46 protein-coding genes and 5 pseudogenes are annotated in these 57,671 nt (G+C 70.3%); 32 read left to right on the top strand and 19 right to left on the bottom strand.

Features of this window, described 5'->3' with window-relative positions:
* Positions 1 to 899 precede the first annotated feature (899 nt).
* From A6A29_RS28295 to A6A29_RS28270, 6 genes are read left to right on the top strand one after another with little or no spacing between them, the layout of a single operon-like run.
* On the top strand, positions 900 to 3,581 hold the full coding sequence (locus A6A29_RS28295; RefSeq protein ID WP_073724136.1) for a DUF6603 domain-containing protein: 2,682 nt from the start codon (positions 900 to 902) through the stop codon (positions 3,579 to 3,581).
* Positions 3,578 to 7,126 carry a hypothetical protein gene (locus A6A29_RS28290; protein ID WP_073724134.1) on the top strand — a complete coding sequence of 1,183 codons (3,549 nt, stop codon included), beginning with the start codon at positions 3,578 to 3,580 and terminating at the stop codon, positions 7,124 to 7,126. Before A6A29_RS28295 ends, A6A29_RS28290 begins: the two co-directional genes overlap by 4 nt.
* A complete protein-coding gene (locus A6A29_RS28285) occupies positions 7,123 to 11,949 on the top strand; it encodes a hypothetical protein (protein ID WP_073724132.1) in 4,827 nt (1,608 codons plus the stop codon). The genes A6A29_RS28290 and A6A29_RS28285 overlap by 4 nt, the downstream gene beginning before the upstream one ends.
* Positions 11,949 to 13,676 (top strand): hypothetical protein, encoded by a 1,728-nt coding sequence (locus A6A29_RS28280; protein WP_073724130.1) that lies wholly within the window; start codon positions 11,949 to 11,951, stop codon positions 13,674 to 13,676. Before A6A29_RS28285 ends, A6A29_RS28280 begins: the two co-directional genes overlap by 1 nt.
* Positions 13,673 to 14,626 carry a WD40 repeat domain-containing protein gene (locus tag A6A29_RS28275; protein WP_073724128.1) on the top strand — a complete coding sequence of 318 codons (954 nt, stop codon included), beginning with the start codon at positions 13,673 to 13,675 and terminating at the stop codon, positions 14,624 to 14,626. The genes A6A29_RS28280 and A6A29_RS28275 overlap by 4 nt, the downstream gene beginning before the upstream one ends.
* A 28-nt stretch (positions 14,627 to 14,654) precedes the next feature.
* Positions 14,655 to 15,962 carry an Ig-like domain-containing protein gene (locus A6A29_RS28270; protein WP_073724126.1) on the top strand — a complete coding sequence of 436 codons (1,308 nt, stop codon included), beginning with the start codon at positions 14,655 to 14,657 and terminating at the stop codon, positions 15,960 to 15,962.
* A gap of 140 nt (positions 15,963 to 16,102) precedes the next feature.
* On the opposite strand, the gene A6A29_RS45975 is transcribed toward A6A29_RS28270, so the two are convergent.
* On the bottom strand, positions 16,103 to 16,249 hold the full coding sequence (locus tag A6A29_RS45975; protein ID WP_198953322.1) for a hypothetical protein: 147 nt from the start codon (positions 16,247 to 16,249) through the stop codon (positions 16,103 to 16,105).
* A gap of 47 nt (positions 16,250 to 16,296) precedes the next feature.
* On the opposite strand from A6A29_RS45975, the gene A6A29_RS48240 reads away from it, so the two are divergent.
* The 5 genes from A6A29_RS48240 to A6A29_RS28250 all read left to right on the top strand — a co-directional run bounded on the left by A6A29_RS48240 (position 16,297) and on the right by A6A29_RS28250 (position 18,972).
* The gene (locus tag A6A29_RS48240) at positions 16,297 to 16,545 is read left to right on the top strand and encodes a hypothetical protein (protein WP_385732296.1); all 249 of its coding nucleotides are present in this window, start codon (positions 16,297 to 16,299) and stop codon (positions 16,543 to 16,545) included.
* 611 nt (positions 16,546 to 17,156) lie between these two features.
* Entirely contained in the window at positions 17,157 to 17,759 is a 603-nt protein-coding gene (locus tag A6A29_RS28260; RefSeq protein ID WP_073724124.1) for a hypothetical protein, read from the top strand.
* Positions 17,760 to 17,851: 92 nt separating this feature from the next.
* A complete protein-coding gene (locus A6A29_RS47060; protein ID WP_241838696.1) occupies positions 17,852 to 18,064 on the top strand; it encodes a hypothetical protein in 213 nt (70 codons plus the stop codon).
* Entirely contained in the window at positions 18,033 to 18,245 is a 213-nt protein-coding gene (locus A6A29_RS47055) for a hypothetical protein (RefSeq protein ID WP_241838695.1), read from the top strand. Before A6A29_RS47060 ends, A6A29_RS47055 begins: the two co-directional genes overlap by 32 nt.
* A 301-nt stretch (positions 18,246 to 18,546) precedes the next feature.
* Positions 18,547 to 18,972 carry a hypothetical protein gene (locus A6A29_RS28250; RefSeq protein WP_241838694.1) on the top strand — a complete coding sequence of 142 codons (426 nt, stop codon included), beginning with the start codon at positions 18,547 to 18,549 and terminating at the stop codon, positions 18,970 to 18,972.
* A 317-nt stretch (positions 18,973 to 19,289) separates the two neighbouring features.
* Here A6A29_RS28250 and A6A29_RS28245 read toward each other — a convergent pair whose 3' ends face one another.
* Both A6A29_RS28245 and A6A29_RS28240 read right to left on the bottom strand, forming a co-directional pair.
* Positions 19,290 to 20,321, bottom strand: coding sequence for a glycoside hydrolase family 113 (locus A6A29_RS28245; protein WP_073724120.1), 1,032 nt, complete (start codon positions 20,319 to 20,321; stop codon positions 19,290 to 19,292).
* A gap of 106 nt (positions 20,322 to 20,427) precedes the next feature.
* Entirely contained in the window at positions 20,428 to 22,275 is a 1,848-nt protein-coding gene (locus A6A29_RS28240) for a DUF2334 domain-containing protein (protein ID WP_073724118.1), read from the bottom strand.
* Positions 22,276 to 22,845: 570 nt separating this feature from the next.
* On the opposite strand from A6A29_RS28240, the gene A6A29_RS28230 reads away from it, so the two are divergent.
* The 3 genes from A6A29_RS28230 to A6A29_RS28220 all read left to right on the top strand — a co-directional run bounded on the left by A6A29_RS28230 (position 22,846) and on the right by A6A29_RS28220 (position 26,299).
* Positions 22,846 to 24,087 (top strand): glycosyltransferase family 2 protein, encoded by a 1,242-nt coding sequence (locus A6A29_RS28230; protein ID WP_073724114.1) that lies wholly within the window; start codon positions 22,846 to 22,848, stop codon positions 24,085 to 24,087.
* 203 nt (positions 24,088 to 24,290) lie between these two features.
* A complete protein-coding gene (gene wecB, locus A6A29_RS28225) occupies positions 24,291 to 25,565 on the top strand; it encodes a non-hydrolyzing UDP-N-acetylglucosamine 2-epimerase (RefSeq protein ID WP_241838692.1) in 1,275 nt (424 codons plus the stop codon).
* A gap of 59 nt (positions 25,566 to 25,624) precedes the next feature.
* The gene (locus A6A29_RS28220; RefSeq protein WP_073724232.1) at positions 25,625 to 26,299 is read left to right on the top strand and encodes a family 16 glycoside hydrolase; all 675 of its coding nucleotides are present in this window, start codon (positions 25,625 to 25,627) and stop codon (positions 26,297 to 26,299) included.
* 421 nt (positions 26,300 to 26,720) lie between these two features.
* Here A6A29_RS28220 and A6A29_RS28215 read toward each other — a convergent pair.
* A pseudogene (locus A6A29_RS28215) lies at positions 26,721 to 27,314 on the bottom strand (transposase); the annotation flags it as partial.
* 315 nt (positions 27,315 to 27,629) lie between these two features.
* Here A6A29_RS28215 and A6A29_RS28205 point away from each other — a divergent pair.
* From A6A29_RS28205 to A6A29_RS45470, 8 genes and pseudogenes are all read left to right on the top strand, one after another.
* Positions 27,630 to 28,211, top strand: coding sequence for a site-specific integrase (locus A6A29_RS28205; protein WP_073724109.1), 582 nt, complete (start codon positions 27,630 to 27,632; stop codon positions 28,209 to 28,211).
* Between the two features lie 96 nt (positions 28,212 to 28,307).
* Complete coding sequence (locus A6A29_RS28200; RefSeq protein ID WP_073724107.1) at positions 28,308 to 28,580, top strand: site-specific integrase; 273 nt, start codon at positions 28,308 to 28,310, stop codon at positions 28,578 to 28,580.
* Positions 28,574 to 28,804 (top strand): tyrosine-type recombinase/integrase, encoded by a 231-nt coding sequence (locus A6A29_RS45475; protein ID WP_073724105.1) that lies wholly within the window; start codon positions 28,574 to 28,576, stop codon positions 28,802 to 28,804. Before A6A29_RS28200 ends, A6A29_RS45475 begins: the two co-directional genes overlap by 7 nt.
* Positions 28,801 to 29,559 (top strand): IS6 family transposase, encoded by a 759-nt coding sequence (locus A6A29_RS28190; protein ID WP_073724103.1) that lies wholly within the window; start codon positions 28,801 to 28,803, stop codon positions 29,557 to 29,559. The genes A6A29_RS45475 and A6A29_RS28190 overlap by 4 nt, the downstream gene beginning before the upstream one ends.
* Before the next feature lie 67 nt (positions 29,560 to 29,626).
* Positions 29,627 to 29,833: pseudogene (locus tag A6A29_RS28185) on the top strand (IS701 family transposase); the annotation flags it as partial.
* Positions 29,834 to 30,011: 178 nt separating this feature from the next.
* Positions 30,012 to 30,320, top strand: a complete 309-nt coding sequence (locus tag A6A29_RS28175; RefSeq protein ID WP_073724101.1) for an immunity 53 family protein — start codon at positions 30,012 to 30,014, stop codon at positions 30,318 to 30,320.
* A 633-nt stretch (positions 30,321 to 30,953) separates the two neighbouring features.
* On the top strand, positions 30,954 to 31,361 hold the full coding sequence (locus A6A29_RS28170; protein WP_073724099.1) for a hypothetical protein: 408 nt from the start codon (positions 30,954 to 30,956) through the stop codon (positions 31,359 to 31,361).
* A 142-nt stretch (positions 31,362 to 31,503) separates the two neighbouring features.
* The gene (locus A6A29_RS45470) at positions 31,504 to 32,085 is read left to right on the top strand and encodes an FxLYD domain-containing protein (protein WP_158074480.1); all 582 of its coding nucleotides are present in this window, start codon (positions 31,504 to 31,506) and stop codon (positions 32,083 to 32,085) included.
* A gap of 230 nt (positions 32,086 to 32,315) precedes the next feature.
* On the opposite strand, the gene A6A29_RS47050 is transcribed toward A6A29_RS45470, so the two are convergent.
* The 3 genes from A6A29_RS47050 to A6A29_RS28155 form a co-directional block, all read right to left on the bottom strand.
* Positions 32,316 to 32,993: a transposase gene (locus tag A6A29_RS47050; protein ID WP_241838690.1), complete on the bottom strand. Its 678-nt coding sequence runs from the start codon at positions 32,991 to 32,993 to the stop codon at positions 32,316 to 32,318.
* A 15-nt stretch (positions 32,994 to 33,008) separates the two neighbouring features.
* Entirely contained in the window at positions 33,009 to 33,413 is a 405-nt protein-coding gene (locus A6A29_RS45965) for a recombinase family protein (protein ID WP_241838689.1), read from the bottom strand.
* Between the two features lie 65 nt (positions 33,414 to 33,478).
* Positions 33,479 to 35,050: an FAD-dependent monooxygenase gene (locus A6A29_RS28155; RefSeq protein WP_073724095.1), complete on the bottom strand. Its 1,572-nt coding sequence runs from the start codon at positions 35,048 to 35,050 to the stop codon at positions 33,479 to 33,481.
* 112 nt (positions 35,051 to 35,162) lie between these two features.
* Here A6A29_RS28155 and A6A29_RS28150 point away from each other — a divergent pair, with 112 nt between their 5' ends.
* Positions 35,163 to 35,699: a CGNR zinc finger domain-containing protein gene (locus A6A29_RS28150; RefSeq protein ID WP_073724093.1), complete on the top strand. Its 537-nt coding sequence runs from the start codon at positions 35,163 to 35,165 to the stop codon at positions 35,697 to 35,699.
* Between the two features lie 132 nt (positions 35,700 to 35,831).
* On the opposite strand, the gene A6A29_RS28145 is transcribed toward A6A29_RS28150, so the two are convergent.
* A complete protein-coding gene (locus A6A29_RS28145) occupies positions 35,832 to 36,503 on the bottom strand; it encodes a Tn3 family transposase (RefSeq protein WP_385732940.1) in 672 nt (223 codons plus the stop codon).
* 167 nt (positions 36,504 to 36,670) lie between these two features.
* On the bottom strand, positions 36,671 to 37,027 hold the full coding sequence (locus A6A29_RS28140; RefSeq protein WP_073724091.1) for a winged helix-turn-helix transcriptional regulator: 357 nt from the start codon (positions 37,025 to 37,027) through the stop codon (positions 36,671 to 36,673).
* A gap of 68 nt (positions 37,028 to 37,095) precedes the next feature.
* Between A6A29_RS28140 and A6A29_RS28135 the strand changes: the two genes are divergently transcribed.
* Both A6A29_RS28135 and A6A29_RS28130 read left to right on the top strand, forming a co-directional pair.
* Complete coding sequence (locus A6A29_RS28135) at positions 37,096 to 37,656, top strand: carboxymuconolactone decarboxylase family protein (protein WP_073724089.1); 561 nt, start codon at positions 37,096 to 37,098, stop codon at positions 37,654 to 37,656.
* A 148-nt stretch (positions 37,657 to 37,804) separates the two neighbouring features.
* Positions 37,805 to 38,097 (top strand): annotated as a pseudogene (locus A6A29_RS28130) (DUF1330 domain-containing protein).
* Positions 38,098 to 38,139: 42 nt separating this feature from the next.
* Here A6A29_RS28130 and A6A29_RS28125 read toward each other — a convergent pair.
* Positions 38,140 to 38,856 carry a transposase family protein gene (locus A6A29_RS28125; protein WP_073724087.1) on the bottom strand — a complete coding sequence of 239 codons (717 nt, stop codon included), beginning with the start codon at positions 38,854 to 38,856 and terminating at the stop codon, positions 38,140 to 38,142.
* A 222-nt stretch (positions 38,857 to 39,078) separates the two neighbouring features.
* On the opposite strand from A6A29_RS28125, the gene A6A29_RS28115 reads away from it, so the two are divergent.
* Positions 39,079 to 39,612, top strand: coding sequence for a glycosyltransferase (locus A6A29_RS28115; protein WP_079183061.1), 534 nt, complete (start codon positions 39,079 to 39,081; stop codon positions 39,610 to 39,612).
* Positions 39,613 to 39,619: 7 nt separating this feature from the next.
* On the opposite strand, the gene A6A29_RS28110 is transcribed toward A6A29_RS28115, so the two are convergent.
* Complete coding sequence (locus A6A29_RS28110) at positions 39,620 to 39,997, bottom strand: HIT domain-containing protein (protein ID WP_073724083.1); 378 nt, start codon at positions 39,995 to 39,997, stop codon at positions 39,620 to 39,622.
* 885 nt (positions 39,998 to 40,882) lie between these two features.
* Here A6A29_RS28110 and A6A29_RS28100 point away from each other — a divergent pair.
* From A6A29_RS28100 to A6A29_RS28075, 6 genes and pseudogenes are all read left to right on the top strand, one after another.
* Positions 40,883 to 41,215 (top strand): annotated as a pseudogene (locus tag A6A29_RS28100) (transglycosylase family protein); the annotation flags it as partial.
* Positions 41,216 to 41,395: 180 nt separating this feature from the next.
* Positions 41,396 to 41,665, top strand: a complete 270-nt coding sequence (locus A6A29_RS45010; RefSeq protein WP_143197091.1) for a VOC family protein — start codon at positions 41,396 to 41,398, stop codon at positions 41,663 to 41,665.
* Between the two features lie 761 nt (positions 41,666 to 42,426).
* Complete coding sequence (locus A6A29_RS28090) at positions 42,427 to 42,876, top strand: hypothetical protein (protein WP_073724077.1); 450 nt, start codon at positions 42,427 to 42,429, stop codon at positions 42,874 to 42,876.
* Positions 42,877 to 43,163: 287 nt separating this feature from the next.
* On the top strand, positions 43,164 to 44,135 hold the full coding sequence (locus A6A29_RS28085) for a cytochrome P450 (RefSeq protein WP_143197090.1): 972 nt from the start codon (positions 43,164 to 43,166) through the stop codon (positions 44,133 to 44,135).
* A gap of 98 nt (positions 44,136 to 44,233) precedes the next feature.
* Positions 44,234 to 45,031 (top strand): hypothetical protein, encoded by a 798-nt coding sequence (locus A6A29_RS45465; RefSeq protein ID WP_158074479.1) that lies wholly within the window; start codon positions 44,234 to 44,236, stop codon positions 45,029 to 45,031.
* 204 nt (positions 45,032 to 45,235) lie between these two features.
* Positions 45,236 to 45,487, top strand: a complete 252-nt coding sequence (locus A6A29_RS28075; RefSeq protein WP_073724075.1) for a hypothetical protein — start codon at positions 45,236 to 45,238, stop codon at positions 45,485 to 45,487.
* Between the two features lie 175 nt (positions 45,488 to 45,662).
* Here the strand turns inward: A6A29_RS28075 and A6A29_RS28070 are convergent, their stop codons facing one another.
* The 8 genes and pseudogenes from A6A29_RS28070 to A6A29_RS28040 all read right to left on the bottom strand — a co-directional run bounded on the left by A6A29_RS28070 (position 45,663) and on the right by A6A29_RS28040 (position 57,000).
* Entirely contained in the window at positions 45,663 to 47,810 is a 2,148-nt protein-coding gene (locus A6A29_RS28070; RefSeq protein ID WP_073724073.1) for a serine/threonine-protein kinase, read from the bottom strand.
* Between the two features lie 263 nt (positions 47,811 to 48,073).
* Positions 48,074 to 48,310 (bottom strand): annotated as a pseudogene (locus A6A29_RS48235) (Tn3 family transposase); the annotation flags it as partial.
* Positions 48,311 to 48,630: 320 nt separating this feature from the next.
* Positions 48,631 to 49,617 (bottom strand): TniB family NTP-binding protein, encoded by a 987-nt coding sequence (locus tag A6A29_RS28060; protein ID WP_073724069.1) that lies wholly within the window; start codon positions 49,615 to 49,617, stop codon positions 48,631 to 48,633.
* Between the two features lie 116 nt (positions 49,618 to 49,733).
* Positions 49,734 to 51,869: a DDE-type integrase/transposase/recombinase gene (locus A6A29_RS28055; protein WP_073724067.1), complete on the bottom strand. Its 2,136-nt coding sequence runs from the start codon at positions 51,867 to 51,869 to the stop codon at positions 49,734 to 49,736.
* A complete protein-coding gene (locus A6A29_RS47905) occupies positions 51,866 to 52,060 on the bottom strand; it encodes a hypothetical protein (RefSeq protein ID WP_338012905.1) in 195 nt (64 codons plus the stop codon). Before A6A29_RS47905 ends, A6A29_RS28055 begins: the two co-directional genes overlap by 4 nt.
* Positions 52,061 to 52,096: 36 nt before the next feature.
* Entirely contained in the window at positions 52,097 to 52,675 is a 579-nt protein-coding gene (locus A6A29_RS28050; RefSeq protein WP_338012904.1) for a TnsA-like heteromeric transposase endonuclease subunit, read from the bottom strand.
* An 88-nt stretch (positions 52,676 to 52,763) separates the two neighbouring features.
* Positions 52,764 to 54,206 carry a DNA-binding protein gene (locus A6A29_RS28045; RefSeq protein ID WP_338012903.1) on the bottom strand — a complete coding sequence of 481 codons (1,443 nt, stop codon included), beginning with the start codon at positions 54,204 to 54,206 and terminating at the stop codon, positions 52,764 to 52,766.
* Positions 54,207 to 54,480: 274 nt separating this feature from the next.
* Positions 54,481 to 57,000 (bottom strand): DEAD/DEAH box helicase, encoded by a 2,520-nt coding sequence (locus tag A6A29_RS28040; protein WP_073724065.1) that lies wholly within the window; start codon positions 56,998 to 57,000, stop codon positions 54,481 to 54,483.
* Between the last annotated feature and the right edge of the window lie 671 nt (positions 57,001 to 57,671).

Below are 57,671 nucleotides of genomic sequence, written 5' to 3'. Positions count from 1 at the left end.
AGTCGGACTTCGACTTCTGCCTTGCCGTACGGTCCGATCCTGACGCGGCCCTGGCTCCGTACGCCCTGACGCCCGCCGAGCGGGACACGCTCCGCGACCTCGCCGCGCTTTTCGAGGGACCGCCGGATAAGGGACCTCCGGACGAGGGCCCGCCCGAGGGGCCACGAGCTGGGTCGCCTCGAACCCGCCGAGCCGGTCGAGGACGGCCGCGGCCATCAGCCGCGCACCTCGCGGAGTGAGGCTCACCGCGCCGCCGTAGTAGAGCCACGGAACCCGGGTGCCGGAGCGACCGCACAGGTCGTGACCATCGGCCGCGTGGGCGAACGCGTTCTCCGCGAGGAGCCGTCGCAGCGTCTCACGGTCCCCGGGCGGCTGGAGAGGCGGCATGTCGCTCCTGATCGGTCCTGCTCGGCCCGCGCCGCCGGACCCGTCCGGTTCTGGTGACAGAGTGGATACTGTGAGTGAGGTCTAGGGGATGGGTGCGCACGCGTCCAACTACCGCCGCGCGCCGCGCGCGGCGCGACGCGCGGGCGCTGCCGCCCGCAGCGCGAAGAGCGACGGAACCGGTGACGTCACGACGGCCTGCCGCCGTGACGGACAACGGCACCACGACCGGACCGGAACCCGACCTGACCCGGCGGTCCCGGGCGGGCGACCGGCTCTCGTGGCTGAGTCGCCCTGCCGGTCGGGTGAACCCTGCCGGTCAGGTGAAATGTGTACCGCCTGGTCCCGTTCCGCGGCGCGCGGCCATGCCCGGTGCGACGGTCGGCGTTAGCGTCGAGGCGTTCCCATCCCCATCCGTCGCGGCGGCAGCGCTCCCGGCCCCGGGCGGAGAACGGCAACGATCAGATGAATGTCCCTCGCGCACCCGGCATCCCCCGCGTCCGCACGGCCTGCCGGTGACGACCCCGCTGCCGCAACTGGCGGCCCAACTCCGTGCGGGGCTCGACCCCCTCCTCCCCGTCCTCGCGGGCCTGCCCGACGACGCCACCCGCAGACAACGGCTCGCGCAGGCGCTCGGCCTGTCCGGCGGCGCACTGACCCCCGACGCGCTGCTCGCACGGTTCGCCCTGCCGGACGCCGCGTCCCAGGGGGGCGTATGGCCGGTCCTCGTCGACCTGCTGCGGACGGCGGTCGGGCAGTCACTGCCGGCCTGGCAGCTGGTCATCCAGGACGTGCTCACGCTGGGCCCCGGTCCGGTGCCGGCGCCCACCGCCACGGCCCTGCCCCCGACGATCGGCCTCACCTTCCACCTGACCGGCGCGCTTCCCCTCGTACCCGGACTGGCCGTGAGCGACGGGATCAGCCTCGTGCTCTCCCTCCCCTCCGCCACCCCCGATGCCTCAACGCTCACCTTCCGGGCCGACGGCGTCACTCTGGCGTTCACCGGCGACGCACTGCTCGGGCTTCTCGTCCCCGGCGGCCTCGCCCTCTCGGGCAGCCTCGCGGTCCAGCTCGACAAGAACGGCCTGCGGCTCGAAGGCGGCGCCGCCGGCAAGGGCGTGGCGATTCCCCTGGACAAGGCGCCGTCCGTGGTTCGCGCGCCCTCCCTCTTCGTCTCCGCCCAAGGCGGCGGGCTCCGGCTCGACGCGGCATTCGGCGCGAAGCTGCTCGGCCTCGGCGACGCGACCGTCGACGGCGTCGGCCTCGCCATCAGCCCCAGCGGCGGCGGATTCACGGCGACCCCCGTCCCGCCGACGGGCTTCGGACTCACCCTCGCCGTCGGCCCGGCCAAGGGCGGCGGATTCCTCGCCGTGCACGACGGCCGGTACGAAGGCGCGCTCTCGCTCAGTCTCGGCGTCGTCGAGGTGCGGGCCTTCGGGATCCTGGACACCACACCGGTGTCGGTCCTCGTCGTGATGAGCGCCCTGTTCACCCCGCCCGTCGAGCTCGGCCTCGCCATCACCCTCAACGCCGTCGGCGGACTTCTCGGCATCGGCCGCGCGCTCGACCAGGCGGCCCTCGCCCAGGTCGTCCAGGCCGGCCATCTCGATGACCTGCTGTTCCCCGCGGACCCCGCCGCGGCGGCGCCGCGGATCCTGGCCAACCTGGGCGCGGTCTTCCCCGTCCGCCCGGGCAGCACGGTAGTCGGCCCGATGTTCCGGATCGGCTGGGGCCGCCCCGTCTCCTTCATCACCGCCGACATCGGCGTGGTGCTCCAGCTGCCCAGCGGCGTGGTGGGCATCCTCGGCCGGCTCCGGGTCGCCCTGCCCGCCCCCGAAGTGCCGATCCTCGACCTGCGGGCCTCGGTCGCGGGCGTCGTCGACGCCGCGAACGGCCTGATCGAGATCATCGCCGACCTGGCCGGCTCCCGGCTTCTCACCGCCTCCATCGAGGGCGGTCTCGCCCTGCGTGTGAAGAGCGGGCAGGACGCCACCTTCATCCTCAGCGCCGGCGGCTTCCACCCCCGCTTCACCCCGCCCGCCGGCTTCCCCACCCCGAAGCGTCTGACCATCCCCCTCGCGAACAGCCCGCTGCTGCGCATCGTCTTCTCCGGCTACTTCGCCATCACCCCTGGCACCGTCCAGGCGGGCGCGGAGCTGTCCGCCGTCATCGGCTCCCGCAGCACCGGAGTCACCGGGCGGCTCTCCTTCGACGCGCTGGTGCGCTGGGACCCCAGCTTCGGCGTCCAGCTCGACCTGAGCGGCTCCTTCGAGCTGCGCTTCGCCTCCCGGACTCTGTGCGCGCTCGGACTGCGCATCCACGTGGACGGCCCCACCCCCTGCTGGCACGTGGCTGGCCGGGCCAGCGTGTCCCTGCTCTTCTTCGACGTGAGCTTTCCCTTCGACGAACGCTGGGACTGCACCGGCGAGACCGCCCTGCCGCCGCCCCCAGACGTCTGCCGGCTCCTGGAGCAGGCCCTGGACGACCCGCGCAGCTGGGAGCCGGTCCTGCCGGACGGGGCGCGCACGATGGTGTCGCTGCGCGCCGACGACGCGGCCGACGGACGGCTGCTGCATCCGCTGGGCCGGCCGCGGTTCAGCCAGCGCACGGTTCCGCTGGGCATCCAGGTGGTCCGGTACGGGCCGGGCCGGCTGCCCCTGCCGACCACCTTCGCCGTGGCCGTGACCTTCGCCGGCGGGGCGGGCACCGCTCAGCCGGTCAAGGAGGACTTCGCGCGGGCCGACTTCTTCGACCTGACGGACGACGAGAAGCTCACCCAGCCGGCCTTCGAACAGCTCTGCTCGGGCAGCGAACTGACCCCGCCCGCCCCCGCGGTGACCGCGCCCCAGTACTCGGTGCCGGTGGAGTACGAGACCAAGTGGCTCGGCGGCCCCGTCAGTACGCCGAAACCCTCGTGGCGGATCACCGACGCGGCCTTCATCGCGGCGCTCCCCTTCGGGGCCGTGGGCCGCAGCCTCGTGCACGAGCTGAGCAACCGCTATGTCTCGCCGCCGATCACCACGCCGGACAAACCGGTCCTGAAGGACCATTCGTACGCGGTCGTCGTGACCGGCACTCTCAAGGACGCCGGGTTCGCGCACACGTCCACCTTCACCGAAGCCACCGCCCTGCTGGCGACCGTGTCGGGCCGGTCCGCGCTGCGACAGGTCGTGCCCGCATACGAGGTGAAGCCATGACCACGTACACCTTCGCGTCCTGGGACCGGTCCGGCGCCGCCGCCTCCCTGACCGACCCCGACGACCTGCTGCGCACCACGCCGGTACGGGGCTCGCTGGCGGCCACGGCCTCCGTGAACGGCCGCCCCGGTCGGCCGGTTCCGGCCCCCGCCCTCCAGCTGTACGGGCCGGGCGACGTCCGGGCCGTCGACCCCAAGGAGATCGTGCGGCTCTTCCCGCTGCCGGGCACACCGGACGCGGAGACCACCCGCTTTCCCCTGGTGGAGTTCGAACGGACCGAACTGCCCTGGCTGTTCACCCCGCTGATGCCAGGGTCCACCGGCGCCCTGCGCCCCTGGCTCGCCCTGGTCTGCGTACCGCTCACGAAGGGGCGGCCCGAGCACGCCCCCGGCGTCCCGCTGCCCGTCCTGCGGGTGGCGGGCAGCGAACTGCCCGACCCGGCGACCTTGCACCTCTGGGCGCACGCGCAGACACTGCCGGGGCACGAGACCGATCCCCGGCGGTCCGTGTCCCGGCTGCTCGCCCCGCGCCGCCTGCTGCCGTACACCGGCTACACCGCCTGTCTCGTCCCCACCTTCGAAGCAGGGCGGTTGGCCGGGCTCGGACAGCCCCTGGACGGCGCCAGCCTGGCACCCGCCTGGGGCGTCGGCACGGAGACGCGCGATCTGCCGGTCTACTTCTCCTGGACGTTCGCCACCGCCGAGGGCGGCGACTTCGAGACACTGGCCGACCGGCTGCGGGCCCGCCCACTGCCCGCGCACCCCGGCCGCAGACCACTCGACATCAGCCGCCCGGGACTGTTCGCGACCGGCCCCGGGCCGGTCGTCCAGCAGGTGGAGAGCGCGCTGCGGGCGCCCGACACCCCGGCCCCGGATCCCTGGCCCGTCGGCCCCCCGAGCGCGCGGTGGCGCCAGCGGCTCGCCGACGCGCTGGTACCGATCGCGGACGGCGAGGGCGACGAGGACCCCGATGTGCTGCCCCCGCTGTACGGAGGCTTCCACGCGCTGCGCAAGCAGACGGACCCCGCCTCGCAGGGCTGGCTCGACGTTCTCAATCTCGACCCCCGGTGGCGGGTCGCGGCCGGGCTCGGCGCCCGCGCCGTCCAGGCCGACCAGGAGGCCCTCATGGCCTCGGCGTGGCGCCAGCTCGCCGACGTCCGGGCGGCCAACCGGGTGATCGACCTCGGCCGGTTCGCCCGGCTGATCGCCGGCCGACTGCACTTCAGGCACGTCACGCCGCTCTCCGCCGACGAGGCGCTGCGCCTGGTCGCCCCGCTGCAGAGCCGCCTCCCGCTGACCGCGGACACCACCCTGTGGTCGTCGATCCGGTCGAGTCTGCTGCCCAACGCCATGGCCACCACCACCTTTTTCCGCACGGTGCGCCCGATGGGGGCGCTCAGCCGGCGGGTGGCGCTCATCGAGGGACTCACGGCCGGACAGACGGTGGACGTCGCGCAGCCACCGCCGTTCGCCACCGTGCTGACCTCGGTCGCCGCCTCACCCACCGGACTCGCCGTCACCCCCCGCGACCCGGACGGCGCGGTGGGCTTCGCCGTCGCGCCCGAACAGGTCGTGGCCCCCGACCGGCTGGAAGCCGTACGGAAGGTCTTCGCGCCCGTGGACGCCGCGCCGGACGCCTGGAAGCAGGTCGCGGCCGACGCGGTGGGGCGCTCCCTGAAACGGCAGGTGACCACCGAACAGCTCGCCGCCACCCCGCCGGTGCCCGCCGTCGCGCTCAACCGCGCCTTCCGCATCACAGACCTGCCCGAGGCCGAGGCCCCCGCGGATTTCCTGGCCCGGACCACGGTGACACCGGAGGGCGACCTCGTCTTCCCCAGCGGCCGGACCGGCCCGGTCGGACTCGGCCTGTTCACCGAGCAGCCGGGCACCGGCGCGACGCAGGGGGGCTTCGCCGGTCAGTGGATCGGTCCGTGGGACGGGGTCGCGCACGGCGGCGCGCTGGGCAATTGGACGGGCCGCTGCCACGGCACCTGGGACATCGGGGGCGGCCGGTCGGGCAGCTGGAGGGGCGACTTCGTGGGCACCTGGAGCGGTCCCCCCGCCGGTGCGGACGGCGGCGACCCCACCTGGCTCGGCCTCTATACGGGGACGTGGGAGTACGGATCGGAGAACGGGACCTGGCGCGGCGCGTGCACCGGCACCTGGAGCGGCAGCAACAACACCTCCGACGGCGTCTTCACCGGGACCTGGCGGTCCACCCTCCGCCACGGCACGTTCCGGGGCGACTGCCCGGGCACCTGGGACTGGGACCCGAGCGACAGCGGCGGCTCCGGCACGTGGTGGGCGGACTGCTTCGGCGCCCTCCAGGTCACGGGCGACGGGCCGGGCGGGGACCAGATCCCCTGGGACACCTCCGTCCTCAAGGGTCTCGTCGACCAGTGGAACACCTCCCACCAACTCGGCCTCGGCCTCATCACCGACCCGGGCGTCCTCGCCGGGCAGCAGGACCGGCTCCCCGTCCCCGTCGTGGTCGGCGCCCAGCCCAAGGACCTGAAGGACATGGTCGTCTCGGCCCACGACCGGGCCCTCAAACCGTCGGACGCCCCGCCGGTCCCGCCCCGCGACAACTTCCCCGCCCAGCAGACCCAGCAGGCGATCGTGCATCTCACGGATCCCACGGTCACCGTGCCCGCGGTCGTGGGAGCGCGCGTCGACCGTCCGGACACCGGCGATCCGGACACTCCCGTGCAGTGGGCGCCGGTCTTCCCCGACGCCATGTGGCCCCCGCTGTCGGCCCAGTCCACCGAGTGGATGTTCGGCGGCCTTGAACACATCCCGGCGGACACCGCCACCCTCGCCCTCACCAACCCCCCTTTCGTCGCCGCGTACATGGTGGGCCTCAACCACGAGTTCGCCCGAGAGCTGCGCTGGCGCGAGTACCCGACCGACCAGCGCGGCACCTACTTCGCCTCGTTCTGGGGGTACGGAACGGATCTCCCGCCGCTGCACACCTGGCGGCTCGACCTGCCGCTGGGGGCGCATCTGACCGCCCCGCCCGACCGCGTCGTCCTGCTCCTGCGCAGCGCGCTGCTGCGCCGCTACCCTGGGGCGATCATCTACGCGGCGCCGCTGAACGGCAGCGACCCCGACGATGACCACGCCCGGCATCCGATCTTCCGCGGTGGCCTGGACCCCGACACCGCCATGCTGGGCTTCGACCTCACCGAGGCCGAACTCAAGGCCACCCCGTGGTGCTTCGTGATCGCCGAGCAGCCGACCGAGCCCCGGTTCGGCCTCGACGACCCGGATTCCGCCCTCGGCTGGGGCAGTGTCTACCAGGCGCCGGACACCCCCGGCGACGAGGCGGACGACTGGAACAACCTCAGCTGGACCCACCTCTTCGACTCCGAGGCGGCCTATCTGGCCGCCGCCTACGCCCCGGGGACCGTGCGTCCCAAGGTCGCCTACAACGGCCTCGTCTGGGGCACCAGCGCCGCGGGGATCGCCCGCCAGTGCTTCCAGCAGCCCGTCAGGATCGTGCTGCCCGCCGAGCGACTGCTGCATCCCGAGGAGAGCCACCGATGAAAGAACTCGGCGCTCTGCGCCGGGCCGTGGCCGTGGCCGAGGAGCACCGCGCGCTGCTCGGCAACCACGCCACCGCCGACGACCGACGGGCCGCCTTCGCCCGGCTCGAACAGGCCCGGCGGGCCATCGACGCGGGAGTACGCGCCTTCGCGGAGCATGGCTTCGCCCCACTGCTCGCCGGACTCGATCCCGAGGTGCCGCTCGTCCTCATGCCCGTAAGGCTGGAGACGCGGCTGCGGCTCGGCGGCGGGACGGACACACCAGGGACGCACGGGCCGGAGACCGCCGGCCGGACGGCGGCGCACGACCGGAAGGCGCACGGGCACAGGACGCATGGCCACGATGCGCACCGGCACGGGGCCGGCGGGACGGCGGCGGACGGGACGGCGGCGGACACGCTGCTCGTCCGCGTCTTTCCCGACGACATCCACGTCGACTCGCACGAGCCCCTGCCGACGGACGGCGAGGTCCAGGAGGGCCGCCGCTACTGGCGGACCGTGTGGCGGGCGGGCCGCGCGGAGAACGCGGACGGCGACCGCGCGCGGCTGCTCCTCGCCGGCTGGGGACAGTTGACCGGCACGCTCGGAGCCGAGCGGGCCCGGTGGCTCGTCCGGCTGCTCACACCGCTGTCCGACACCCGGCCGCAGGCACCGGTGCCCGGCACAGACCCGGTGCCGGAACCGGACTGGCCGACCGTGCAGATGCGCGGGCGGGGCTGGAACCGGGCGGCGACCGCCTCGACTCTGCCGGACCAGTTCGTCGTACGGGCCTACCAGGACGACGTGCTGGTAGGCGAGGCGCAGGGCCTGCCGGTCCCGGACGTGGTGCAGATGGGGCCCGACCCGGACGCCGTGCCCCCGCCGAGCGGCCTGCCCCTCGACCCGGGACTGCGCTGGCTGACGGACTACGCCGAGGCGGAGGCCAAGGGGCTTGCCGTCGCCGTGCCGCTGCGCGCCGACCTGGGATACGACCCCAGCCGCAAGCCCCTGCTCACCCGGGTGGTCGCGTTCGGTGTGTCCGCCACCCTCACCCCCGAGGCGTCCGCCGACCGGCTCGCCCGACTGCTGTCCGGGCGCGACGGCGACGGCGAGGCCGCCTTCGTACCACAGGGCACGCCGACCAACCTGCTCGCCGGCGACGAGAGCCCGCCACCCGCGCCGCCCGACGCCGACCGGCTGCTCGGCGCCACCCCCGCCGCCGCGCCCGACCCGTGGGCCAACAGCGCCCGCACCGCCGCCGCGCTCGGCGTGCCGGCCGGCCTCCTCGCGGCGCTGCCCGGCGCCGACGAGCCGGAACAGGCCGACGCGCGCGCCCTGCAGATCGCCTTGTGGAGCGCCACCGGGGACTTCTACCTCGACGAACTCCTGGAGAGCGACCGGGGAACCACGGAACTCCCCGTCGACCGGGGCTGGCTGCGCCGCCACCACATCGAGCACGTGCGGGCCCGCGGCCCGCTGCCGGTGTTGCGGATCGGCAGACAGCCGTACGGTCTGCTGCCGGTCACCGCCACCGCGCGGTGGCAGGCGGACACGAACGAGTCGCCGGGCCTCGCGGGGCTGCACCGCGTGCTCGGCGTGCTGCGCCCGTTCTGGGAGGTGGGCGTCGGTAACCTGCCCCGGGTCGGCGGCCCCGACCAGCCCGGGGAGACCCTCCAGCTCCCCAAGCCCGAGCGCGACGTCCTACGCGCCCTGGGCATGTCCCCGGTGTCGCGGACCGTGTCGGTCCGGTCCGTCCAGGCAGGGCTGTACGCCTGCTTCAAGGACATCGGACTCGGCCTGGCCGGCATCGACTTCACCACCACCGGCTTCTGCATGGGCGACACCCCCGAGGACGTGCAGTCCCGAGCCCTCGACGAGGCCCTGGGCATCACCTACCGGCCACGGATCAGCCATCACGTCAACGGCGCGTCCACCCGCCTCTGGCTGCCCTACGTCCAGCCGAACCTGCCCGATGGCCAGGACCCGGTCAAGGTACTGACGGACTTCCTGAACGGGGTCGTCACCCGCTTCGACACGCTCAAACTCGTCGTCGGCAATCAGGACGCCCGTACCCTCCTGGAGGCGCTGCTCAAGCACACCGCCAACCTGGAGTACGGGCGGGCCGCCGCCGGGGCCAAGGACCCGGAGGAGGTCCAGGCCCGGCTGCGCTTCGCCCAGGTGCTGTTCAATCCCGCCAAGCTGCTGCCCACGATCACCGCATCCGGCCTGAAGTCGAAGCCCTTCACCCTCGGCACGATCATGCGGCTGCCCACGACCGTATCCACGACCGCGTCCAGGCCCGCGATGCCGCACACGCCCAAGACCGCCCACACCATCAGGCCCGCGACCGACGCGGGACAGCCCACCGACCCGGCACCGACGATCTACCAGACCATCCTCGACACCCGCACGGCCATGGCCGGTCAGGTCCTCAAGGCGGCGACGCGGGACCGGGGCGTGCTCACCCTGCTCGGCACCGAGCGGCCCTGGAGCATCCGGCTCGCGGAGATCGACTCGGCCTTGCAGTACCTCGCCACGCGGGTGCCGGACTGGGCCGCCCGCGGGGACGCCTTCGGCCCCCTGGAGCGGCTGCTCGGCGAAAGCCTCGACCTGGTCTCCCACCGGCTCGACGCCTGGATCGGCTCCCTGGCCACCGCCCGGCTCACCGCGCTGCGCGAACGGCGCCCGACCGGGGTGCAACTGGGCGCCTACGGCTGGGTGGAGAACCTCTCGGCGCGCACCGCCCCGTTCAGCCAGGGCTGGGTGCTCGCGCCCTCGCTCCCGCAGGCCACCACCGCTGCCATCCTGCGCAGCGGCGCACTCTCCCACCCCACCGACCCCGGCGCCTTCGCGGTGGACCTCTCCTCGCGGCGGATGCGGGTGGCCATGACCGTCCTCGACGGGGTCGCCCAGGGGCAGCCGTTCGGCGCGCTGCTCGGCTACCGGCTGGAACGACGGCTGCACGAGGCGGGCGAGGCGCCCGGCTCGACGCTGGTCCTCGACCGGTTCGTCGCCCCGCTGCGCGCCAAGTGGTCGGTACAGGGCGTCCAGCACCCGGGCACGGGAGCCCAGGAGTTCATCGGCGCCCACGACGTCACCGACGGCGCGCGGCTCGCCGAGGTGACCGACGACGACGTCATCGCGTACCTACGGACGAACTCGGGCGACCCGCAGATGACCGGCCCCGAGGAACAGGCCGTCCGGCAGATCCTCGCCGCGCTGCGCGACGACCTCGACGCCGTCGGGGACCTGCTGGTCGCCGAGAGCGTGCACCAGCTGACCCAGGGCAGCCCGGACCGTGCCGGTGCCACCCTGGAGTCGCTGGCGGCCGGCGGGCAGCCGCCACCGCGGCCCCAGGTGCTCGACACCCCGCGCCGCGGCGTCTCGGTGGGCCACCGGGTCCTGGTCGTCGTGCCGGACGGGACGCCCCGCGCGGCGGGCTGGGACGGCGCGCAGCAGACCGTACGGCCCCGGGCGGCGGCCGAACCGCGGCTCGACACCTGGGCCGGTCACCAGCTGGGAACGACCGACCGGATCCGGCTTCGGGCCGCCTGGCTGCGGCCCGGCCAGCAGGACGTGCCGGGCGCGACCACCGTCACCGAGCACGCCTGGCCGCTCACCGGATACAGCGCGCTCGACGTGGTCGCGCTCGCCGCCGGAAACCGGCTGCGGGTCCCGCTCACCACCGCGCTCCTGCCCGAACGGCCGTCGAACGTGCCTGCCGACGCCCTCCCCGTCCTGCGCACGGACCGGGGCGCGGGCTGGTCGCGTACCACCCTGGACATCCTCCAGGTGGAGGCGCTCGGCGCGGCGGTGGCCGGGGTGATCGCGGCCGGCCGTCCCGGTACCCCGGGCGACCTCGCCCACGCGTACCCCGCGGTGCCGGTGGCCGCCGCCCCGGAGCTGCACGACCGGGCGGAGCAGGCCCGCGCCGGCCTCCACGAGGCCGCGACCGAGCAGGACCTGGACAAGCTTGCCGCGTACGGAGTGACCGGACCGCCCGCCGGAACCGACGCGGAGCGGGCCGGCCAGCTGGCCGCCGCGCTGCGCGAGGCCAGGACGCGGCTGGCGGCGGCCGACGCGGCGGCGACGCCCGCCGGGCCGCGCGCCGACAGCGCGGTCCTGGAAGCGGTCTTCGGTGCCGGATTCCGTGCCGTGGCCCTGGTGGCACCGCCCGACGCGGCGACACTCGACTCCTCTTTCGGTACCGGGCTCGACCGGGGCGGCGACCCCTCGCTCGTACCGGGTGACTGGGTGGATCAGATGGGCACGGTCCGGCCGGGCACCGGCGCCCTCGCCGACCTGCTGCTGCACACCGGGGCGGCGGCGACCGGCATCGGCCACACTCTGCGGATCGGACAGATGCCGTTCGCGCTGAACGACCGCTGGGTCGGCGGGCCGCGTACGCCCGCCGACGAGGAGAAGCCGGCCACCGGCCTGGTCGTGCACGGCCCCGCCACGTCCCTTGCCTCGGGCAGCTCCGCCGTCCTCGTCGTCGACGCCTGGTCCGACCTGATCCCCGCTCAGCAGCACACGGCGGGCGCCACCTTCCATTTCGACGCGCCCGGCGCGCGGGCTCCGCAGGCCGTGCTCCTCGCCGTGCCGCCGGTGGTCGGTCAGCCGTGGACCCCGGACGTGCTCGCCGACACCATCGGCGAGGCGCTCGACCTGGCGAAGCTGCGCCTGGTCGACCTGGCCGCGCTGGGCTGGCTGGGGCGGTACCTGCCCGCCGCATATCTGCCCGAGTCGGCTATGGGGACGGCGCCCAGTGTGCACGTGAAGGACCTGATGAACCGGGCGGATTTGGCCGTCATCATGGCGGATCTGATCAAGAAAGAGTCCTGATGACCTTCGACGTGATGGCCTTCGGCCAGTTCCATCGAGTGGAGCCGGAGGTCCGGCCGAGCGGCACCGGCGGCCAGCTCGACGAGGCCCTCGCCGCCAGGGTTGCCGACCCGCTGTTCCTGCTCGCCCGGCAGTGGCAGATGGCGGAGTTCGCGGGCGAGGACACGGGCTCGCCGGTCCGGTGCCGGATCGACATCGAGAGCACCCCGCTTGACGCCTTCCACGCGGGCGGCGACGCGCCGGGCTTCAGCCTGCCGAAGGGCATGCCGCTGGAGTACCTGGCGGAGGCCGGGGCCGCGCCGGGTGAGGTTATCCAGGGGCTGCCGCTGCGGGCCGTCGCCAGGGCCGGCCGGCGGTTCCTCGACACCCTGCGTGCCCAAAGCCTTCCGGACGCCGTCCTGGACCGGATCGACGCGGCGGTGCTCGCCAAGGCGCCGCTGCCAGGGCCGCCGGCGAACCCGGTCGATGATCCGCTGCGGCGCGACCCGGCCGGGCAGGCGCTGCGGGCGGTGCTCGCCGAGCGGGCACCCGACGGCGTCGCGCTCGCCGGGTACCTGGACGGCGGATGGCATCCGCCGGGGCTCACCGGCGATCAGCGGACCGCCTTCGACCAGGCGGCACAGCAGTGGCTCGTGTGGTTCCGCGGCCGGTACCGGCCGCCGGTGCCGTCGAGCTGGGTACGGGAACGCCTGGAGCACCGCTTCGCGGTCACGGCGGCCCCGGGCGGGCGGCCGGTGACGCTAACGGCGCCCGAGTACACCGGCGGCACAGCCGACGCGTACCAGTTCGACCTCGACGCCGGTACGGCACCGCTGCCCGCGCCGGCCGGCGGTACGCCCGCCGAGATGCTGCCCACCCGCGTCACGTATCCGGGCATGCCGACCGAACGCTGGTGGGAGTTCGAGGACAGGACGGTCAATCTGCCCGCCATCGGGGCGGGTCTGCCCGACCTGGCCCGGCTGCTGGTCGTCGAGTTCGCGAACATCTACGGCAACGACCACTGGATGGTCCCGGTGGAGCTGGCCACGGGCGCGCTGCACCGGATCGCCGGGCTCACGGTCGTCGACACCTTCCAGGACGAGACGGCCGTCGACCCGGTCGAGGACGACCACTGGTCGGTGTTCCGGCTGACGAACGCCCAGGACGGAAAGCCCGGGCCGGCATTGCTGCCGCTGCTGCCGACCGCCTCGGCGCGTCTGGAAGGCGTCCCCGTGGAGGAGGTGCTCTTCGCCCGCGACGAGATGGCCAACCTGGGGTTTGCGATCGAGCGGACGGTGCCGAGCGCCACCGGCGGGCCGCGGGCGCGCGGCGACGAACCACCCGACGACGACCCCCAAGTGGCACCGACCGATCCGACCGCGCTTGCCTACCGGCTGGTCACGGCGGTCCCGGCGTACTGGATCCCGCTGGTGCCTGTGCCACTGGCGACGGGCTCCGCAGCGGTGTGCCTACGGCGCGGGCAGATCCCCCGGTTCGGTCCGGACGGCACCCGCCTGCCGCAGCTCAAGGCGGCCGGCCGGATCCTGGAGCCGGAGGTGAAACGCGTGTTCTTCCGCGACGAGGAGGTCCCCCGCTCGGGGGTGACGGCCGGCCGGGTGCCGGTGGTGGCGCGCGGCGAGGACGGCCGGGTCTACCAGTGGGTGGGCCGCCGGGTCCGGGCCGGCCGGGGCGAGGCGTCCAGCGCGCTCGCGTTCGACGGGGCCGTACCGCCCGGGGGGACAGGATGAAAACGGACATCGCCGCGATGGCGCTGGCCGTGACCTCCGACGCGGTGGAGATCGTCGCGTCGGACGACGCCGGCCGGCTGTTCCGCTGGGACCGGGTGCACGAGACCCTTCTGGCCGGCCCGGTGCCCCTGGTGTCGCACGTGATCTGGGGCATGGTGCTGACGCCCGACGACCGGGAGGCGGTCACCGCGTGCAGCGACGGCACAGTGAGGCGCTGGGACCGGCTGACCGGCCTCTCCCTGGCCGCGCCGATCGCCGCCCACCAGGGCCCGGCGCTGGCCCTGGCCCGCACCCGCGACGGCGGCGAGTTCGTCTCCGCCTCCCAGGACGCCACGGTCCGCCGCTGGGAGCGGACCACCGGAGAGGCGCTCGGCGAGCCGCTGCGCGGACACACCGGCACGGTGCAGGCGGTCGCCGTCACCCCCGACGACGCAGAGATCGTCTCGGGCGGAGTGGACGGCACCGTACGACGCTGGGACCGGACGGCCGGCACTCCGGTCGGCGAGCCCCTGCTCGGCCACAGCGGGCCTGTCCAGTCCCTCTCGGCAGGCTCCGCCGGGCGGCAGTTCGCCTCGGGCGGCCGTGACGGCACGGTCCGCCGCTGGGATCGCGACACCGGACGGCAGGTCGGCGGCCCGCTGGTGGCGGGCTCACCGGTGCGGGGGCTCGTGCTGACCGGAGACGGCGAGATCACCGCCGGCTGCGCCGACGGCACGCTGCACCGCTGGGACCCGGGCGGACAGCTCATCGGAGCGGTCCTCCCGGCCCACAAATACGTCGTCTGGACCATGACGACGACGCCGGACGAGACCGAGCTGATCACGGCCGGCTGGGAAGGGGCCATGCTGCGGTGGGAACGGATCGCGGGGGTGCCGCTCCGGCCGGCGCGGACGGGCACCCGGATCGAGCCCGTGCCCCGCATGGAGCTCCACGGCAGCACGCCCTTCTGACCCCCTCTCCGTCTCCCCGGGAGCACCGATGCCGGCCATCGCCATCGACACCTCGCAGTTGACGTTTTCCCTCGTCGCCGTCTCCGGAGCCCGCGACGGCGCGGAGTACGGGGCCTGCGGCGGGGCCCGGGGCGGTCTCGTCGACGGGGCTGCCGATCCGCCGCCCGCGGTGGAGCTGCCCGTCGGCACGGGCTACCGGCTGCGGCTCGGCGACGGCATCACCGCAACCGTCGCCTTCGACGTCCGCGCGGACGGCACCCTGGACTTCGCCGCCCCGTACGACGCTTTCCTCACCGGTCGCGGCAGCCGGCGGCTGACCGTGCGCGGGCTGCCGGTCCTCGTCGACGCGCGGAGCCTGGACCATCCGCTCGCTCCCGACCTGCCGGGAGCGGCTCCACTGGCGCCGGACCGGACGCACGAGCTGCGTCTGCTGCCCGCCTCGGGGTACCGACTGCGGGTCGATGCGGGCACCGCCGACGGGGGCCTCGACTTCTCCGTCACCACCGCCGGAAGCGTCCGGCTCGCGCCGGGCGCGGACGGGCTCGCCGAGGCCGCCGGGAACACTCTGACGGTCCGGGGCCGCACCGTCACCGTCGACGGGCGCGGCCTCTCCCACGGCCTGCTGCCGGACGCCGCCGCGGGGACCTTCTTGTCCCCGGCCACCGTGCACCGGCTCACACTGCTGCCGGCCGACGGGTACGTCTTCCACGCGGGCCCTGGCGTTCCGGCCGACTTCTCGTACACGGTCCACCCCGACGGGACGGTCGACTACGACTCGTCCTGCGACGCGTTCCTGACCGGACGCGGCACGGACACCCTCGTCGTGGGCGGGTTCCCGGTGGTGCTGTCCGCGGCCGACGCCGACAGCGATCTGCTCGGACTCGCAGGCCTCGACGGCCGGCCGGACCAGGCGCCCCGCGCGCCGCGCGAACTGAACGCCGTCCTCGTCCCGGCGAAGGGCTATCAGCCGCACACCACGTACGGCGTGTGCACCGGCTTTCGCGTCGCCCGCGACGGCACCCTGACCGCCGATCCGGCGGGCGCCGCCTGCTACCGCGCCCGCACCGATGGCCTCGCGCCGACGACTCTGACAGTACGGATCGCCCGCACCGGGCCCGGCGGGCCGGCGCCCCGCGGCCGGGTGACCTTCACCGCGGACGGGCGGCACCTCGGCACGGTCCCCTTGGACGAGGTGGGGCTGGCGAGCCTGTGCACGGCGGTCGTGCCGACGGGCGTCCGGGGAGTCGTCGTGGCATACGAAGGGGACGAGGCGAATCGCCCGTGCACCACGACGCTTCCGCTCCCGGGTGGGGAACGACTGTCGTACGAGGCCTAACAGGCGGACGTTGCATCGGAGCCGGGGGCGGCTCGGGGTTGGGGACCGGTGGTAAGGCTGGTGGGGGTGTGGTGTGGTGGTGGGTTTCGGCGAGGTGGAGTATCGGCGCTGCGGGTTCTTCGCGAACTGACCACTGCCGGTCAGGACCAACCAAGCAGCTCGACGGCGCGGCGCACGGCTGCGGCCTGCTGCCCGATCACGTGGTCCGCGAGGTTGTGACCGACGGAGAGAGCCGCCCACACCGCCCCGAAGGTCGCCGGCGTCGCGATCTGTTCGATGGAGGTCATTGGGCACCTCCTGCCGAGGCCAGGAGACCGTGGTCCAGACTCAACGCATGGACGTCCCCAAGCTACTGAAAGCCGCTTCCCTGCTGGTTCCTGAGAAGATCGCCACTGAGAACGACATCACGGTGAGCGACGTCTGGGAGTACCTCGCTCACGACGAGTGGGAAGTGGCCCTCGATCTGCTGGAAGAACTCGGTGACGTCCACCCGCTTCCGCTCAGCTTCTGGGAAACCCTGGCCATCGCTGCCGCAGATGAGACTGGAGAAGAGCGCGGCCTGGTGCCACTGGCGCGGCCATGAGACTCGCCACGGGATTCTCCGAGCCGACCTCACCCTCCGCCCGGCCACCGAAGCCCGACGAAAGACGCCCATCTCCGGCGCCGGTGTCCTGCGACCGATGTGGAACATCGGCAACCGGACAGCGACCGGCGAACCGGCTTTCAACATTGCCCGGCTCTGGGTGGAGTTCACGCCCTTCCTGAAGCCCGGTGGACAAGCTTCGGTACGACTCGCGCCCCTGGACCATTCGCAGTGGCAGCACCTTCAGCCCGGCCAGGTGATCACCATGCACGAGGACCGATCCGTGGCAGGCAAGGCAGTTGTCCTGGAGGTCCAGCGGCCCCGGCCACGTTCACCACATAAGAACTAGCGGAGTCGAATCGTGCTGTTGGTGCAGAGAAGGCCGGTCAAGCACATGCCTTTCATCCCGGCCGCCCTCAACTCCGCGAAGCCCCTTGGAGCCGATGTGCTCCAGCAGTATCGGTAGCTTCGGATATTCGAGTGTGCGGAATAGGGCCGCAATCCGGCTCTGCTGCGCTTCACACCCCGCTGGCTGGGAAGCTTCGTGCTGCCTCGGTGGGCGAGGGGATCGCGGCCGGCTCAGCCATCGCACCTCGCGGTAGCCTCTCGCCATGAGTCATGGGGAGGACGAGGGCGCGCTGGATCTGGAGGCGCAGGAGATGCTCGCCGCCGGGCAAAGCGACGAGGAGGTCTTCGCCGAGCTGGCCGCGAGAACCGGCAACTGGGGTATCTGTGTGTTGGCCGTGTGCTTGGCCCTGGGTGTGCCCCGGACTGACGCCGAAGCCCGGCTCCGCGAGGTCGAGCCACTCTTCTCAGACTTCGCGGTGGGTGAGGAGGAGGGCCTCGCCTTCGTTCTCAGGTTTGCGCACGTTTTCCTCGTGGACCGAGTACTTGAGGAACACGAGGAGCGCATCCGCGACCTCTTGGGAACCGCCGCTGGTGCCCGTGGAGGCTATCCCGGCGGCCTGCTCGCGTGGTTTCGCACCGGGGAGCTCACGAAGATCTTCCTCTGCTTCGCCAATACCCGGTTCCGGGACGGGCGCGGCTCACCACCCGACTTTTGGGCCGCCATGACCGCGGCTGGCGAACTCCTGGCCCGCCAGGATCGCCCGGACCATGAAGAGGTGACCGCAGGGCTGGAACGATGCCGCACTCAGGCTGCGGCCATCAGCGCGAAGCAGCATCGTCTTCGACGGACACCCTCCGCTGGGTAGGCGGTCCTGATGGCTCCCCAGGGCCCAACTGCCCCGCGCAGGCCACGCTGAATCCCGTAGCAACGCCCGCGTTCGCTCCCTACAGTCGCCGCATGGCCACCGAGGACGAGAACCCAAGTCAGCCCGACATCACCGCGATGCTCAAAGGCCAGACCAGTGCCTGCAAGGCAGCACGCGACGCCATCGCCGCCGGCGGCGAGGTAATGCCTCTACGACGGACAGCCGCCACAGTGGATGGTCCTCGGCATCGCTGCGACAAGGCTGAAACGGTCGTTGAAGATCGGCCTGACGACCCTCGGCCCTGACGAGACCGTTGAGATCCTCCGCGCTCGGCACCGCGACGAGCAACTGCGTACCGGCAACATCGTCGCAGTAAACCGATCTTGGTTCTTCACCCTGTACTTCGACGCCACCGGGACCGAGCTGCTGGCATGCAGCGGCGTCAAGAACGAGCGGTCCTCGTGGGGGCAGAAGCCTCAGCTGTAGAGGCCGCCACCCGTATTCTCCGCAGACGCTGCGAGGCGGGAGACGATCCGAAGGCAGGCCGACTCCAACCTTCGACTGTTGCCCCAGGACATGCTGACACGCGTCTCACATAGCCCGGCAGGCTGACCAGGGAGAGCACGTACTACAGTCCCGGCTCGTGACCGACGCCGCGCACCGCATTGCTGCGGACGACGACGCACTTGTGGAGAGACTGCACGCCCTCGCGTGGGGCCAGGAGAGTGTGCCTCCCTCTCCTGGCCTTCTCCCGGATCAGCCCTTCCCGCCTCTCACAAAGACAGAAGTGGATCTCGCTGAACACAGCGTCGGGTATCCCCTGCCCGAATTGCTCCGCCGCATCTACACCGAGGTCGGCGACGGAGGGTTCGGGCCGGACGGCGGCCTCGCGTCGCTGACGCCGCGCCGTGTTCCACATTGGCATCCGGCGGACTGGCCTTGCGCGACGGCCCTCCACGCCAAGCGGACGGAGTGGGGGGCGTCGGCGTCGTGGTTCTTCTTGACGGGCGGCGGCTGCACCATGGAGTGGTACGTCTCACTGATAGCGGTTGATCACCCGGTCCTGCTCTGGGATGCCGACGGCTGGGAACCGGACTGGGGCCAGGACCCTCATGACGGCCTGCGATATGCGGCGCCATCGCTGCGCCAATGGCTGTGGACCTGGGCAGATGGCGGCAATGTCTGGGACGAAGCGCTGGCACAACCCGATTAGGGGCCGGCGGGCGGTGGCAGAGCAGACGCATTCTGCTTCGCCGGCCGTCCTGCTCGGCGGGTGCTCTTCGGCTTTGCGGGTGCTCTTCGGCTTTGCGGTCGGGTTGTGGGCCCAACGAACCGAGTCGACTACGGTTCGTCTGAATGAGCGTGTCCGAGCCACTTTGCTGTTCCAGGCCGAGTCGGCCTTCGAGGGTGTCGAAGGCCGCCCCGATCCACTGCCGGACACCAGATGATCTCGGCGGGGCGGCGGCCGGCGACCGGTGCGGTACACGGTTGTCGGCCGCCCCGCCCCGTATACACCCGCCGACCGTCCGCTCACTTCCGCCACCACCGCCGCAGCACCTTCTCCGCCGGCTTCCCGCGAGGTGTGTACGCGAGCTCCCGCGCGGTCTCCCCGCTCTCCGGCCAGTCGTCCCACATCCACCAGCAGACCCCGGCCCACCAGTTCTTGCCGTCGAAGGCGGTGAGCAGAGCCTGATAGGCCGCCGACTGTTCCTCCGCCCCGGCGCGTTCGCTGATCGTCCAGGAGTACGGTTCCGCGGCGGTGCCGTGCTGGCTCGTATAGCCCGCCTCGGTGAAGAGGATGCGGCGCTGGTGCCGGGCCGCGAACGCGGTGAGTTCGGTGACGATCGGTTTCCAGCCCTTGGCCAGCCGCGCGGGATCGGCCGTGGCGGATTCGGCCAGTGGCCAGTACGCGTCGATGCCGATCAGGTCGAGCGAGTTCCAGAACGGGATCCGGTGGTATTCGTCGTAGTTGGCGGCGTAGGTCAGGGTGCCCCGGTAGACCTCGCGCACCGCCGTGATCACCCGGGTCCAGCGGGGCCGGTCGCCGGAGGTGCCGGCCAATTCGGTGCCGACGGCGAACTGTGCCACCCCCGACTCCGCCGCCAGTGCGGCGTAATGGGTGATGAACCGCTGGTACGCGGTGAACCAGGCGTCCGGGTCCGCCGGGCGGATCGCCGCGCGGTCCCCGCCCCCGGTCAGATCCACATGCGGTTTGAGCAGCACCTTCAGTCCAGCCTCGTGGGCCAGGGCGATGATCCGGCGCAGACTGCGGTCGCTCGCCGTCTCCGCGGTGGTGTGCATGGCGGACCGGTCCGTCCCGTCCTGGTACCAGGTGGGGGTGAAGACCACCCATCGGGCGCCGGTGCGGGCGATCTGCCGCAGATAGCGCCGGGCCTCCGGCCGGCCGTAGTCGTCGACGTCCCACGCGGGCAGGGTGATTCCGCGTATCCGGTCACCGGAGCGCGGGGGGCGCGGGCCGTCCCCGCCGCCGGTCGTGCATCCGCTCAGTATCGCGAGGGCGGCGGCCGTCGCCACCACCGTCGTCCGCCGCGGTGTTCGCATCAGGGGAGGGGCCTTTCCCGGGCCGCAGCCCGCAGGACGTGCGCCGTTCCCGGCCCGCGCGAGGCGGACCGGTAACGGCGGGGACGGTGCTTTGGGACAGGGTGGGTCAGAGCAGACTCTCGGGGTTGACGAAGGTGTAGCCGAGCGCCGTAAAGCCGTCCACGATCTCCTTCAACGGAGCCACCGGGTGGGTCGGGTGGTAGTAGAAGCTGGCGAAGCCGTCCCGTACCGCCAGGTTGGCCTTGGCGCTCTTGATCAGGTCCTCGGTCAGCCGGGGCGGGTTGTTGTTGGAGGCCAGCGGCTCATAGCTGCCGATGTTCTCCGGGAGCACCTTGGTGCCGTAGACATCGGTGACCGGGTACGGGAAGAACTGGCCCAGGTAGCGGGTGCTGTCGACCGGCGCGCCGGTCAGCGTCCCGGCGAAGTACAGCGAACGCTCCAGCCGTGCGTCGAAGTTCTGCGCGAACACCTTGTAGTCGGTGTCCGAGGCCGCGTAGTGCGGGGTGGTCCACAGCTTGGGCTTGGGCAGGCCGACCGCGGCGAATTCGTTGAGGGCGGAGGTGATCCGGCCCTGTGCCCAGGTGGTGGAGTCCTCCGCCACCGGCCCGTCGTAGACCACGAAGTCGTTGGCGTCCACATGGGCCCGGAAGAACTCGAAGTCACTGGCGCTGAGTCCGTTGTACGGGTTGTCCAGGTTGCCGTACTGATGGGTGTAGCCGTGGTCCATCAGCACGGCCCCGTTGGCGAGCATGTACTTCAGCGTGTTCACCAGCGCGGGCCGCTGCGCGAGCCGTACCGTGCGCGCCACACCGTTGTTCTGCACGCCCTTGGGATCGGTGTACACCGGGATGACATTGATGCCGTACTGGATGTTCTGCGACTTCAGATAGTCGGCGATCGAACGGAGCTGGGTGGCGTTGGACATCGGGGAGATGTCCTCCAGGCGCACCAGGGCACGGTGCTGCTCGGCCGTCGCCGGTGCCAGCGCGTCGAAGAGCAGGTCCTGGAAGGCGATGATCCGGTCGGTCTCCGAGACGAAGGTGAAGGGGATCTCGCCGAGGTAGGTCAGGTTGGCCGAGCGGATCGCCCAAGGGAAGGTCGTCTCGGTGGCACCCGCGGTGTCCACTGCCGTGGCGAGCTCGGTCACCGGCGGGGCGTCCGTGCTGGTGCTGATGACGGGGTGGAGCACGCCCGCGTCCTGCCCGGCCGGGATCTTCCGGGTCAGTGTCTGGCCCCTGTACTCGACCTTGGTGATATCGCCTACGCTGCCGCCGGTTTCGTAGAACGAGGACGTCGGGTCCCAGCCGTACTTGTACTCGAACTCCTGCAGGCTGATCGAGTTGGCCATGTTCCAGATGTTCTCGCCCATCCAGATCACCGGCCGCTCGGAGAGCAGGATGTCCAGATAGAGATCCTGCGGCACCGCGTCCGGTATGTCTTCGCCGTAGTAGGTGGAGCCCACGTAGACGGTGGCGTCGAAGGTCTCCAGCTCACCCGGTACGTAGTTCTGGACCGGCTTGGCGGTCACGGTGCCGAACCGGCCTCCGAGGTTGGCCACGCCCATCGCGTACAGCTCGCCGAGGTGTCCGAACGGGCCCGCGTTGTCGTACAGGACCAGCGTCTTTGCCTGGCCGGGGTCGGGAGCGGCCGGTGCGTTGCGCGCCTTCGGCCCGATTGCCCTGGTCAGCCGCGGTAACAGTTTGCCCGCGCGCTTCTTCGTGCCCTTCTCCGCCCGCCGTTCGGCGTCACCGGACCGCTGTGCCGCGGCCCAGCCCTTCAGGTCCTTGGCCTGAACGCCGATGGGTGATTCCTGAGTCACCGCATGGTGGTCGCCGTCCCCCCGGCCGCCGGCGACGGCCGCCGGTGCCAGCAGACTGCCCCCCAGCAGGGCGGCGACGGCCAGGGCGATCAAAGCCAGCCAGGTCGGCTGTGGCCTTCTCCTGGGTTGTCTCATTTGTTTACCCCCTCGATTTGGGTACCGCGCCGCATGACGTGGAACTGAGCGCCGGGAAGGAGAAAGAGACATGGCTGATTCGCGACACAAGAGCCATGGCTCGGTCCTTCATGGAATTCCACAAGCGGATTGCGAAGCTCAACAGCCGGGATTGTTCGCTCCATTCCCTTCGGATGTCAATGGGGACTCCGGTGAAAGATCAAGGTCCAGGTTTTCCGCCGAAGAACCACTTGCGGGGCCGCTTCTGGTACTTTCCGTAAGCGCGCAGGGGCCGGTTCCGTTTGGGGACGTGCCAACCACTCCTGCGCAGAGCTGAAGGTGGGGGGGACCGATGTACGGTAGGTCTGCGTTGGGGTCAGCGCTGCCCTTGGTGGGGCTGGCCGCGTCCATGGAGGAGATACCCGGGAGTCCGGTGGCCAGTGCTTTGCAGGCGACCGCGGGGGCGGGATTCCTCTTGTATCTTCTGGTTGTTCTCGGCCTGTTCGTGGCGCGTTTGCGATTACGTGTCAGGCCCTCCGTGACCGATGCCGCCGCCGCTGGGCGCCGGGGTTGGGCCGCGGAGAACGGATCGTGATCGTTGAGTCCCTGATATGGGCCAGCATTGCGTTGATCGTGTTGGCCGGCACCTACAATTTCAGCCTGTTCCTGCTCTCCCGTCGCAAGGTGCCGCACCGACCTGACGTGGGCGAACAAAGATTCTATGTTTTCCTTCTGGCCTGCCTCAATGAGGAGATAGTGCTGGCTGAGAGCCTTGCGCGGATCACCGCTCTGCCGGCCGAGAAATGTGTCGCCCTGGTCATCGACGACGCCTCCGACGACCGAACGGCCGATATCGCGCGGGCCGCCGATCCCCAGCGGGTCTGGCTCCATCAGCGCTATCTGCCGAACGCCCGGCGCGGGAAGGGCGCCGCGCTCAATGACGGCGTACGACTGCTGCGGGCGTCACCGCTTCTCCAGGGCCGAAACCCGAACGATGTGATCCTCTGCGTCGTGGACGCGGACGGCCGGCTGGACGGGCATGTGATCGACGCCGTCGACCCGTTCTTCAACGATCCGGCGACCGGGGCAACCCAGATCGGTGTCCGGATGTACAACCGGCGGGAAGGGCTGCTGGCCCGGCTCCAGGACATGGAGTTCGTCGTCTACGGCGATGTGTTCCAGAGCGCCCGCCGTTTCATCGGCAGCGTGGGCATGGGCGGCAACGGCCAGTTCATGCGCCTGTCCGCGCTCGACACCCTGGGCGAGAATCCGTGGAGCGACAGTCTCACCGAGGATCTGGACCTGGGGGTCCGGCTGATCGCCCGTGGCTGGACCAACCAGCACTGCACCACGGCGGCCGTCTCCCAGCAGGCCGTCCTCGAAGTGCGCCGACTGATCCGCCAGCGGTCACGCTGGTTCCAGGGACATCTCCAGTCGGCCAACCTGACCCCGCTGATACTGCGCGACGTCGGGGGCCGGGCGGCGATGGACCTGATCTACCATCTGTCCAGCCCGGTACTGATCCTGCTCACCTCGCTCCTGCCGCTCTCGTTCCTGGTCGCGCTCCTCGGCACGGTCGCCGGATCGATCAGGGCGGGCCGTCCGCTCGTCTCCGTCATGTGGTTCCTCGGCCCGTATCTGCTCTCGTTCACCTCGGCCTGGATCTACGGCTTCGTGTACCGGGTGCGCGAGCGGTCGCTCACCGCGATCCAGGCGGTACTGCTCGGGCATGTCTTCATCATCTATGGCTATATCTGGTTCGCCGCAGGCTGGATGGGACTCTGGCGGACCGTCACCGGCAAGCGAACCTGGCTGAAGACAGCCCGCAGCTGACCCGTCGGTTCAAGGTTTCACCCGCACCACTCGCGTACCATCCACGCCGCTCGGGGCCCCACCCGTACCATCCGCGCGACCGCACCGCGGTGCGGCCCGTCCGTACCGCCGCCGGCCGGCCCGTACGCCGGTGTCGTATGCGCCGCCGGTGCCGCCCGACGAACCGCTCCTGCTCCTTCCGTTTGTCTCGTCAAGGGAGAGCCATGTCCTCATCGGAGAACCCGCTGTTATCACCCGTGGACAACGCGTCCGCGCCGCGCCCGGCCGGGGACGCCCCGGAGCGCTCCGCCGCTCCACCCGGCACGGTGCGCGCCATGCTGGTACTCGGCACCCGCCCGGAGGCAATCAAACTGGCCCCGGTCAGCCGGGCGATGTCCGCCTCCCCGCTCTTCCAGCCGATGGTGGTGACCACCGGCCAGCACCGGGAAATGCTGCAACAGATGCTCGGCCTGCTCGAAGTGGGGGTCAAGACCGACCTGGCGGTGATGCGGGACCGGCAGCGGCTCTCCGAGCTGACCGCCCGCCTGATGGAGGGCCTGGGCACGGTCATCCGGACCGAACGGCCCGATCTGGTGGTGGTCCAGGGCGACACCACCACGGCGCTCTGCGGCGCTCTCGCCGCCTTCTACGAACACATCCCGGTGGCCCATGTCGAGGCGGGGCTGCGCACCGGTATCCCGGACAATCCCTTCCCCGAGGAGCTGAACCGCCGACTGATCGGCCGCCTCGCGAACTGGCACTTCGCCCCCACCGCGCGGTCCGCCGGCCATCTGCGGGCCGAGGGCGTACCCGACGGACAGGTGATCACCACCGGCAACACGGTCGTCGACAACCTGCTGTGGGTGCTGGGGCGGGGCGCCGGGCGGAGCGCCTTCCGCACCGATGGGCGACGGGTGCTCCTCACCCTGCACCGCCGGGAGAACCAGGGTGACCGGATGCGCTCCATGGGTGCGGCGCTCCGGCGGCTGGCCGACCGGGGAGATGTGGAGATCGTGCTCCCGCTGCACCGCAGTCCGGCGGTACGGGAGGCCCTGCTGCCGGCACTGGAGGGTCACCCCGGGATCTCGGTGGTGGACCCGCTGGACTATCTGGACTTCGCCGCCACTCTCGCCGCCTGCGACCTGGTGATGACCGATTCCGGCGGGCTCCAGGAGGAGGCCCCGAGCCTGGGCAAGCCGGCGCTGGTGCTGCGGTCCACCACCGAACGGCCGGAGGCGGTGGAGGCGGGGGCGGCCCGGCTGGTGGGCACCGATCCGGAGGAGATCCTGGCCGCCGCCGTGCGGCTGCTGGACGACCCGGAGGAGTACCGACGGATGTCGGCGGTCGCCAACCCGTTCGGCGACGGACACGCGGCCGACCGCATCGTGGCCCGCCTCACCAGCGACTTCGGCGGCACCCCGGCCGTCATCCACGGGCAGAGGACGCCCACCGACGGCAGGCACGAGGCACCGGGCGACGACGAACACGGGGCGGGATGACCGCGTACCGGCCCCGGACGGCCCACGCGGCATGGATGGTCCGGCGGTACCGTTTGCGCATGTTGTGGCGCTCCTACCGCCGGACCGGCGGGCTGCTGCTGGCCGTCCTTGTTGTGGTGAGCACCGGCCTGGTCACGGCACTGCTCCGGGAAGAGGGGCACGGTACCGACTCGGTCGAGTCCTGGCAGGACGGCATGGTGTACGGCCCCTGGCAGTCCGTCTTCCACGGCTACGGCGCCAATACCGGCACGGTGGACGAGCTGACGCTCACTCCGCGCACGGCCCGTGAACAAGACCGTACCCATGCCTGTCTGGTCATCTCCACAACCCGGTACGGCGTGCTGGACTACCGCGCCCGGATACGTACCGCCGAGCAGTTGCGCGAGCCCGACCCCAACCCGTGGGAGGTGGCCTGGCTGGTCTGGTCCTACGACGACCCGGAGCACTTCTACTATCTGGCGCTCAAGCCCAATGGCTGGGAACTGGGCAAACGGGACCCCGAATACCGAGGCGGACAGCGGTTCCTCGCCACCGGTATGCCCCACTTCCCGGTCGGCGACTGGTCAGAGGTCCGGATCCGGCAGCGCGGTGCGCGGATGACGGTGGCGGTGGACGGCCGCGAAGTGGCCGATTTCACCGACCGGGAACGGCCGTACACCTCGGGCAGCATGGGTGCCTACACCGAGGACGCCCGGGCGGAGTTTCGGGATATCAGCGCCTCGTCCGGGTCGTGAGACCGGCCGTGTCCCTGCCGGGTGAGCGGACGGCACCAGCGTCCGCTCACCCGGACCGTTCCCGAAAGGCAGACTCAAGGAAGGGAGTTGAGGCGAGGCGTCGATCGGCGTACCTGTGGCGGGTGGAAGCATGGAAGATCGCCCCCGTGGCCCGGTGCGGAGAAGGCACGAGGAGCCCCCCACGGACGCGGAGCAGATCGACGCCGCAGCGGATCCCCCATGGGGACAATGACCCGATCGTCCGCATTCCGTGCAGCCGCCGACATCGCGTGGCGCCGGGTTCTCGCGCCCGGACGGACCATCGAGGGCGAGGACGTGCGCATCGCGTCCGTCGGCCACCTGTCCGTCATCTACTGGATCGACCGGCTTGGAGGGCGTTTCACCCTGTTGTTTCATCCCGGATTGCCTGCTTGGGAGTGGTTCAGGTTCCGCACCGGCTCGGGGCGGATTCCGCAATGGATCTGCGGGTCATGAGGTTGATCATTGCGAGGTGGATCATGGCTTCGGAGCGGTGTGGGTGGGTTTCGTAGTCGAGTGCGAGGCGGCGGTGGTTCATGAGCCGGCCCAGCGTTCTCCCGACGGTCCATTGTTGTGACAGGACGGTAAATCCTCTGGTGGTGGGGTCGCGGCGGACGATGTGCATCTCGATGTCGAGGGTGGCGGCGTGCTCGACGAGGTGCTGGCGGTAGCCGCCGTCGACCCAGGTCTTGCGGACGGTGGGATGGTCGACGGCGACCCTGTCGGTGAGGGTCCGGCCGGCGATGGAGTCCTGCACGCCGGCCGCGGTGACCGGAACCGTCAGTAGCAGACCGACGGTGTCGATGAAGATGCTCCGCTTGCGGCCCACGATCTTCTTTCCGGCATCAATGCCCTGCTCGGAAGCGGGGACATTGGTGGAGGTCTTGATGCTCTGGGAGTCGATGACACACGGGGTTGGTTCCTCCTCGCGGCCTTCCTGTCTGCGGACTTGCCGATGAAGAAGACTGTTGAGCTGGTCGAGGACCCCTTCCTCCTGCCGGCTGTGGCTCCGGTTTCGGTGTTCACGTGCGGTCGTGCGGCCAGGCCGAACAGGGCGCATCAGGCTTCGTTCGTGGGTTCGTGGGTTCGTGGTGCGAGCAGTCGGTCAGTCCGGCCGCGGTCTGGGTGAGGTGCTGGGTCAGGACCTCGGCTGCGGTGTCGGCGTCGCGGGCAAGGGTCTCTCTCTCCGCCTGTCCTACTCGGGCAAGGCGGTCCATCGACCCGTTGACCGCACTATCGGCGTGTCCTGCGTGTCGGCTTGGTGAGCGTGAGGAGTCTCCGTTGGGGATGTGCCCAATGAGACGGAGATGCGATGGATCACGATGTGGCGATACCCGAACGCGAGATGTCGGGCCTGGTGGTGGCGCGAGTGGGCAGTGTGGAGGCGACCACTGCCGCGACGCTTCCCTGGGTGGTGCTCGATGGTGCGGGGCGGCCGATCTCACCGGCAGGCGAGTTCCTGCGAGAACTGCTTGCCTGCGGCAACACCCCGGCTTCCTGCCGGTCCTATGCCTTTGACCTGCTGCGCTGGTTCCGGTTCCTCGCCGCAGTGGACGTCGAATGGAGCCGCGCGAAGCGCGTGGACGTACGCGACTTCGTCCTGTGGCTGCGGACGTGCCACAACCCGGCGCGGGACCGGAGCCTCCCGGACGCACCCGCGCCGGGGTCGCTGAACGCGCGCACCGGCAAGCCGTACCTGAAGTCGGGCTATGCCCCGGCAACCATCAACCACGCGGTATCGGTGCTGGCGGCGTTCTACGATCATCATCTGCAGACCGGACAGGGGCCGCTGGTCTCCCCGGTGCCACCACAGTCGCGTGACGTGCGACGGCTGGAGGCGCATCACAACCCGCTCGAGCCGTTCCGGCTGCACCGCCGGGGCGCCTACCGGTAGAAGCAGGTCGACCGCGAGCCCCGCGCAGTCCCCGACGATGTCGTCGAGGACCTGTTCACCTCGCTGGGCTGCCATCGGAATCGCGCACTGTTCTCCATGTTCTTGTCCAGCGGCGCGCGGGCCGCCGAGATGCTGGGGATGACGATCGGCGACGTCCACCGGGACGAGGGCCGGATCTACGTGCAGACCAAGGGCCTGGGCGGGGAAAAGGAAGCATGCCCGGCCTCCCCGGAAGCCTTCGCCTGGCTGGCGCTCTACCTTGGCGAGCTGGCCCAGGACGGCCACCGGCCTGCCTCGGACGAGCCGGTGTGGTGGACCCTGCGCGGACCGACGCGCCTGCTGCCCTACACCGCCCTGCGGCGGTGCTGAACCGGATCAACGCCCGGATCGGGGCGAACATCACGCTGCACGACCTGCGGCACACCCTGTGTCTGCGCCTGATCGAGGACCCGGGCATCACCCTGGTCGACGCCCAGCAGGTGATGCGCCACCGGCGCATCACCACGACCGGCACCTACTTGCGGCCCAGGATCGACGAGGTCATCGTCAAGGTCCACGAGGGCACTGTCACGTTGGTTGACCGGGTGGGATGATCTTGGAGTTGGTCGTGCCGGGGAGGGGTTCGCTCGTGTCGTCAGCGCCGCCGTCGTACAGGGGACACCGGTACCCGGTCGAGGTGATCTCCCATTGCGTGTGGCTGTACTTCCGCTTCCCGCTGTCGTTCCGTGAGGTGGAGGAGCTGATGCTCCAGCGCGGTGTGATCCTCTCCCACGAGACCGTCCGCCGCTGGTGTATGAAGTTCGGGCAGGCCTATGCGAACGGACTGCGCCGCCGCCGGCCGCGGCCGGGGGATAAATGGCATCTGGACGAGGTGTTCGTGAAGATCAACGGGGAGCGGAAGTACCTGTGGCGGGCCGTCGACGCCGACGGCACCGTGCTCGACATCCTGGTCCAGGGCCGAAGGGACAAGGCTGCGGCCAGGCGCTTCTTCCGCAGGCTCCTCAAAGGAATCGGGGCCGTGCCGCGGGTGATCATCACGGACAAGCTCCGCTCCTACGGCGCGGCCCACCGCGAGGTCATGCCCTCCGTGGAACACCGCTCCCACAAAAGGCCTCAACAACCGGGCCGGAACAGCCACCAGCCGACCCGGCAACGCGAACGCGCGATGAAGGGCTTCCGCAGCGTCGGCGCAGCCCAGCGGTTCCTGGCCGCGTTCAGCGGCATCTCACCCCACTTCCGGCCCCGCCGCCACCTGATGACCACATCCCACTACCGCGCCGAGATGACCATCCGCTTCACCATCTGGGACCAGGCCACCGGCGCCACCGCCCTGCCCACCGCGGCCTGAGCACAGGACCGGAACCCGGCCCCACCACACCCGACACGCCATCAGACACTCACACACTCAACAACGTGACAGCGCCTTCCAGACCGCCAAGCAGGAATGCGGCCTGGACGACTACCAAGTCCGCCGCTACCCCGGCTGGCACCGCCACATCACCCTCGCCATGGCCGCCCACGCCTGCCTCACCGTCCTGCGAGCCCGCGCACTCGACACCGACAAAGCAGAAACGGATCCTCCCAGCTCATACCCCTCACCCTCCCCGAACTACGACGCCTGATCCACCGCCTCACCCACCGCCGCCCCGCACCCATCGACCACGTCCTGCACTGGTCACACTGGCGCCGCAGACGACAACACCAAGCCCGCCTCAGCCACTACAAACAACGCGGCCACACACCACCCGAAACTGCCCACCCATCAGGCCAAAGACCGTTGCAGTACTAGCATCTCCTGCCATGAGCGATTCGGAGCCCCTTCTCGACTGGCTGCAGAACTGGTACACGCAGCAGTGCGACGGCGACTGGGAGCACGAGTGGGGCGTGAAGATTGCCACGCTCGACAATCCCGGCTGGACCATCGAGATCGATTTGGCGGAGACGGACCTGGAAGGACGCGACTACAACCTCCAGGAGGTCAACCGCGGCACGCAGGACTGGGTCCGCACCTGGATAGCTGAGAAGACCTTCCACGCCGCGTGCGGTCCCGGAAACCTCACCGAGGCCCTCACCCTGTTCCGAACCTGGGCAACAACAACCGCCTCCTGAGCGGGTGCAGGGCCGGAGATACCCAAACCGGTGAACCTATACGGTCAGAGCACTACCAAGGGAAAATTCGAGTTGAGACGGTGATTTATGGGGCTCATCACCAAGGCGTCAATGTCTGAAGCTGGGGAGAGTTGACTGGTCATCCCAGCCCTGAGCTGCTGATGCTCTCTCCACCTGTCTGCATGGGGCCGTCGGGTAGGTCCGACCCTCGACTGTCCGTCACACCTACTGGTTCGCGGCGCTCGACGCCACGTGCAGCCCGACAAGTTCAGCTCCGAAACACTCTCGGCGACCCTCGTGCGTTCAGCAGTGCAGCCGCGGTGCACCTGCTCTTGACTCCACGACTCGATGGTCGTGGCGGCCGGGTCGCCACTCGGGGGTGTACGCGGTAAGTGAGCCCTGGCAGTACGGGCACGGCCGGCAGGTGCGCGTGGACGGCGAGATCCTCGGGCTGGCGATGTCGGTGCGAGACGTGACGGAGTTCCTGCGCCGGGCTGATCGACTGGTGCGGGGGCGGACCCGACGTGTGGTGACAGCATGCGGGTCCGTCACGATCTGCCGGTTTTCCGGGTGCAGGCATTCCATTCGGTCGTACGGTGTCCCCTTCACACCGACCGCTATGTGGGGGGATACATGTCGCTTCAGCAGCCGCTGAAGAGGAGTAACACAGGGAAGATCGTGGCGGCGGGTCTGCTGGTGCTGCTGAGTGCCACTGGGTGCGGCTCGGACGGCGGGAGCGGGTCCGAGGAGTCGAAGCCCGCGGGTGCCGAAGCCGACGTGAAGATCGCCGGGTGTGGGGTGAACGAGCGGACGGGGTGGCATACCGCGGACTTCCTGATCACGAACGGGACCACCAAGAACGGCGTCTACACCGTCACCGTTGCGTTCGTTGACCCGTTGGGGGACCGTCTGACCGAGGCAGTGTCGGAGTCGATCAAGGTGTCCCCTGGTCAGGAGGTTGCGGGGGAAGCGAAATCGCTGGACAGGGTGGAGGGGAATGTTGAGTGCCGGGTGACGAAGGTGATCCGGCAGGCGCCCTGACGATGTCCGTCGCCCCTGGCGGGGACGACTTGGAAGTGTGGTGATCGTTCACGGTTCCGTCACGATCTGCCCCCTTCTGAGTGCAGGCATTCCGGGCGGGTCGTACGGTGTCCCCTCACACTGACCATTTCATGGGGGACCCATGTCGTATCCGCAACAGCCCGGCCAGCAGCCCCAGCAGCCCCAGTGGGGGCAGCAGCCAGGGTGGGGCCAGCAGCAGCCCCAGCAGCCGAAGAGGAAGAGCACGGGGATGATCGTGGGCTTCTCATGCCTCGGCATCGTGGTCCTCGTCATCATGCTGGGCATCGTCGGAGCGGTGGTGGGTGGCACGGACTCCGGTAGCGACGAGGGCGGGATCCTCGAAGTGACGGCCCCGCCCACAAAGGCTGCGGAGAGGAAAGATGACGCGCCGAAGGAGGACGCGCCCAAGGAGAAGGACGATGCTGGCCCCGAGGGCGACGTCAAGATCACCGAGTGCGAGGTGAACGGCGCGACGCAGTGGCCGGCAGCCAAGCTGGAGATCACGAACCAGTCGTCGAAGCAGTCGAACTACATCGTGCAGGTCGAGTTCCTGGACAAGGACGGAACCCGACTCGGTGAGGGAACCGCGGCGACGAACAATCTGGCTCCGGACCAGCTGGCGAAGGAAACGGCGCAGGGTCTGGCACAGGTGGATGGGAAGGTGACGTGCAGGGTGACGAAGGTGACCCGGTACGCGTCCTGAGGGCCGTCTGAGCGTGACGACGCCCGTCGCCCCTGGTGGGGTGACGGGCGTCTGTGCTGCCTCGATCAGTGCGTGTTGTTGGGATGCGTGAGCCAGGCGTATGCCTCGGTGGCCTTGTCAGCGAGTTACGGCTGTGGCTCACATTCCGTGATGCGGCTACGGGAGATGGGACTCTGCCGCAGAGTGCGCCGGGGCCTTCCACGCGGGTTCCGAAGTCTGCGGAGCCGCGGTCAGGTGCGGAGAAGGAGCACGACGCCCGCGGCCAGGAACACGAGCCCGAAAGCGACGAGAAACCCACCCCAGACTCGTACGAGCCGCCTCTGGCGTCCGGCGTAGTGGAGGAAGTCCATCCCTGGATGCTCGAATCCCAGTCGGCTGAAAGTCCGTAGGAGGTTGGCGTCGGCGTGGGCCGGGTTGAGATACGTGTCCACGGCCCGCTTGGCGATATCTCGGTGGTCCGTCGCCAGCGCGAGCCCGACGAGCGCCATCCCGAGGCCCAGCAGCAAGGGGACAAGGTACATCCGTTCCTCCGACGCAGGCACTGCTCGACAGGTGTACGGTACATGCGGATGACGACGGACCGTCATGCCGGAGACCGGCAACCTGAGGCCCGGTTCACTGCCGGTCAGATGCCGGTCGTCACTCACAGCGCTCGTCATGAAATGTGCACCAGAACCCGATTGCTGTTCTTTTCGTAAGTTCAGTGGGTTTGGTGGTTGGATGGTCAGGTTCGTACAGGCGAGGAATGACCCGCGCAGTCGGGGGTCGGCGTTGATGCGGTGGCTGTCTTGCTCGGTGACGTCGGCGACATCGGCGAGGCGGTCGCCGGCGAGGTTGGCGAGTTCACGCTTCTTGAGGGAAGACCACAGCAGTGCCACCAGGTTCAGCTCGGGAGCGTAGGCGGGCAATCGTTCCAGGTGGAGTCAGTCCTGTTCGGCGGCCCAGGCCCGCATCGCCCGGCTCCAGGGGGCGCACAGGCCGTTCCGGACCAGGACCACTCGCTCGCCGCGGTAGAACACCCTGCCGGTCTTCGTGGCCGCCACGGCGGGGCGGCGCCCGCCCTTGCTGGCCTCGGCGGCGCGCAGCCCGTCGTATGTCAGCTCGCGCGGGAGGTCTCGCTGGAGTTCGTCGGCGGTGGCGAGGGTCAGCACCATGAACTTCACGGTGAACAGCAGCTCGCCGGTGCGGGGGTGGCGAGCGGTGAGGTCCATCGCGGAGAACGCGCCGTCGTGGGTGCGCAGCGCCACCTGGCTGCGGTGGAGGACGTCGAGCACGTCGAGAATGTGGCCGGTGCCCCGGACGAGGCGGAACATCTCAGAGATATGCACGACGTCGCCCGGCCGTCAAACGATCGTTTGCCGACAGATGGGTCGACTGAGTCTTTCGGCGGGAGTCACTGTTCCGCGAGTATGCGTCGTACGAGGGCCGGAAGGGTTGTCGGGTCCGCCGGGAGGGCGCCGCGCCAGGCGATGTGTCCGTCGGGGCGTACCAGGAGTGCGGTGTCCGCGTGGTCGGCGCCGAGGAGGCGTGCCCACTGCCCGGGTTCGGCTTCCCGCTGTCCGGCGGTGCGTACGGCCCGGAGGGCGAGGGGGACCCCGGCTTGCCGTACGGCTTCGGCCTGCGTCTGCCACCGGGGGTCCTCGTCGGCTGTGAGCAGGGTGAGGCCCGGGCCGACGAGGTCGAGGGTGGAGGTGATGCCCGAGGGCCCCGGGGTGAGGCGTACGTGGGGTGTGCGTTCTCCCGGCCGGCAGCCGGGCCTGTACCCGGACGGGTCCAGAACCCCGTGTTCGCCGGTGTGCTCCGGGTCGGGGATGACGGCGGTGGAGCGGTAGGTGGCGGTCAGGAGGAGTTCGTCGTCGATGCGGTAGCCGGCGCGGTTCGTCGCGTTGGCCGTGGAGATGTCGATGATCTGGCGGGCGATGGGGCGCCGCTCGGCCTCGTAGGTGTCCAGGAGGGCTTCGCCGGCGTATCCGGCGGCAACGGCGCCGAGTTTCCAGGCCAGGTTGTCGGCGTCGCCGATGCCGGTGTTCATGCCGTGTCCGCCGGTCGGCGGGACGACGTGGGCGGCGTCGCCTGCCAGCAGGACGCGGGAGCGGCGGTAGGAGGCGGCGATCTGTGCGTCCATGCGCCAGGTCATCGTGTCGTGGACGGTCACGTCCAGGTCAGGGATGCCCGCGGCCGTACGGACGAGGTCGGCCAGGAGCGCGTTGTCCGCCGGGTCCGTCGCGGCGTCGGTTCCGAGGGGGTACTGGTAGATCCAGTGACGGTCGTTGTCGACGGCCATGAACCCGCCCCGGCCGGGGACGGTGAGGAAGTACGAGGCGCTGGCGCGGTCGGCGACGACCTCTCCCATGGGCGCTTCGAAGCGGACGCTGAGATAGCGCCCCAGGCCGACGGGGCCCTCCATCGCGATCCCGGCTCCGGCGCGGACGGTGCTCACGGCGCCGTCGCAGCCGACGAGCCAGTCCGCCCGCAGGTGGTCCAGACGGCCCGTGGCCCGGTCCTCGACGACGGCACGTACGCCGAGGCCGTCGTCCTCGAAGGAGACCAGACGGGCGGCGAACCGGATACGGGCGCCGGCCAGTTCCATGGCGTGGCGCAGCAGCAACGGCTCCAGGGCGTCCTGGGAGCAGATGAGGCCGGGCGACGGCGTGTGCTCCGGGCCCTCGCCGGGCTCCTGGGCGAGACCGTTGCGGACGTAGTCGGGGTCGACGAGGTCGCGGCCCCGGTAGAACTGGACCTGCTCGGCCGGCAGCCCCACCGCGCGGACCTCCTTCTCAAGCCCGAGCCGCCGGAAGATCTCCATGGACCGGGCCGAGACGCCCCGGGCCTTGGGGTGGCGGGAGGTGCCGGGGTGGGACTCGATCAGCACGTGGTCCACGCCCTGATCCGAGAGCAAGCAGGACAGGGCCAGCCCGACGGGTCCGCCCCCGACGACCAGTACGGGCGTGTGCGATTCGGTCATGGGGGCTCCTTCGAGTGGGTATGACCACCTCGGCAACGGCTAACATAAATTTAGACGTTACCATGAAGGGGTGATGATGGAGAGGTGCTGTCAACTGACACGGGGGCGAACCATGGACCAGCGGTTTACCGATGGCAATCCGCGCGGCCTGTATTTCTTGGCCGACCTGGTCAACGCGGTGCAGGACGGGACCGGCGCCACGCCAGCGGGGCTGGAGGCCGTCGTGGAGGCGCACGGGGGCCCGCCGCTGCGGCTGACCGAGACCACCGCGATGGAGATGCGGGAGGCAGCGGCGGCCATCGCCGAAATCCTGGACCTTGACGACGAGGACGGCGCCGCCGAAGCGATCAACGCCCTGCTCGACCAGTACCCCGCCCGGCCCCGCCTGGAGCGCGTTCCCGAACGCCGCTGGTCCCTCCGCGCGGCGGCCCCCCACGACGCACAGCCGGCTTGCTGGCTGCTGTCCACCGCCGCCCTTGCCCTGGCCCTCTGGCTCAGTGAACGCGGCCACTGCGCCTGGGGCTGCTGCGCCGCCCCTGGATGCGGCCGCTACTTCATCGACACGGGCCGCCGCACCCCGCAGCGCTATTGCTCGACCCGCTGCGGAACCCGCGTCCGCGTCGCCGCCCACCGCGACCGGAGCCGATGATCCGCATTGACACATCCGGCAGCCGTCCAGAAGGCCGCAGTCACCTGCGCCTGGGCCGGCACGACACCCCGGTCCGCGCGGACCGTCCCGGCTGCCGCCGGTCGCTGAACCGAAGGCTGGCGGACCGTCGCGTCAGTCCTGCACGCCGTCGTCCTCGTCCAGCCCGGGTGAGTCCGGGTCGCGTAGCGGGCGCAGGGCGCCGGCAGTCGGAACGCTGGTGGTGAAGCTGTAGCGACCGAGCAGGTTCAGGTTCTTGTGCTTGAGCGGGGAGAGCCGGGCGATGTCCTCATCGCGGATTCCGTGGCCCTCGGCTTGGAACTGGACGACGGCGGCGTCGATGTACTTCGTGGTCCAGAGCACGATGGCATGGAGGACCAGGCCGAGCGCGCCGAGCCGGTCCTCCATGCCGTCGCGGTACGGCTGGTGGATGGTGCCGCGCTTGCCGTGGCACACGTCCCGGGCCGGCTTGTGCCGGGACTCCTGCACGGTGAGCTGCCGGTTCATCTGCCTGCGCCAGGTGTCGTCCACCCGGTCGACCACGCGCAGCAGGTGCTCGGTCTTCGCGATCCTCCCGTACTCCGCGAACGCTGCCCCGAGCGGGGTAGGGCGGCCGTCGCGGCCGAACATGCGCAGCAGGTCGTTGGCGCGGACCTGGTTGGTGACCAGGGAACCGGCCACCTTCAGCATGTCCGGCCAGTGCGTGATCATCTTGTCCAGGTTCACACGGTTGCGGGCCCGGAGGCGTTTCATCGAACCCCAGCGGCGAAGTAGATCACTGTGCTGGACGGCCATGATCGTTCTCACCGATAGCCGCCGTATCGATGTGCCCCGAGGCCGGACCCCGGCATGCAGCGTCAACTCCCTGACGTCGCACCGAGGCCACCAACTTGCCGAACTGGTGCGGGCTCAACCCGCTGAAGGGAACCGTCCGGTACGGCACCGCTGCCGTGATCGGACCAGCCACGCGATGATCATTCCAGCCCCCCTGCCGTCGCGCGTCCCGTCTCCTCTGCCCAACGTCGACTCCAGGCGTCCAGCGGGCTCAGCGCCTCGACAAGGTCCTGGCCGAGCTGGGTGAGGCGGTAGCCATCGCCGTCCAGGGCGAGCAGACGGGCGCCGGACAGTTCCTCGATCCGGGTACTGAGCACGCTGGAGGACATGCGCTCGCATCGGCGCTGCAATTCACGGAAGCCGGTCGGAGCTTGACTCAGTTCCCACAGGATCCGCATCGTCCAACGTCGTCCGAGCAGGTCGAGTGCGGCCATCACTGGACGACCCGATTCGGACCCCCGCACTGGCACACCCGGACGTGGCGCGCTGGCTTCCATACTCACTCCTTGCGCTTCGGTTATCGAAGCATCATAGTGATTCGAAAATCGAAGCAGGAGGTGCCGCGATGTCACGCATCGAACCGCTCGCCCCGCCCTACACCGCCGACGTCGACCGGGCGCTACGCCGATGGATGCCGCCGGGTGTGCCGCACGAGCCACTCGCGCTGTTCCGTGTACTGCACCGCAATCCGGAGCTGGCCTCACGAATGTTCGCCCTCGGCGCCGGACTGCTGGGCCATGGGCTCCTCCCCGCTGTAGACAGGGAGATCGTCATCGCCCGCGTGACCGCGCGATCCGCCTGCGCCTATGAATGGGGAGTCCATGCCGCGACCCTGGCGCCGCAGGCCGGACTGAGCCTGGAACAACTCCGGGCAACTACCCAACCCGACGCAGCAGTCAGTGCTCCATGGTCGCCACGCCACACGGCACTGCTCCACGCGGTTGACGAACTGATCGACACGACCCAGCTCACACAGACCGCCTGGGACGCCCTGCGCATGCACTACGAAGAGGCTCAATTACTCGAACTGCTCGTACTGATCGGCTGGTACCGAACCATCAGCTATCTGGCCAACGGGCTCCTCCTGGAAGAGGAACCCTGGGGCACCAGGTTCCCCACACAGTGACTGCGTTCCGCCCCTACCCACCACCGCGGCGCTGGTCGGCATCGGCGCCATGGCGATCACGACGCCGACAAGTCTCACTCTCGCCCGCCGACGCTCGTCCGAGACCAACCCGTAGGTCAGATGCGCTCATCCTCACACTGGAGGTTCCATGCCCAAGGGCTACTGGGTCAGCGCCTACCGCGCCATTTCGGACCCCGAGAAGCTGGCTGCCTACAACAAGCTGGCCGCTCCGGCCGTCGAGGCCGGGGGCGGGCGGGTCCTCGCCCGTGGCGGTCGGGTCGTGGCGCATGACGCCGGAATCGCCGAGCGCACCGTCCTGATCGAGTTCGACAGCTTCGACCAGGCCGTCGCGGCGCACGGGAGTGTGGGCTACCAGGAGCGCTGTTCGCCCTCTCCGACGGTGTCGAGCGCGACTTCCGCATTGTCGAAGGCATCGACTGACCGAGGTCCAGCCGGATCCTCACTGAAGTTCCGGGACAAGCCTCACGACCTCGTGCAGGGGATAGCGGTGAGATATCGAAGGGCGGGTGGGATCTCGGTGCCCACGGTTGCCAAGCCAGGATCAGGTCTGCGGTCTGCTGCTGGGACAGCAGGCCGACCGACGACGGCTTGGACGGTGTCGTCCATGTGCTCTCGGCGGCCGAGGCGACGGGCCGGTGCCCGCCAGTTCTTCATGTGGGCGATGCCGTGCTCGACCCGGATGCGGCGGGGGAGTGGGCCTTGCGCTGACGCTCGTGCATCTCCTCTTACCACTCCGGGGCATTCTTCTTGAACTTGCGGTGGCGTCACTACGCGTCCACCGGTCTGTGCTCCGAGCCCCTGGTAGCCGCCATCGGCAAGGATCTCGACTGCTGGGCCGTCGGACAGGAGCTTGACCAGCCCTAAAACGGGAGCGTGGGTGATGTACGCGCAGCTTCCCGGTTGGGTCGGACTGCAGAACAACCGCCCGTCCTCGTCCGTGAAGACCATCGCCTCCATGCCGTTCTGCCTGTCCTTGCCGGAGATGAACGTGTCCCGGTCCTTGCGGCCGATGGCCGGGCGGCGAACACGGATCTCGATGCCGTCGAAGATGCCGGTCTTCCCGGTCGCGCCGAGATGGTCGACGACCTCGGCCAGGGTTCGCAGCCGCGCGTCGGGACTGATGGCGCAACCTCGCTCGGCGAGCAGGGGCCGCACCCCGGTAATGGCCCGCGTCTTCATCCCGGTCAATCTGGCCTCCGGCCTGGCCAAAGCGGTCCCATGACCTGCGAGACACTGCGGAGCGTGCTCGTCGAGCGGGCCAGAGCATCGAGGTGCTGTTCCGCTTCTACGCCAAGTTCCTCGACGGCCTCCAGGAGCACGCCAACCGCCTCATCGAACAGTCGATGAGGGAGTGGGACCGCGACAGTCGAGGCGAAGCTCCGCTCGAGCGAGCCATCGTGGATCGGGAATGGACCGGAACATGCTGCTCTTCTGCGGCAGCAGCGGATCGCTGCACATCAACACCGCCGTCCGCACCAAACTGCCGCCCTGTCCGAGCGGTACAGCGTGCTGCACGTCGTCGGCAAGGGCAACCTCGCCCCCCAGTTCGCCGACCGGCCCGGATACCGGCAGCTGGAGTACCTGTACGACGGCATGCCTCACGCGTTGGCCCTGGCGGACCTTGTCATCGGGCGGGCGGGGGCCACCACTCCGGCCGAACTCGACGTCCTGAAACTGCCCGCCGTCCTGGTGCCGTTGCCCGCCTCGGTCAGCCGCGGTGACCAGCTCGACAACGCGCGCGCCTACGCCGCTCAGCCCCCGGAGCGCTTCCGCGTCGTCGCCGACGAGCAGCTGACCGACACCGGCGTACTCGTCCAGGCATGCGCTGTCCTGTCCGCCGTCCCCCGCGGCGGACAGGGCGCCCGTCCGCGGCCGGAAGCCGCAGCCGAGCGCGTCGCTGATCTCGTCCTGCAAGCGGCGGATCAGCACCGGTAGCGCAGGGTCAGTCGTGGTTGCCGTACATGTCGCGGATCTCCGTCTCGCTCTCGCCCCGGTGGGTGACGTGCCAGTGCATGTGCTTCGACTCCTGGTACAGGCCCAGGTTCGTCGTCACCGAGCACGACCCGTACTCCTTCTCCACTCCGGCGGCCACCTCCCGCACCACGGCCACCACCTCGTTCAGCAGACCTTCCTCAGCGTTGCCGAGGTCAGTGAGCGAAGGGACGTGCTCCTTGGGGATCACCACGATGTGGACCGGGTACGAGGGGTTGGTGTGGTGGAAGGCCAGGACCCGTTCGGTCTCCTTCACCCTCTCGATGGGAACCGCGCCGGCCAGCGCCTGATGGCAGTAGAAGTCGGAGCCGGTTGCGGTACCGGTCACAGGTGCACACCTTCGTTGGGCAGGAATGTCGGAAGGGCGCCTGCCCAACGTGGTCGTCGGGCAGGCGCCGACGGCAGCGTAGCGACCGGCCAACCCGCAGCCGAAATCACCCAACTCCATTTGCGCGAATGGGGGTTTGTGCAAATGCCGGCCGCTCGCCCCCGGAGCCGTCCCGCTGGCGAGGCTCGAACCGACCATGAACCATCGTTGGCGCTGTCGATAACGAAGAACAGCGTTTGATGGAACAAGCTCAGCGGCTGGGCGTCGGGACCGTTCGGGAAGTTCCGTCATGATCCGTGACCGAGGGGCGCGGGTCGACTCTTCGAGGGTCACGGGCATGGGGTGCTGCTCCGGGCCATTCTCGCAGGCGAGGGGCCTGCTGAGGCTTATCCTCGCCGCCTACGACACGGTCCGGTCCTCCGGCCCGCCCCCGCGAGGCATACCCGGCCCCGCCGGAATGGGCTCGCCGTGTGAGGGGTTTCACGTCGCGGTGACCCCGGTGCACGTTGTCGCAGTTCAGATGATGTGCTGTGCCTGTTTCCCGGGCGATGGGTGAACGGCGTCACATACGCGTGCCGAAGGCAGAACGTCCCGGTCGCCCCCTGTGCGCAACCCTCTCGGAATGGCGCCCGAGCCCACGGGCCCGGGACCTTCGACCCAGGGCCGAAGTCCCGACGGGGTAGGCCTGGAGCCGATGACTGAGGGCCTTCGCGTCGTGCTGGAAGCCTCTCGGAACCAGGCGTCGCCACCGCCAGAGTGGAGGGGTCGCCGTCGGCGCCGGCCCCCCCGGCGCCGACGGCGCGACAGTCCCTGCCGCCTCCGAACGGAGCACCTGAATTGTTCAGCACCACCAGCACGTCGGCTCATCACTCCGCGCGCCCGGCCATCCGTCGTTCTTCCCTGTTCCGCCGTGTGGCCGTCGGCGCGGCCGTCGCCGCCGCCGGCGCGGTGGTCGCACTCGCGGGCTCTGGCAACGCCTCCGCGGCCACCACCGGAAACAGCCAGTGGGACGCCTTGGTTAACTGTGAAGCGTCGGGAAACTGGTCTGCCAACACGGGCAACGGCTTCTCCGGCGGCCTTCAGTTCACCCCGTCCACGTGGCAGGCCTTCGGCGGTCACCAGTACGCCGCGTCTGCCCACCAGGCCACCGCGCAGCAGCAGATTGCCGTCGCCGAGAAGGTCCTGGCCGCACAGGGCCCGGGCGCCTGGCCGGTGTGCAGCGCCAAGGCCGGAATGTAAGCGCATCATGGCCTCACCGGCAGAACGGTGAGGCCATTGCTATGACCGTCACCGTACGGATATGAGCCGCTGCCGACGCCTGATGAGGAGGGCCCCGCCCTCGCCTGGCAACCGGACGACGGCTGCGCCCCCACCGGTCTGGACCTGCAGACCCGTGATGTGTTCGCCGCAGCTCTCTTCTACGGGGAGGTCCTGGGCCGGGCGGCGGAGAATGACACTGATGTCGTCTACCGCCGGGACCATGTCCTCCTCGATCTTGGCAAGCGTACGGTCCTCTCGCTGCGCGGCGATGGCCGTGCGGTCGCGGCGGGCGGCATCAGGCCCGGTCCGGCGGACATCCACTGGAGACCGGAAGGGTTCTCACGGACGCTGCGGGACCCCGACGGAGGCATGTTCTCCCTCACCCACCGAAAACCCCGAAGCGGGTGACTGGGCAGGCGCGTTTCCCAGGACGACGACACCTGGCACGCGTCTCGTCCGCTAGGCGTGCTGGCAGGCGATCTGTGCATGCACGAGGTCGGTCGGACAGATGCGCCGCACCATGGGGCAGTTACATCATGTGTTCGAATTACTCGTCGCGTCGCGGCTTGGGTGTGGGTGTGTCGGCCGGCCTGAGCATCACCGTTGGCCATGGCGCCTGACCTGCACAGCTACCTGTTTCAAAGCACTTGGCCCGGGAGGGCCGCAGCCACCGGGGCGACGCAGTACAGATCCCCCGCTCACGGGCGCTGCGCGATGACGTACCCAGTGGCGGCAATCCGCAACGCGAGGGAACGGCCGGCATCCGGGTGCGCGGCGAAACCGGCACAGGCCGCTCCGGGCCGATCCTTGCCGGGGCCGGTCTCGTGGCAGACGATGTGCCCCTCGTCCTCAAACGCATTCGCGGACCAAGGCGGCGAGCTGGCCCGGCGCGAGATTGCCGGCGCTCTCGCGTCGGAAGTCATACGTTTCGCAGCGCTCGGACATCACCTGGACCCGGGGGAGCCCGGGTCGGCGACCGGGGCGTCGCCGACCGAAACGGTCCGCGCCGGAAGGGGCGGGGGCTGGGGTGTTGGCATGGTGCCCTCGGCAGGGGGCCGGCGTGTGGTCGTAGAGGATGCTCGACGACGATATCCAGCGGCAGGTCCAGCCGTCCTGCACCGCTAGGACGGCACTGGCAACGGGAACCGGATGCCGCTAACTTCCCCAGCATGACTACCCGGTTCGACTCCCAATTCGGCAGCGTTCTGCAATCCGTGCGTGAGGTCCTGCCGGAAGCATCCGTGCTCGTCCTGGAGCGCAAACTCCGCCAGATCCACACCGAGCGGCCCGACCTGAATGTTCCGGAGGTCGTGAACATGGCCTTCGACGTCATTTCGGGGGAAGTGATCGATGCCCGCATCGCCATGGAGGATGCGGGTGCGCGCGCCGATGAAGCGGCTGCTGCCCAAGCAGCCCACCTCGCCTCCATTCAACGCATTCAAGAACGCACCTACGAGCTGGATTGTCTTGAAAAGCAGTACCCCGGGAGGGCCACCATGGCCGAGGTGCTCGCTGCCGCTGGGATCTCCTGGGCGTACCTCGGTCTGACCGAGGAGGACGGTCTCCTGCTGGTGCGAGGAAACAGCAGGGGCCTACCCCTTCCTGCCCCCTCTAGGTAAACGGAGTACCGCCCGTGGATCTGGCCTTGTCCCGCCCCGCTCTCCGGATCGCCCCCTCCGACGGTGATCTGCACCGTCAAGCGGCTCGTCTCCGGCACTTCGGACCGCTTGTCCCTGTCGAGCTCCCAGGCGGCTTGGCTGCCTGGGTGGTGACGTCCGACGCGTTGGGGCGGGCACTGCTGGTCGACCCTCGTTTCGTGAAGGACATCGCTGTATGGCACGCCTGGCAGCGTGGAGAGGTCCCGGCGGATTGGCCTTTGCGGGCCGTCGTGAACACGCCACGTAGCATGATCACCGTGGACGGCATGGAGCATCGCCGACTGAGGGCCCCGCTCGCCCGGACACTCACGCCGACACGAGTGGAGGCTCTGCGCGGCCGGGTGAGCGCCATCGTCGAGGAGCAACTGGACCGACTTGCCGAGGCATCCGCGGCCAGCGACGGAGGGATCGTGGACTACCGCACCCTTTTCGCGTTCCAGGTTCCGATGAAGGTCATTGGCGCATTATTGGGGATCCCAGAGGGCTGGCATGAGACGTTGCGCGTGCTGTTCGAGGACTTCTTCAGTGAAGCCGTGACCGCCGAGCGGAAGAGTGCCGCTGTCCGGGGAATCCGTGAGCTCATCACCGAGTTGATTACTCGTCGCCGGATGGAGGCCGGGGATGATCTCGTCAGCGGCTTGCTGGCCGCTTGCGTCGACGAGCCCTACTCCGACGAGGAGTTGATCGGCACCCTCCTGGTGGTGATCGGGGCGGGCCACGAAACCACCGTGCACGTCTTGGTCAATGGTCTTCGTGCGCTGCTCGCCCACCCCGAGCAACTGCGCCGTGCGACGGGAGACCCGGCACTGTGGGCCGGTGCTGTCGAGGAAATCCTGCGCTACGACGCTCCCCTCGCCTCTTTCTTCGCTCGCTACGCCACGCAGACTGTGCGGATCGGCGACGCGGATGTGCGGCGCGGAGACCCTCTGCTGGTCAACTACCTGGCCATGGGCCGCGACCCTGAACGCTACGGTCCTGAGGCGTCCACCTTCGACATCACCCGACGCCCGCAAGGCGGACACACCGGCTTCGGTCACGGACCTCATGTGTGCATCGGTGCGCCGCTGGCCCGGCTCGAAGCCACCACAGCGCTGCCTGCACTGTTCGAACGATTCCCGGGCATCCGTATCGCCGTACCCGCCGCCGCCCTCCAGTACTTCCCCTCCCTCATGCTCAATGGCCGGCTCGACGTTCCTGTACTGCTGGGCACTCGGTCGTAGGGCAGGGCTGGCAGAACCGGGCACGGCCTTGAGCTCGAATCATGGACACACGAGACACTGGATCCTGAGGATCTGGGAACGGACATCTCGTGGTCGTGATGAACTGTCCGCCGCAGTTCACGGCGGATGCGGTCGCGCTGTACGAGTCGCGGCCCGAGGCGAGGATCCGGCAGGTCGCTGAGCCGCCGATACCGGGACGCTTCGCCCGCCTGGTCGGTTCGGCGGTCACTACCTTCCACGAACGGTTCTGCGCGGCCACCGTGGATCGGCTCTCGGCGGCGACTCGGTCCCGGCTGGACATCCTGGTCGCTGAGGACGGCGGTGTCGAGGACTCGGCGGGCGGCGGGGTGACGTTCTTCTCCGAGCTGAAGGCGGAGCCGGGGGCGCTGCGCCTGGACAGTCTGCTGACGGAGGTGAACAAGCTGCAGCGGGTGCGTGCGCAGGAGCTGGCGCCGAAGTTGTTCGGAGACGTGTCGGAGAAGCTGGTGACGGCGTGGCGGGCGCGGGCGGCGAAGGACGACCTCGGACCTGCGGGCGGCAGCCGGACCGGTGCGGTACACGCTGCTGGCTGCGCGCCCGGCACGGTCTCTTTTTCGTCCGAGGCTGTTCGGAGGCTGACCAGCCGTGATGCCGGGGAGTGGACGACCGGTCTGCCCCGGCGTGCCGGATCGTCCACCCTCAGCACCTGGGGATGTCTGCGGGATGGGGGACGGCGGCGAGCACCAGGGGGCGCGATGCCGGTTGGACGCCCTGGCGGCCGGGGCAGGCGAGCTGGCAGCCAGGGCGGAACTGCAGGTGCTGGCCGGGTGGTTGGCCGGGCCCGCAGCCTGGCCAAGGTATGTCTTGGAAGCCGGGTACCTCTGGCGTCTTCGGGTTCCGCTCCCACGATCGGGTGACCGGGGCCGCGGAAGACACGCTGCTGGCAGCGGACAGCCTCGGGGCGGGGCCCGTTTGTGAAACCGGGTGCCGTGGCCGTGTCCGCCGCCGCTGGTGCCGTACCGCGGTGGGCACCAGGAGCGCGGCGCCTTTCCGGGGCGGTCCTGCGGTTGCTTGCTCCTGCTGGCCGGACACGGGAGACGCGGTGCCCCTACGATGGCCCGGTGATCGCCCGCCGCATGCTTGGCCCCGGCCCGGAGGATCCCGCGCACAGTGTCCGTGCCTCCCAGGCCGATCTCCTCGACGTGTTCCCTGGCGTCCGGCTCCCCGATCTCGACGGGCTCCGGGCCCGCGGCGTCCTCGGGACCTCCACGACCACGCCCCCCGCAGCCCGGCGGGCCCTCGGCACCGGCGGCCACACCGAGGAGGAGCTCGCACCGGACAGCTCCGTCCGACCCGGCCTCCACGACCGGTGAACCCACGCGCTACCGGACGGTGCCGCCTGTTGTCACAGGGATCGCGAATCCGGTAACCCGCTGTTCCGGCGCCTCCTGTGCTGCCCGCATGACGCACGAATCCACTGAAATGCCCGTTCCCGCGGTGCACCGTGCGAAGGGTGACAGTAAGCGTCCGGGACCCGGAGCCGGCGCGTCAGGGATCGGTGCGGAACGAGTACAGACCGAGAGCGGTGAAGTATGCGTTGCGACCGCTGATGTGGATCTCTGAGGAGATCCGGGCCTCGTCCTCACTCCACGGCGGGGCGGACGGATCCCTCAGCGGCACCTCCCAGCGCGGCTTTCCCGTACGGGAGTCGAGAGCCAGGAGCTTGCTCGGATGGGACCTCCCCGCGTAGACGGTGTCCCCGGCGACTGCGACTCCCTCGGTGCCCGCACCGATCTCGCACCGCCAGCGCTGCTTGCCCGTTCTCGCGTCCAGGGCGTAGAGGAACTGGTCCTGACAGTGGACGTAGACGGCGTCGCCCTGCACCTGGACGTCATTGATGCTGCCCCCGAGCCGGCGCTTCCAGCGCTGCTTGCCCGAGGCGGTTTCCAGGGCGTGCACCCAGTGCTCCCGGGTGCCCAGGCAGACCGTACCGCCGTGGACGGCAGGCGAGCCGCTGGTCGTGTCGCCGGTGGCGGAGAACTTCCACCGGCGCCTGCCCGTGGAGCCGTCCACGGCGTGCAGTACGCCCCTGTTTGTCATGGCGAAAACGGTGTCTTCCGCGACGGGGGTTCGGCCCGTCGGCATGCCCTCCCCTGTCTGGAAGCGCCAGCGCCGGCGGCCGGTGGCGGGGTCGAGGCCGTACAGGTAGCCGTCTGTGGCGCGGGCGTAGAGGAGCTTGTCGCCCGCCGCCACTGAGACCCCTCCGAGACTGGCCAGCGGTACGGACCAGCGACGGCGGCCGCTAGCGATGTCGACCGCGTGGAGCCTGCCCTCCGAACTCGCCGCGAAGACCGTGGTACCGAGGACCGCGGGTTTGTCGGCCATGCCGCTCTTCGCGGTGTAGACCCACCGTCGGCGGCCGGTGGCCGCGTCGACCGCGTACAGGTTGTTGTTCTTGTAACTCCCGAGATAGAGCGTGCCGTCCGCCATCACCGCCTCGCCCATCTCGCTCCCTGGTGCGAAGTGCCAGTTCTGCCTCGGGTCCGGTTGCTCCTCCTGGAAGACTCCGGCCAATGTGTAGGCCCCGGCTCCGGTCGCCGACAACGCCGCGAGGCCGAGCAGCAGCTTTCGGCGGGGCAGCCGCCGATGACCGGAGCCCGCGGGCGGCGAAAACCCCTGCAGCACGGGCGGGTCCGGCCGAAGACTCCGCAGCGACGACGGCTGCGGTTGCGGTTGTGACACCGGCGGCACAGGCCGTGCTGCGGTACGGGTCCGGGTGCCGTGCAGAGGGTCGGCGGCCGGGTCCACCACCGTCGGCACATAACCGACTTGCTCGGCGGCCTCCGTGGTCCGGCGGGCGATCTCCGCGGAGAGCGCGGGGGGCGGCCAGGGCGGGGCCCCACCGGGCAGATTGGACAGCGCAGTCTCGAGTCTCGCCGGTGTGGGGCGTTCGGCGGGGTCACGGGCCAGACAAGCACGCAGCAGGTCGGCCACGGGCGGATCGATCCCCGTCAGGTCCGGGTCCTCGGACAGGACCCGGACATCGACAGCCGCCGGGTGGCCTGTGCCGTACGGCGACCGCCCCGACGCCGCGAACGCCAGCACCGCACCGAGCGCGAACACGTCGGAACGGGCGTCGAACCGGCCGTGCCGCAGGTACTCCGGAGCGATGTATCCGGATGTACCGACGACACCGGTCCGGGTCAGCCGGGTGTCCTCGTAGGCCCGGGCGATCCCGAAGTCGATGATCACCGGGCCGCTGTTACCCATCATCACGTTGGACGGCTTGAGGTCGCGGTGCACCAGCCCGGACACATGGATCTGCCGCAGGGCCGCCGCCAGGAGGACGCCGAGTCGGCGCACGTCCAGCGGCCCGTACGTACGGACGGCCTCGCCCAGTGAAGGGCCGGGGACGAACTCGGTGGCCAGCCATGGCGGGTTTTCGTCCACCCCGTCGGACAGCACCGCTGCGATACCGGGGCCGGAGACCCGTGCCGAGGTCCGCGCCTCGTGGGCGAACCGGCGCCGGAACTGCCGGTCCTCGGCGTACTCGGGGCGAATCACCTTCACGGCCGCGAGACCGTGGGCGTGCCCCGTTCCTCCGACGCCGAGATACACCAAGCCCATTCCGCCGCCGCCGAGTCTGCGCAACACCGTGTACGGACCGATGCGCTGTGGATCCACATGCCCGGTCATCACCGACCCACCCCCCCATGCGTCGCAGATGACTCTATGTCACCTCGATTCATGTGCACCAGGTTTCCGTGCAACCCGGCGACGGGTGACGACGCCGCTGACAGCGCGCCCCGCCGATGCCGGTGGCTGCGGCGCCGTGGCGGTGCACGTGGACGCGACGCCACGTTCGACATGCCGATCCCCGGCGATCTGTTTGCGAGGCTTACCTGGCGTAACCGCCGAGGCCAGACTCACTCCGCCCTGCTCCACCTCCGCAAGCAGGGCGCGTCGCTGCGAGGCGTCCGTCCCCGGGCGAGCATCCGGATTACGACGTAGGCGCAGACGGCTCCGGTGTGGATGTAGCCGATGATCCGCAGGATGTCCTCCCGGTGCCGCTCGATCCGGGTGAGGCCGCCCCGTCCGCTGGCCGCGTCCTGGAAGGCGCCGTGGTCGGCGGCGCGGTCGATGCGCCACATCTTCTGGTCCGGCAGGTCGGCCGGCTGCGGTGCGTAGGCGAACCCGGGTCGCTTCTCTCGACAACGCGCCCGTTCGTGAACGGGCTTGAAGCGGGTGTCCCTACCGGGCGCGGGCCGATGGCCGCCGCGACTGTCGTTTCGTGGGGGTGTAGTTGAGGGGCCGGTTTCGTTTTTTGCTGGGGTTATCCCGGTTGGGTTGAGACGGTGTGAGCGTGGTCTTGCGGGGCTATAGGCCTGCTGGCGTGGGGTTCTCCCGTTCTCGTTGAGAGTTTGTCCGTGTCCCCCTGGTAGTTCCGTCTTCTAAAGGCCGGTGCGTGTTTTCCCTGGTCACAGCGTTGTGTGGCGCGCGGGGAGCGGCTCGGGGGTTATCGGTGGGACGTGCGGGGCTGGTTCACGGTGGGCCGGTGGTGTGTTTCGGCGAGGTGGTCCAACCGGATGGATTCCAGGGATGTTTTGGTGATGCGTTCGGTGCCGTCGAGGATTGCGGTGATCGCGGCCTGGCGGATGAGCCGGGTCAGGCTCCCGATCCGTCCTGCGGTCCTTTGGTGGAGGTAGGCGGTATGGCGGGGGAGCGTGCCCGCCCGGTGCGCCCGCAGGTCGAGCGCGGCTTCGACCCCCGCGATCAGTTCACGGAACGGCTCACGTTTCCCCAGCCGTGCGGGGAACGCACCGCATTCCACGAGGGAAGCCCGCCCGGCGAGTTGGGCCCCGCGTACCCCGGAGAACAACGCCGTGTCTGTCACGTCGATGCCTGCGTACACGAACGTCGCCCCGATGCGTTCGGTGAGGTCTTTGAGCAGGTCGGTGGTTTCCGCGCCGGTCGTGGTGCGCGGGTTGAGCCGGTGGATCTCATCGATGAGGACCAGCCGCACCCCGGCCCGGTTGTAGGTGTGGCAGACGGCGTCGGTGATCTGGGCCTGCGTCATCCGGCCGGTGACGGGGATGCCGAGATACCTCGCGAACTCCGCCGCGAGGGCTTTCGCGGACGCACCCGGCGGCACCAGCACGTACGCGACCGGCACCGGTGCCTGCACACGGCCGTCCGGCACCGGGTGCTGCTGGGTATGGGCGAGGTGGCAGGCCCGCCCGACGTGCAGGAGCGCGGTGGTCTTCCCCGCCGCGGCCGGCCCGGTCACGATCAGCGAGGGGCGGGCGGTGGTCTGCTGGTGCCCGCCCAGGATCATCAGCGTGCGCACACTCGTGGTGAGAGTGTCGAGCGCCGGGGTCCGCACCGTGACGAACGCCGAGTGGTACGCCAGGCGTTCCTCCACGCTGCGCGCCGCCTCCCCGGGGGCGGGTGGCTGTGGGGGAGGGGTGGTGGCGAAGCGCTGCCAGCCCGGCCAGGTCGTCACCGGCCACGCTGCGCCGCCCGGCCCGTCGATGTCTGGTGCGCCCGTACCGGGCCCTGCTCGCCCGCCCGCTTCGTCCGCCGCCCCAGGATTTTCTCCTGCTCCCCGACGGTGGGAGGTCACCACTTGAGGGCCTCTTCCTGAGCGTTGTAGAGCCCGTACCCGGTCACCGGCGCCACCGGTCTGTCCACTGCCTCGTCCTCGTCACGGTCCTCTGCGTCCTGGCCGTGGTCGAGGTCATCGAGGCTGTCCTCTCCCGCACCCCTGTCCGCCGGGGCCGGTTCGGGCACCTGAATACCGGGCTCCGAGCGGGGTGGCGGGGGAGTGCGGACGGTGCTGGTGCGGGTGTGGAGGTGCTGCTCCTCGGCGGTGGCCTGTCCGGCCTTGGCGCGGCGCATCAACGCGTCGAGGGCTTCGGCGAGGTCGGCCTCGGCCCGTTCCGCGTTCTCGTTTCTACGGTGGGCGGTGGTGGTGCGCAGGTACTGCCAGAGGCGGTCGTTGAACGGCTGGTGGGCGTGGTCGCGGTGGATCCACGGGATCTCGGTCAGCCCCAGCCCGGGGAGGCGGACCCAGACCTGGCGGACGTCGTGCGGGTTGGCGTGGACCTCCCATTTTCCGCCCCGGGCCGCCACGGTCGAGCGCTGCCCCCGGTAGGGGCCGAGGAGGTCGTGGTCGTAGGTGCGGTGCTGCAACCGGATGCCGTGCTCGGTGATGACCTGCCACCGCACCGGCAGCAGCTCCACATAGTCGCTCCCGCTCAGGGGCACCGGCACGTACCCGCAGACGGAGACCAGCGCCGCCCACATCTCGTTCGGCGACAGCGCGACCTTCGGCAGCATCGGATGCCGCAGGCCTTGGTGCGGACGGTGGTGGTAGTGCACCAGCCACTCATCGAGGAGGTCCTGCAGCTGGGCGACGCTGTAACAGGCTTCGCGTGCCGCGTCCTTGCCACGCCGGGTGACGTCGGAGCCGGTGTAGCCGGGCAGGTGCTGGCAGAACAGGGTGTTGATCGATCCGAAGGTCCGCTCGACGATGCCCTTCGCGGTCGGGGCGAACGGCGGCGCTGCCTGCACGCTGATCCCGAGTGCTTCACACGCGCCCGTGAACGCCTTCGACAGGAACACCTTCCCCCGGTCCACCACCACGGTCTCGGGCACCACCACCGGCCGTGCGGCCGCCCCGTGGAGACGTTCGTCCAGCGACAAGAGCCGCTCTCCGGGCAGGACCGTGCTGTGCGCGAAGCGCAGCACCTCGGGCCACGCCGGCCGTGCCGGATGCGGCACGGCCATTTCTGCCAGCAACAGCGCGGCATCCACCGCACGGGTTCCGGCCGGGCACAGCACCGCCGCCAGGATCGCCCTGGAGGCCACATCGACACCGATCGTCAGCTCGGGGCGTCCCACGCTCCCGTCGTCGAACCGGGCGAGGACGTCCAGGCGGGTGGTGTCGATCTGGACCTGCTCCCCGGGCCGCAACGCCACGGTCGGGGTGAACCCCCGCCCGCCGTCGGTGACCGGCACCGTCCGCACCCGGGTGGCCGGATGGTCCGCGGGGTGGGCGAGTTCATGGACGAGCCGGTAGAACGTGGCCCGCGACGGCATGACCACCGAACCCTTGTGCCGGTCTTGAAGGAGCTGCGCGACCAGCGGCATCAGCCCTTTGACGGTGCCCTTGGAGCGCCCCCGCTGCCCGCGCAGTACCTCCTTCACCGCGGCTACGACCCGCTCGTCCTGCCGACCCCCGCCGCTGCGTCCGCGTGTGGTGCGGTGGTCCACCAGCCCCCACAGCCCCTGCTTGCGGTACGCCAGCCGCATCTTCTGCACCGTCTTCTCCGACACCCGCCCAAAGCCCAGCGCGGTCAACTCCTGTGCTTTGGCCCGTTCCCGCTCGGCCAGTGTCCACCGCTCCGGGTCGTACTCCGCCCGCACCACCCCATCGCTGCCCACTTCACCCGGCAGCCCGCATTCCACTTCCCTGATGTGCCGAAGCCAGGCCAGCGCCTTCTCCCGCGCCGCGGCAGGCGCGGTCTCGAACAGCCCCCACTGCGGCACCGCCTGCACCGGCTCCGCACCTACGACCGCGAAGCCGGGGTCGGCGAACAAGTGCCCAGCGAGCACCACCTGGTCCGCCCCGTCCTCACCGACCAGATGGAAGCCCTGCCGGGACAGCGCCACAACCTGCCACCGCGCACCGCCGAAACGAACTTGTGCCCCGACCTCCACCACCGGCCGCCCGCTCCGCCGCACCCCGCTCACCCCGCCTCCCCGCAGACCGCGTCGGGCCTGCTGCCGCCTTCGGCCTGGACCACGATGCGTGCGTGCAGCGGCACATCCAAAGACGTCACCAGCAGTCCCGCCCACAGCGCGTGGAACGCGACGGGCAGAACCTCGATCGGATCACCGACCGCTTCCACCCCCCAGGCAAGCGGCTGAGGCTGCGCGAACACGTCAACCACCGTCTCCAGCAGACCCGGTCGCCCCCGCTAGCGTGGGTGCCGGTAGCCGGCCAGCCACTTCACGTTGGCCTCCACCACCTCGTCCAACCGCTCCAGCCGCCGGTAGACGAACCCCACCTGCGTACACGCTTGCGTCATCACGGCAGCAGCTGTCAGGGCCCGCTGCCCACCGGCCTCCGGGTGGCTGGGGCAGTCGGCCAGCATGCCGGTACCGTCCGGGTACCGCACGAACAGCTGCGGCACCCACGACCGCACCCGCCCGCGCTCGTCCCGCCACAGCACCCGCACTGGCCGTCCCGCCATGCCGACTACCCGCCGGTCACGGTCCAGGACCATCAACCGCACCTGCATCGCCTGCGATCCCGAGGCCACGTGCCGTCCGGTGGTGGCCGACCACCACAGGCCCGGACCCCACCTGCGCCCCGGCACGACCGGGAACGCCGACACCGGTTCCAGCTCCTCGAAAGCCACCGCGACAGCCGCGTCCGCCCACCGCTGCTGCACCACCCGCCCCACCGGGTCGACGAAGACGGCCTCGAACCCCGCCCCGACCACCACGCCCTGCCCGGCCCTTCCAGGGCCGCCCGCCACGCTCCCGCTGCTCACCCACCCCACCCAACCGGCACCCCACCGCACCGGACATGTTTCGCACGTTCCGATCACAGACCGCCGAGCAATGCGCTAAAGCCCGGCCCTACTGGTCCTCTGCCGCTACGGTCACCCGCAACACTTCCGCCGCCTCCTCCGCGGACAGCCGCGCCCACCGGGCCACCTCGTCCACCCCTACCCCGGCATTCACGGCCGCCGCCATGACCCGCAGCAGCACCTGGTCGAGCAGATCCGTGCCACGGCTCAAGCCTTCCAACAAGGACCTCGCCACCTCGGCGGTGACACCGACCTGCGCACCGTGCAACTGCTGCAACTGTTCCTCGGCTTCACCGAGGAGGTTGGTGATCACGAAGCGCTGTTCGGCGGGCACCACGGCGCGCCAGTTCGTTCCCGAGCCGGGCATCTTCTTCTCTCTGGACAAGACCCGCAACTGCACGGCCATCGTGGAGGGCTGGTGTTCCTGCCGCACCCACCACAGGTTCTCCTCGAACCGCACATTCGGCCCGGGCTGCTTCTCGGGGGAGCGGCGCAGGCGGACGACGGCCCCTATCCACGCGATGAGCGGCCCTCCGCCCTCGACTGCGATCAGCGGCCCCAGCCACTCCCTTCCCACCCGTGCGCCGAGACGGCGGCAGAACTTTCCGTCAGCGGGCAACGGCCGCGGCCGTTCACCCCCGCTGTCCGCCCACACCCGCTGCGCCATGACCGGATCCAGCAGCGAATCCGCGACCGTGACCACCTCGGGGAAGATCACCGCGTCCCTCCCCACGATCCGCCACCATTCCAGGTCGTCCCCGGCGTTCCCGCCCGCGATCTGGTGCAGACGACGCGGCCAGAGCTCTTCGCGCTCCCAGCCGTAAGCCCCCTCCCACCACCGGGCCACGACCGCATGCGCCAGCGCGAACACCTCCTCGGGCCCCACACCGGCCCGCACCGCACGACGTGCCACTCCCGCCCACCGCCGCTGTGCCGCGGCTACTTCCGGCAGACCCCGCAGGTCGAGGTACTCGTGGGGCTGGTCGGCGTCCGCGTCCAGCTGCCACCGCCCGTGCCGGACACATACCCGTTCCCACCGTGGTGCGTACCGCAGCACGCGCACCGCCGCCCCTGTACGCCGGGCCGCGCACAGACGGCACCCGAACGCCACCGGCCCCACCACGGCACCCCCGGCGCGCCACACCGCCAACGGTTCCCCGCCCTCCCCGCCCTCCCCGGCGGGGAACTTGGCGCCCTCCCGGCCCCAGGACGGCAACGCCCGCCCCAGCACCTCCTGCCCGACCCCACACAGCCGGGCCAGAACCTCCCGCCCTGCCGCGTTCAGCACCACTTCGCCATCGGCCCGCACGCCTCCGCTCTCGTGCCGGGGCCGCGAACCACGCCAACGCCAGCATGACCACAGGGCTTTCGCCTCCATCCCGTAGCAGGCTGCGACACGGTCGATCAGCGACGACATCGTCTCCCCGGCAAGAGGAGCGACACGGAAGACCCCGGACACCGCACCGCCGACACGGACAGTCCCGTCAGACACCTTCACCCCTCTCGCTGGTACCTGGGCACCCAGACTGGTCCGTGCGGCGTCAGGAAGTCCGGTGAACAGCGAAGACCAGCCCGTCCGGCACAGAGGACGTTTTTTCTCCTGCACGCCCAGCCGCGGGCCGCGGCTTCGATCGCCCGTCACCCGCTGGTGCGTCGTGCCGGACGGAACTTCTGATCCATTGCCTACGGTGGCCAGCCTCAGACATCAGCCAGGGCGCGCATGCTGCGCGGCGCGGCGTGGCGGGGTGCGGTGACGATGATGCCCATCATGCCCAGCGCATGCCGATCGCGGAGAGTTGCTCTACCCGTTGCGGGGTCAGCGTCGTGGCTCGGGATCTCTGGTTGCTGATCCATGTGCCGAGCTGGTGCTCCCGCTGCTTCTGGCCCTGGCCGAGGATCCACTCGACGTGTTTGCGGGGGACCTGAAGGTGGCCTTCGCGTTCGTAGAACTGCCGGGCCGCGGCGAGGTTCATCGCCCATTTGTCGGCCTGCGTACGGCGCGGCGGCGGCTTCTCGTCCTCGCTGGCGGGCTCGATCCCGAGGACTTGTTCGCACATCCATTGCTGGACGCTTGTGAGGTTGTCCCAGCCGAGCCGGACCGTGTGTATCCACCGCCCGAGGTCCTCGCCCTGGTGCACGACGTTGCCGGGCCCGGTGGGCAGCTCGCCACCGATCTCCTCCAGGTGGAGCCGGACGAGGTGGAAGGAGCGCTGCCATTCGACGGGCCAGGTGGGGCACCAGGACGGGTCGATGTCCTCCAGCTGCTCGCGCCGCGTCTCCGACAGGGACCCGGCCGAGGACTCCACCGGCAGGCCCTCGGCACGCCGCCGCTCGTTTTCAGCGGCCTTGCGTGCGGCGGCGCGGGCGTTCTTCAGCCAGATGCCCACCGCCGCGCCCTGGAAGGTGGCGTCGAGCGGGGCGAGGAGGTGGCCGTTCTCGGCGGCCCACCCGCGTGCGGCGGCCAGGCCCTCTTCCCAGGCGACGTCGAAGTGGGACCAGATCATGCCGAGCTTGTCCAGCTGGGCGATGCGGTGCTCGTCCATGTCGCCGCGGGCGTGGAAGCGGCGTGCGTCGGCGGTCCACTGCCCAAGTGGGAAGTTCGCGAGCGAGGCCGGCCACCCGACCCCTTCCGCTTCTTCACCTTCGGGGACGCGGTAGGTGAATGGGACGCGTAGGTCGTCGTGTTCGCGGGCGTAGATGACGGCGGCTTCCATGCCGCGCCGCCAGTGTTCGTGTTCGGGGTTGAGGACGCGGAGGTTGATGAACGCGGCCAGCTGGGCCGGGTCGCGGGGCGTGGAGAACTTCAGCAGGGCCTTGGCGGGGCCGCTGACGCCTCCGGAGCCGTCCCCGCTCCCCTTGCCGCTCTTCCCGCTGTCGTCCTTGCTGACGGGCTTGTAGCCGCTCGGGGCCTGCTGCTCCGCGAGGGTCTCCACGATCCTGGCGTCGTGGGCCCGCAGCGCTTCCAGGAGCTTGGCCAGCCCGCCGTACGCCCGGGACGTGAGCATGTTGTCCGCCGTCTCGCCCGGCCCGAGCAGCACCGGCACCACGAGCGACGCCATCTTGCCCTCGCCCGGCTGCATCCTCAGTGCCCGCCCCACGGCCTGGACCAGGTCCGGCATCGAACCGCGCACGTCAGCCCAGTAGACGGAGTCGCAGTGCTTGGTATCTACGCCCTCGCCCAGGACCTTCACCGAGCACAGGAAGCATTTCTCCACCACGGTGCCGTCCGCGGCGATCCCGTCGGCGAACTCCCCAAGAAGCCGCCGCCGGTGGAGCGGCTTGTGGTCCCCGCACAGCCAGTTGGCCCAGATGTTGGCCGGGTACAGCTCAGGGTCGGATGCGTGCAGCTGTGCGGCGACCTGGGGGAGGCCGGCCGCGAACGCTTCGGCCTCCTTCACCAGGTGATGGAAGACCAGCGTGCGGCGGAAGCCCTCCTCCGAGGACGCCTTCACCAGCGCGGTCTGCAGGGCGGCGAGCCTCGCCCCGCGGACCTCTGCCGAGCGGCCTTCGGCGCCCAGGAGCTGCGCGGCCTGGAGCGCGGTGTCGGTGACGTCCACGCAGACGACCTGGTAGGGGGCACAGATTCCCCTGTCGATGGCCTCCGAGAGGGTCAGGGTGAACGCCCGGCTGCCGAAGGGGCCCTCGGGGTCGTCGTCCATGCTGGCGACCAGCTCGCCGGGTGCGCCGTCCTGGTCCTCGTCCCCGAGCTGCCACAGTCGGGGCGTGGCCGTCATGTAGAGGCGGCGCAGGGAGGGGATCTTCTGGTTGTCGTGGACGACGGCCCACGGCTTCCCGATCCGGCCCGATGTCCGGTGTGCCTCATCGACCACGATCAGGTCCCAGGCCGAAAGGCCGGCGGCGTGTGCCCGCTCCAGTGTGCCCAGACCGAGGCTGGCGTACGTGGCGTACACGGTGACCTTCTCCAGGCCCCGGGTCCACTCCACCAGCTCGTCCACGTCCGTGGTGTTGGGGAAGGACACCTCCTCGCCCCGCAGCGAGGACACCCCGATCATCGACCCCCGGCGGCCCCCCTCGCGCCACGCGGACTCGGTCTGGGCGAGCAGGTCCAGCGAGGGCACGAGCACCAGCACACGGCCCGCGTGGAGCTCCTCCGCGCTGCGGACCGCCACCCTTGTCTTCCCGGACCCGGTCGCCATGATCACCTGTGTCCGGAGCCCTCGCTCGGGCACAAGCGATCTTGCAGGCAATTCAAGGGCACGGAGGACCGCGTCAACGGCTTCCCGCTGGGCGGCCTCGCGTTGATCAGAACGGTTCGTGGTCGACATATCCGTCTGCCCTCTTCTGGGTGCCGTCCGATCGAATCGAGCGGCGGGACACGGGAAACCTGCACGTAGGCGAGCCACAGAGGCTCCGGTCGGACTGACACGGCTGACTGGTCGCTCCGCCTCAGCCGAGCACCGGCAAGGCCGTTCGGTAGACCTCGACAGGCCCCGGAGTACTTCGGGGGCGGTGTGCTCTGAGTCCAGAATATATCTCGCTTCTGAAATGAAGCACACCGAATGACAAAACCCCTCCAAAGCGAATGAAATCTGTTAGTCTCCCCTTATCGCACGGCACACCGGAGCCCTGACGACCACTCAGCCGGCTTCCCCCGCCCGGGTAGCCGGCCCTGCGGGTCCCACCCTCGCCCCAACCACCCGTCACCCGCGTAACCAGCCGCCCGCGAAGCGGGCTCTCGGCCCTGAAAGCGAAGCTGGAAGGGGCCAGCGGGGGAGCGGAGCGGACCCGCCCCCACCCACGGAGTGGGTGTCACACCCCTTGCGAAGCAAGGGGTGTGGGCCCGGAACGGGCCAGCTCGCGCAGCGAGGCCAGCCGCAAAGCGGCCAGCCCTGAAGCGAAGCGCAAGGGCCCCACCCCGCGAAGCGGGGTGGGGCGGTGAGCGAAGCGAACCGCTTCTCTTGCACAGCGCGCAGCGCTGTGGGACCCGCTCCGCGGG

Source organism: Streptomyces sp. TSRI0281 (assembly GCF_001905125.1).
Classification (GTDB): Bacteria; Actinomycetota; Actinomycetes; order Streptomycetales; family Streptomycetaceae; genus Streptomyces.
The sequence above is the reverse complement of the archived record's forward strand: the minus strand, read 5'-3'. Positions and strand labels throughout refer to the sequence as shown.

What these genes read in the sequence shown, in the direction of transcription:
- A6A29_RS48240 (WP_385732296.1), top strand. Translation starts at nt 16,297, where the DNA reads ATGGACGTCCCCAAGCTACTGAAAGCCGCTTCCCTGCTGGTTCCTGAG.
- A6A29_RS28205 (WP_073724109.1), top strand. Translation starts at nt 27,630, where the DNA reads ATGGATCACGATGTGGCGATACCCGAACGCGAGATGTCGGGCCTGGTG.
- A6A29_RS28240 (WP_073724118.1), bottom strand. Translation starts at nt 22,275, where the DNA reads ATGAGACAACCCAGGAGAAGGCCACAGCCGACCTGGCTGGCTTTGATC.
- A6A29_RS28170 (WP_073724099.1), top strand. Translation starts at nt 30,954, where the DNA reads ATGTCGCTTCAGCAGCCGCTGAAGAGGAGTAACACAGGGAAGATCGTG.
- A6A29_RS28290 (WP_073724134.1), top strand. Translation starts at nt 3,578, where the DNA reads ATGACCACGTACACCTTCGCGTCCTGGGACCGGTCCGGCGCCGCCGCC.
- A6A29_RS28245 (WP_073724120.1), bottom strand. Translation starts at nt 20,321, where the DNA reads ATGCGAACACCGCGGCGGACGACGGTGGTGGCGACGGCCGCCGCCCTC.
- A6A29_RS28125 (WP_073724087.1), bottom strand. Translation starts at nt 38,856, where the DNA reads ATGAAGACGCGGGCCATTACCGGGGTGCGGCCCCTGCTCGCCGAGCGA.
- A6A29_RS28275 (WP_073724128.1), top strand. Translation starts at nt 13,673, where the DNA reads ATGAAAACGGACATCGCCGCGATGGCGCTGGCCGTGACCTCCGACGCG.
- A6A29_RS28155 (WP_073724095.1), bottom strand. Translation starts at nt 35,050, where the DNA reads ATGACCGAATCGCACACGCCCGTACTGGTCGTCGGGGGCGGACCCGTC.
- A6A29_RS45470 (WP_158074480.1), top strand. Translation starts at nt 31,504, where the DNA reads ATGTCGTATCCGCAACAGCCCGGCCAGCAGCCCCAGCAGCCCCAGTGG.
- A6A29_RS28175 (WP_073724101.1), top strand. Translation starts at nt 30,012, where the DNA reads ATGAGCGATTCGGAGCCCCTTCTCGACTGGCTGCAGAACTGGTACACG.
- A6A29_RS28040 (WP_073724065.1), bottom strand. Translation starts at nt 57,000, where the DNA reads ATGTCGACCACGAACCGTTCTGATCAACGCGAGGCCGCCCAGCGGGAA.
- A6A29_RS28140 (WP_073724091.1), bottom strand. Translation starts at nt 37,027, where the DNA reads ATGGAAGCCAGCGCGCCACGTCCGGGTGTGCCAGTGCGGGGGTCCGAA.
- A6A29_RS28190 (WP_073724103.1), top strand. Translation starts at nt 28,801, where the DNA reads ATGATCTTGGAGTTGGTCGTGCCGGGGAGGGGTTCGCTCGTGTCGTCA.
- A6A29_RS47060 (WP_241838696.1), top strand. Translation starts at nt 17,852, where the DNA reads ATGGCCACCGAGGACGAGAACCCAAGTCAGCCCGACATCACCGCGATG.
- A6A29_RS28150 (WP_073724093.1), top strand. Translation starts at nt 35,163, where the DNA reads ATGGACCAGCGGTTTACCGATGGCAATCCGCGCGGCCTGTATTTCTTG.
- A6A29_RS45975 (WP_198953322.1), bottom strand. Translation starts at nt 16,249, where the DNA reads ATGACCTCCATCGAACAGATCGCGACGCCGGCGACCTTCGGGGCGGTG.
- A6A29_RS28135 (WP_073724089.1), top strand. Translation starts at nt 37,096, where the DNA reads ATGTCACGCATCGAACCGCTCGCCCCGCCCTACACCGCCGACGTCGAC.
- A6A29_RS28070 (WP_073724073.1), bottom strand. Translation starts at nt 47,810, where the DNA reads ATGACCGGGCATGTGGATCCACAGCGCATCGGTCCGTACACGGTGTTG.
- A6A29_RS28090 (WP_073724077.1), top strand. Translation starts at nt 42,427, where the DNA reads ATGACTACCCGGTTCGACTCCCAATTCGGCAGCGTTCTGCAATCCGTG.
- A6A29_RS28285 (WP_073724132.1), top strand. Translation starts at nt 7,123, where the DNA reads ATGAAAGAACTCGGCGCTCTGCGCCGGGCCGTGGCCGTGGCCGAGGAG.
- A6A29_RS28220 (WP_073724232.1), top strand. Translation starts at nt 25,625, where the DNA reads ATGTTGTGGCGCTCCTACCGCCGGACCGGCGGGCTGCTGCTGGCCGTC.
- A6A29_RS28260 (WP_073724124.1), top strand. Translation starts at nt 17,157, where the DNA reads ATGAGTCATGGGGAGGACGAGGGCGCGCTGGATCTGGAGGCGCAGGAG.
- A6A29_RS28270 (WP_073724126.1), top strand. Translation starts at nt 14,655, where the DNA reads ATGCCGGCCATCGCCATCGACACCTCGCAGTTGACGTTTTCCCTCGTC.
- A6A29_RS28280 (WP_073724130.1), top strand. Translation starts at nt 11,949, where the DNA reads ATGACCTTCGACGTGATGGCCTTCGGCCAGTTCCATCGAGTGGAGCCG.
- A6A29_RS45465 (WP_158074479.1), top strand. Translation starts at nt 44,234, where the DNA reads ATGAACTGTCCGCCGCAGTTCACGGCGGATGCGGTCGCGCTGTACGAG.
- wecB (WP_241838692.1), top strand. Translation starts at nt 24,291, where the DNA reads ATGTCCTCATCGGAGAACCCGCTGTTATCACCCGTGGACAACGCGTCC.
- A6A29_RS28085 (WP_143197090.1), top strand. Translation starts at nt 43,164, where the DNA reads ATGATCACCGTGGACGGCATGGAGCATCGCCGACTGAGGGCCCCGCTC.
- A6A29_RS28200 (WP_073724107.1), top strand. Translation starts at nt 28,308, where the DNA reads ATGTTCTTGTCCAGCGGCGCGCGGGCCGCCGAGATGCTGGGGATGACG.